The sequence below is a fragment of the Bradyrhizobium lablabi genome (assembly GCF_900141755.1).
Taxonomy (GTDB): Bacteria; Pseudomonadota; Alphaproteobacteria; order Rhizobiales; family Xanthobacteraceae; genus Bradyrhizobium; species Bradyrhizobium lablabi_A.
Genome location: NZ_LT670844.1, coordinates 7,503,760 through 7,558,771 on the forward strand (window position 1 = coordinate 7,503,760; position 55,012 = coordinate 7,558,771).

Genomic DNA, 55,012 nt, shown 5'->3' on the forward strand with positions numbered 1-55,012 from the left:
TCGAGTCGTCGGAAAAGTGCGCGACGACCGGCTGGTCGGCGCGGTCTTCGATGCGCACCAGCCGTTTCTCGAAGTGGAGCTCGACGCTTTCGCACCAGGCCTTGTCCAGGATCGCCGCATTAAGCGTGGCGCGGCACATATTCACCGCGGGCTGGCCGAAGCGCGCTTTCATGTCCCGGTTGATGGAACCGAGCCGGCGTCCTGATTGCGAATAGAAATCGAATGATTCCGCGATCGAGCCGCGGCGGATCATCTCGTCGGCGAGGCCGATTTCGGCCAGCACATGCATGCCGTTCGGCGCAATCTGCAGGCCGCCGCCGATGCCGGTCGAGTACGGCCATGCCTCGAACAGCTGCGCCTCAATGCCGGCCTTCCTGAGCAGGATCGCGGTGACCGGGCCGGCAATGCCGGCACCGATGATGAGGGCTTTTTGGGCGCGTTTCGTCATGTCTTGCTCCTGATGTCGCAGGGGGTTAAGAAGGTACAGCTGCTAACTATCTTAGTAGCTAAGATATCACTCGACTAAGATAAGAGGCCGGCGTTGTCAAGAACGAAATTGCGCGCGGAATTGATGCAGGAACTGGAACACGCGGTGCGGCGGGCGTCGGCGCAGGGCGTGATCTTCGGGCAGACCGTCGCCGACCGCGCCGGTATTTCGAATTCCGACATGGACTGCCTGGATTTTCTTCTGCTGGAGGGAAGGGTCACCGCAGGCAGGCTCGCCGAAATCACGGGATTGACGACGGGCGCGATCACCGGCGTGGTGGATAGGCTGGAGAAGGCCGGTTTTGTTCGTCGCGAGCGGGATGCGGATGATCGCCGCAAGGTGTTCATCACACCTATTCCGGAAAACATTGCGAAGTTCGGAAAGCTCTACGAGCACATGCAGCGGGCCATGCTGAAGGCATGGGAGGCCTATTCGGACGCAGAGCTGCGGTTGTTGCTCCGGTTTGCGACGCAGAGTTACCACACCATGCTGGCGGCGACCGCGGAACTCAAGGCGATGATCGAGGCGCCGAAAGAAAAGCGCGCCAAGGAGCCCGCAAAGGAGCGCGCCAAGGCTACGAAGCCTGTGCGGGCGCCATGAGCGGCTGGTCGGAGGCTGTCTTGTAGGCTTGCGCGGCCGCGAACATCCCCCACATCGCGCCCAGCATCATCCAAAAATGCCGCCAGTGGTCGGTGTCGATCACAAAGCTCTCGCCGACCGTGCCGAGGAACGCCGAGAAGATCGCAAGATAAGCCCGCTGCCAGGGCACCGGCACGAAGAGGTGGCGAAATCCCGTGATGACCGTGACGAACACCAGCGCGGGATAGCTGACGCCCGAGAGCCAGCCACCGGACATGAACGCGTTCAAATAGGAATTGTGGGTGTCCTCGGGGAAATAATTGTGGAACTGCAGCGGGCCGATACCGAAGGGCAGGTCGAGCGCCATCTGCGCGCCCAGAATGTGCCGGCCGAAGCGGCCGAACCGCCCCTCGTCATAGCTTTGATCGAAACTCGCGCGCTGTTTGAACATCTCGCTGATGGTATCGAACGACAGCAAGACCGCGATCAGCAGCACCACGATGATGATTGCGACCACCGACATCACGATGATGCGCGAGCGCTGGCCGCGCGACTGGCTGGTCAAGACCATCAGCGCCAGCATGAAGGCCGAAGTGATCGCAAGCCCGCCCCATGCCGCGCGCGAAAACGCCAGCAGGATCGCGAGCGCCATGATGCCAAGCGCGATGGTGCAGCGGAACGATTTTGCGAAGTGGTCGGAGACGACGCTTTGCAGCACGAACAGCGAGGGAAGGATCAGGAACGCGCCCAGCACGTTCGGATCCTTGAAGGTGCCGCGTGCCCGCTCATACAGCGTCAGCAGGTCATGGCCGCCTGGGACGAGATTAAAATAGCCGGCGATGCCCGCAATTGCCGCGATCATCCCGCCGACGATCAGGCCGCGGCGGAGCATGTCGAGTCTCGCTGCGGTATCCTCGGACACCACCATCGCGAAGAACATCACGGTGACCGCCATGTACCAGGACGTCGCGATCCAGTTCGCGACCTCTGGCTTGTCGAAGAACGGGATGGCGCCGATGGAATAGCCGACGTTCAACAGCACCAGCAGCAGCAGCAGCGGCATGAACACGAGCCGCAGCCGCAAGCCGGTTGCAAAGAAGATGACGGTAGCCGCGAGCGTCACCAGCTCATAGGGGCTCGGCTCGACGAAGACGATTGCGCCGCTTGCCCCGACCAGCCACACCAGCGCGCGTTGCAGCGCGACCACGCGCGGCGCCGCTACCGATAAAGGAAAGTCCCCGGCCGTCGCCGCATACGCCATCACACACTCTTAAAACGCAACGCAACTCTTACGCACGCCGAACCGTGGCGCCTAATAGGCATTCTCGTTCTTCGTCACCAGCGCCAGCGGCGTCTTGAGAAGAATGTAGAGATCGAACAGCACCGACCAGTTCTCGATATAATAGAGATCGAACTCGACGCGCTTCTGGATCTTCTCCTCGCTGTCGACTTCGCCGCGCCAGCCGTTGATCTGCGCCCAGCCGGTAATGCCGGGTTTGACGCGATGACGCGCGAAGTAACCGTCGACCGCTTCGTCGAACAGCCGGCTCTGCAATTTGCCCTGTACGGCGTGTGGACGCGGCCCGACCAGCGACAGGTTGCTCTTGAACACGACGTTGAAGAGCTGCGGCAATTCATCGAGGCTGGTCTTGCGGATGAAGCGGCCGACCCGGGTGACGCGGGGATCGTTCTTCGTCACCACCTTGGAGGCGGTCGGGTCCGCTTGATGATGGTACAGCGAGCGAAACTTGAAGACGTCGATGCGCTCATTGTTGAAGCCGAATCTTTTTTGGCGGAACAGCACCGGGCCCGGGCTGTCGAGTTTGATCGCAAGCGCGACCAGCGCCATCACCGGCAGCGCCAGCAGCAGAATGATGCCGCCGACGACGTGGTCGAACAGCCACTTCATCACCAGGTCCCAGTCGGTGATCGGCGCCTCGAATACGTCGAGCGTCGGGACCTTGCCCAGATAGGAATAGGAGCGGGGGCGGAAGCGCAGCTTGTTGGTGTGGGCGGAAAGCCGGATGTCGACCGGCAGCACCCACAATTTCTTCAGCATTTCGAGGATCCGCGTCTCCGCCGAGATCGGCAGCGCGAACAGCACGAGGTCGACGCGGGTGCGGCGGGCGAATTCGACGATATCGTCGACCTTGCCGAGTTTTGCGCTGCCGGCGCAAGTTTCCAGCGCGCGGGCATCGTTGCGGTCATCGAACACGCCGAGGATATCCAAGTCAGAGTCGTCCTGGACCTTGAGCGCCTCGATCAGCTTTTCGCCGTTCTGGTCGGAGCCGACGATGATGGTGCGGCGGTCAAGCCGGCCATCCCGCGCCCAGCCGCGCACCAGCGCGCGCAAGAAGAGCCGCTCGGCGATCAGCCCGGCGAGGCCGACGCAGAAAAACGCCGAAAGCCAGAGCCGCGATACCTCGCCGCCAAGCTTGGCAAAGAACGAGGCGCCGATGAATAGCAAGAACACAAACGCCCAGGACGAAATCATCCGCGTCATCTGCCGAAGCTGGCCGCGGAACACCTGGACTTCGTAGATATCGGCGGCCTGGAAGCAGACCACGGCGGTCGCCGTCATGCCGATGATGGCGGCGACGTATTCCCAATGGAAGCCGGAAATCGGCACGACATAACCCAGATAGAGCGCGATGCCGACGAAACTGAGCAGCACGAAATCGGCGAGGCGCACGGCGCCCGCGATCACGATCGGCGAATAGGCCCGGCGCACTTTCTGGTTGGTGACGGCGAGTGCTGCCGCTGACAGGCGCCGGCGCCGTTCGATCGGAGGGCGATCCGCCGAGGAGGCCGCCGCGGAAGCCGCGGCATCTAGCATCGAGCGTGCGTTGATCGGTTCCACTGTTCCCAAGTCCGTATCCTGCGCAGACACATAGGCATACGCAAACCGAGGCGGAATTCCCCGGCTGACGGCTTAACGGACAAATCGGAAGAAACTGTTATCGTGGTAAAGAACGGTTAACGGTCCGCGAACGCCTGGCCGTAGCCGGCCAAAACCCCCTCAACCATCGCCTTCTGAGAGAAATGCATCAGCACTCTCTCCCGGAGCGATTTTGTGCGCGCCATCGCGGCGTCCGGATCCTCGAGCGCGGCCTCGATCGCGTCCGCCATCGCGCCCGTGCTATTGGGGGCGAACAGCCCGTCCGTATGCGAGCCGAAAATCTCCGGGATGCCGCCGACATTGGCGGCCACCATCGGAATTCCCGCCGCCGCCGCCTCGATCACGACATAAGGCATCGAATCCCCGCGGGAGGGAACCACCAGCACCTTGCCTTTCGAGAAACCATAGCGCGCCTTGACATGGCCGATGAAGCGCGCCGCCTGGCCAAGGCCGAGCCTTTGAATTTGCGCCTTGAGGGTTTCCAGTTCCTCGCCGTCGCCGGCGAGCGTCAACGTCACCCCTTTGCCGTCGGTATGCAGCCGCGCCACCGCATCGATCAGAAGGTCCGCGCCCTTGATGTGCCTGAACTCGCCGACATAGACGATGTCGGTGGCGTCGCCCGCTCTCGTGACGGGATCGAACTCGTCCGCGGTCACGCCATTGAAGACGCAACGCACGAGCCCGCTCGGTGTGCCGATGGTGCGCTGATAGGTATCGCGGGCGAAGGCGCTTTCGAACAGGAACAGATCGGTGGAATTCATCAGCGCGCGCTCGAGCCGGCTAAAGAGCGCACCCTTCAGCGTCTCCAGCGGGTAGTGCAACGAGCCGCCATGCGGTGTGTAGACCCGGATGCTGTCTTTCGAGTGCGGCTTCAGGCGGATGAAGGCGCCGGCCTTGGCGCCGTGTCCGTGCAGGACATCCGGCTTCAGCCGCCGGATCAGGCCCATGAAGCGTGCCCATACCAGAAGGTCCGTCGGATAGGGTTCACGGTGAATGGCGATGCGATAAACGCCAAGCTTCAGCCGCGGCGCGATCTCCGTGAGTGCCGCCTCGGCGCGCGCCCCGCCGGTCAGGCTGTCGGCGATGATGCCGACCTCGTGGCCGCGCTCGGCCTGTCCGTTGGCGAGGTCGAGGATGTGCCGGAAGATTCCGCCGACCGGCGCGCGCACCGCGTGCAGGATACGAAGCGGCCGATCTGCGATCATGGGCATGATCAGAACCAGCGTTCGCCGGCCGTGCGCATGCAGCCCGGCAGTGCGAGCGCAGCGAACAGACAGACGATAGCGGCGCGCACGCCTCGCATCGGACAACCCAGGGGAAATGTTGATTCCGATTAAGGACTTTCATGGTTAACAAAGCATGACGGCATTGGCCACAGGCCCGATGTCCCCGGCATCACATCGGCCGAATTAACCCAGCGGCAACCTTAATGGAGTGTAATCGCGCCAGGTTTGGTAGAGTCGCCGTGTCTTGCGGGAGTGTGCGATGCGTTTGGCGTTCTGGCGTGCGACGAAGGACAGGGCCTTGATCCAGAGGGCCATCTCGAAGCTGGCGCCAGCTCCGTATAAGCCGGCCGCCGCGTCCTTATCGGGCGATCTGGACTTGGCCGCGCTTGGCCAGTCGCTGATGCGCAACCGGCGCTGGATCATCGTTCCGACGGTGATAGCCGCCGTGTTGTCGATCGCCGCCGTCAATCTGGTAACCCCGCGATACAAATCCGAAGCGCGCATTCTGATCGACGGGCGCGAGAACGTGTTCCTGCGGCCGAGCGGCGAGCGCAACGAGGAGCGCACCGCGCTCGATGCCGAGGCTGTCACCAGCCAGGTCCAGCTATTGCTGTCGCGCGATCTTGCGCGCGAAATCATCAAGAAGAACAAGCTCGGCGAACGGCCGGAATTCGATCCGGTGCTGCAGGGCTTTTCGCCGCTGAAATCGCTATTGGCCTTGTTCGGCATCGGCCGCGATCCGTTCTCGCTGACGCCGGAAGAGCGCGTGCTGGACGCTTTTTTCGAGCGCTACGCCGCCTACGCGGTCGATAAATCACGTGTCGTCGTCATCGAATTCCAATCGCTCGATCCGGATCTGGCGGCGCGCGTCGCCAATTCGATCGCCGAAGGCTATCTGGTGCTGCAGCAGAATGCGCGGCAGGAGCAGGCCAAGGGCGCGAGCCAGTGGCTGTCGGGCGAGATCGACAATCTGCGCAGGAAGGTCTCCGAGGCGGAATCCCGGGTTGAGGATTTCCGCTCGAAATCGAGCCTGTTCGTCGGTACCAATAATACCACGCTGTCGAACCAGCAGATGGGCGAACTGAATACGCAGCTCAACAACGCCCGCGCGCTGAAATCCGACGCGGAATCGAAGGCGCGGCTGATCCGTGAAATGCTCCAGAGCGGCAAGCCGATCGAGGCTTCGGAAGTGCTCAACTCCGAACTGATCCGCAGGCTCTCCGAACAGCGTGTCACGCTGCGCGGCCAGCTTGCCGAGCAGTCATCGACGCTGCTCGACAACCATCCGCGCATCAAGGAGCTGAGGGCGCAGCTGGCCAATCTCGACGGGCAAATTCGCGATGAGGCCAGCAAGATTTCGCGCTCGCTCGACAATGATGCGCGCATCGCCGGCGGCAGGGTCGAGGGTCTGGGTGCCAGCCTCGAGCAATTGAAGAAGCAGGCGAGCTCGACCAACGGCCAGGACGTCCAGCTTCGTGCGCTCGAGCGGGAAGCCAAGGCGCAGCGCGACCTTCTGGAATCCTATCTCGCGAAATATCGCGAGGCCAACACGCGCGAGACCATCGACGCGGCGCCCTCGGACGGACGGATCATTTCCCGCGCCACGGTTTCCAATGCGCCTGCGTACCCGAAGAAATTCCCGATCGTGCTGATCGCGACGCTCGCAACCTTGATGCTGAGCGCAGGCCTGATCGCGACCGGCGAATTGCTGCGCATGACGGCGCCGCGCGCAGCCGCCGCGTTCGCGCTCTCGGCGCCGGCGGTTCGTGCGCCGGCCGCTGCCGCTGCCACGGCCGCCGCTGCTCCCGCGCCAGCGTTCACCGAACCCCGGCCGGTGATGAAGGAGGGGCCAGCCAGCGACATCCCGGCGGAGTTCTCCGAGATCGAACAACTCGCCGATAGCTTGCGCCGTGCCGGCGAAGCGGCTCGGAAGGTGACGATCCTCGGCACGGCGTCTAGCGAGAGCATCACCTTGACGGCGCTGACGCTGGCGCGGCTGATCGCGCGCCAGGCGCGCGTCGTGGTAGTCGATCTGTCGGCGTCGTCGCCGACGATGTCGGCGGTATCGGTCGATCCGGCATCCCCAGGGCTTGCCGAATTGATGCTGGGCGAGGCTTCGTTCGCGCAAATCATCACCAAGGACCGGTTGTCGCGGGTTCACCTCGTCAACGCCGGTCGTCCGGGCTTTGACCGCGCCTTGCTGCAATCGCCGCGGCTGACGCTCGCCATCGATGCGCTCATGCGGGTCTACGACCACGTGCTGCTCGACGCCGGCACCGCGTCCGATCTGCCTGCGGAGCTGTTGACGGCGCAGGCGCGCGCGGTGGTGGTGCCGGATGCCTCGATGACCCCCGACGCCCGCGCCGTGATGTGCGATCAGCTCAAGGCGGTGGGCTTTAGTGAGGTGACGATGCTGAGCAAGCCTGCGCAGCCGTCCGACGCTGTCGAGCCGGGGCCGCGGGTGGTTGCGGCCTGAGGGCGGCGTTAGAAGCAGCTTCAGGCGACCTTGAGGCTGCTCTGTCCAGTTTAAGGACGCGCCGGCAGCTTCGCCTTAAAGAAAGCCACCACGGCAGGATTGAACTCGCGATGGAACGCCGCGCGGTCGAAGCCCGCGGGATCGCGGCAGATCTCCGGCGCGAATTTTTCGGCCAAGGCAGTGCAGGGCGCCAGGAAGGCGAAATGGCCGGCGTTCGGCACCACGTGATATTCCGGCTTGGTCGACAACCCCTCATAAACATTTTGGGCGTGCCGCGAATGCGGCAGGATCTCGTCGCTGTCGCCTCGCCAAAGCTGGATCGGAGCCTTGATACCCGCGAGTCCTTCGGGCGTGAAAGAATAGCCGATAGCAGGCGCGGCGATTACGGCGGCCGAGATGCGCGGGTCATTCACGAACGCGGCCGGCGCCGCTCGTGCCTCGGTGGGATTTTCCCTTATTTTGCGGCACGCCCATTCGTCGGGATGAGCGGCACAATAGGGGGCGACGCGGTTGAGGTCCGGGGTGCCGCCGACCACCACCAGCGCGGTGAAGCCGCCAGCCGAGAAGCCAAACATTCCGATGCGCGCCGGATCGATCAGATCGCGGTGCGGCCATGACGCCAGCATGTAATCGACCAAAGCCTTGATGTGGCGGGGCCGGTTTTCGACCCGGGTAAACCCGCTATGGTCCCGGTAATTGTCGCCGGTATGGGTGACCGCCGCTACCACAAAGCCCGCTTCGGCAAGCGCGAGCGCGGTATCGTAATGGCCCTCGAACGAGCCGCCGCTGCCATGCGACATGACGATCAGCGGCAAGCCGCGCCCGGAGACCGCTCCGTCGACCGCGACGGTCTGCTGGTAGAGCCCGAGCTGTTGGGACGAGGCGGGCGCCTCGCTCGGATACCAGATGCCGCCTTCGAGTGGCGGATTTTCGGAATCGGGCACGGTCACGCGTTCGAACCCGGCGGCGAGCGCCGGCGCAGCGGCCGATAGGACGGTTACCAGCGCCGCGGCCGCTATTTTCATGGCAGGCTCCATCGGGGGTCAAAGTTGTCACCGCTCACATTGCATTCAAATGTGAGCCGTGTCAACATCGGCCTCATGAATAAGGATTCGCCTTATCACCATGGCGATTTGCGTGCGGCGCTGCTCGGCGCGGCAGCCGTGGAGATCGAGCGCGGCGGCTACGAAAATCTTTCCCTGCGTGAGCTCGCGGCGTCGCTAGGCGTGTCGCGCGCCGCGCCGTACCGGCACTTCGTCGATCGGCGCGCGCTGCTCTCAGCACTCGCCGCCGGGGGCTTTGAAGAACTCGCAGCGATCTATCGCAAGGCGATCGGGACCGGCAAAACACCGCGGACGCGCCTCGCCACCTCGGGGCGCGCCTATCTGGCGTTCGCGGCCGAGCGGCCGCAGCTCTTCCGGCTGATGTTCGCGTCCGATCTCTTCGACGCCGGCCCGCCCGACACGGCCCTGATCAAGGCGGCCGGGGATTGCTATCAGGTTTTCGAGGGGCTCGTCGCAGCGACGCTTGATGACCCCGATGAAAGCGCAATCAAGGCGGCGACCATTGCCCTGATGTCGAGCACCTATGGCTTTGCCTTGCTGCGCATGGGCGATCGGTTCAAGCCGTTCATGGTTGGCCGGTTGACGCAGAGCGACTTGATCGATGCGGTGCTGTCGATGGAGGTCACCGCGTTGCCGCGCGTTGCAGGCGGCAAACACCGCAGGAAAGTGTAGAGGGTTACGTCATCGCTTTAGTGAAACGCACTACGAAGCTTTTGCGCCAAACCCAGCAACGCCTGATTATGCTTGACCAGATATTTGGCGCGGTTGACGCCCGACATCGCCGCTGCCGCGAGCCTTCCCCGCGGGCTGAGCGGGATGAAGCAGTCGAAGATCGGCTCGTCGCTCTTGCAGAAAAACCGTTTGTAATCGTCGGAGCCGACGCCAAAATCGATGGCGCGATAGCCGCGCCTGGCATAGTGGTCGACGATGTCGCGCATCAGGATCAGCCCGGGGCTAAAGCGCGAATTGGCTGACATCGTGTAGGTGTTGAACATCATCGAGAAGCGATGCCCATCGGCGACGCCGGCAAAGATCGCGATCACCTCGTCGTCGCATTCAAGCGCGTGGATGTCGATGATATGACCGCCGCCCGCAAGCTTTGCCATGCAGGCGGTACGAACAAATTCCTCGACGCCGGGGTCGGCGAACACGTTGGGCAATTTCTGCTCCGCCATCCGCAGCGGCTTCATCTGGAAGAACCAGTCGAGCAGGCGCTTGATCTCGGCGTCGGTGGCAGCAGCGCCGTAGCGATAGCCCGGCAGCTTGTGCAGCTTGCGTTCCTTGGCTTTGAGGCGGCGGCGGAACGAATGGCTGATCCGCGCCGTCGGCGGCGCGTCCGGCACGATGATGAGCAGCGGGCAATCGTTGGCGGAGGGTTGGTTCGGCAGCAAGGCCATCGGGTTCGGCACATCCCGCCAGCGCCGCGGCTGCTGACCAAGCGCCAGAACATCGACGCCGGACTGCTCGCGGATCGCCGCAATCAGCGCGTCGAGGTCGACGGCGGTCGCTTCGGCCGCAAAATCCCTGTCCCATAGCGCCATGTTGAAAGTTGCGTGCTTGCCACCCATGAAGCAGGTGGTGCGAACGCCGTATTGCCGCCGCAGCGCGAGCGGCAGCAGCAACAGCGGCCGGCGCTCGGCGTCGTAGGCGATGACGATGAAGGGCAACACTCCCTCGCGCTCTCCGACCTGCCGCTGCCAGGGGCCAAGGAAATCGAAGCGCTGATAGGGCGTGGAGACGTGCTGCTGACGTTCCAGTCCGCGCCAGATCGTCTCGGCACGGCTCAGATCGTGAAAAATATCGATGCCGGCGATGCGGCTTGCTCTCGACCAGGCTGTTGCTTCCGCCGTCCGGCTTTCGATCGCGACAGCCATGGTCATTGCAAAACCTGTCTATAGGGAATTATTTACGTTTTTCGCCCTTGGCCGACCTTTGCAAAGAAATGTCAACAAAGGGTAATGACAATGCAGCCGGGGCGAGGCGGAAATCGTACAGAAGCATTTTCAAGAAAATGCTTCTGGTCAATAACTTGCGCGTATTCTACTCGCAAAACCGGTATCCACCCCCGGATCAAAAGTCCGAGGGCATGCTTTTGCAGAATAGGCGCTAAGAGGCGGGACCTTGCCATCCGACAACCCATTCCTGACACGCCTGCAGCTTGAGCTCGCCTATTTCAGCGGTGTTCCCTGGCTGAGGGGACGGGGAGCCGGCGGCGCCGGCGCCATCCTGCGGTTCGAGCGGGTGCGGCCGCGGCGCCCGACGCGGTTTGAGCCGCTCAGGTCTTGCGAAATCACGCCGAAATTTCTCGATCGAACGATCCGGGCGCTGAAGCGCTGGAAATACGATATCGTCTCCATGGACGAGGTGGTCCGGCGGGCGGTGACGCTCGCCTCGCGAAGGCGGTTTGTCTGCCTGACCTTCGACGGCGGCTACAAGGATGTGATCACATCGGCCTATCCGGTGCTATCGCGGCACGGCGTTCCCTTCACCGTTTACCTGCCGACCGCGTTCCCCGACGGCCTGGGCGAGGCGTGGTGGCTCGCGCTCGAAGCCGTGATCGCCCGCGAAAACCGTCTCAGCCTGGTGATGGATCGCAAGGAGCTGCGTTTCGATATCAGGCAGACTCCAGAAAAATATCAGCTCTACGAATTTCTCGGGGATTGGATGCGCCGGCTTCCGCCGTCAGATCTTTCGGCCGCGATCAAGGACCTCTGCTCGCGATATTCCGTCGACCTGGCGGCGCTGACGCGCCAAGTATCGATGGATTGGGATGATCTGACCAAGCTTGCGGCCGACCCGCTGGTGACGTTCGGAAGTGCGACAGTGAATTATCCCGTGCTGTCGAACCTGAAAAACGCGGTGGCACTACGCGAGTTGACGATGGGCAAGGCGGTCGCGGAAGCCGCGTTCCGCCGCGACGTCAGGCATTTTGCCTATCCGTTCGGCGATCGCGCGGCGTTTCAAAGGCTGCATGTCATGATGGCCGCGGAGGCCGGCTTCACCAGCGCGGCATCGGCGATACCGGGCATCGTCGAGGCGGAAGGCCGCACCAACGTGCACGCGCTTCCGCGCATCGCCTGGGACGGGCGGCAGCGTTCGCTGCGCGTCATGCGCGTGATGCTTTCGGGCTTTACATTTGCGCCGGTGCAGCCCACCCGTACGGCGGCGGCTAGAGCATGATTTCGAAGAAAAGTCATCACGCTCTAGGGATCCGGCCGTGCCATCCAGCTGATGATCGGCATCGCCGGCAGCACCCATCCGATCCCGGCCACGACATAGAAGACCGCCTGCAACAGCCCGGAATTGGCCAGCCACGGCGTCTGCGCCACCGTCATTCCCATCAGCGACCACACCACCACCAGCAACAGCAACGCGATGGTTCCGAAGAATTTGCGGGTGCGGATGGTCATGACGGAAATGTGCGGCTCGCTCGCTAGGCGCGCCTTGCGCGCGGGAAGGGGCGGACTATAAGGTGCGCGGAAATTCAATCAAGCGCAGCCTCGATGACCGCTCTTCTCTTACAACAAAGGCCTGATAACCGCGCTGTCCGCTGGTGGCTGGTGACGATCGTGGTCCTGATTGCGATCATGGCGCTGGTCGGCGCCGCGACGCGTCTCACCGAATCCGGTCTTTCGATTGTCGAGTGGAAGCCGGTTACCGGCGCATTGCCGCCGCTCAATCCTGCGCAATGGAACGAGGCGTTCGAGGCTTACAAGGCCATCCCGCAATACCGCGAACTCAACGCCGGTATGACACTCGGCGAGTTCCAGACGATCTTCTGGTGGGAGTGGACCCATCGGCTGCTCGGGCGGGTGATCGGGGTCGCGTTTCTGCTGCCCTTCCTCTGGTTTCTCTGGCGCGGGGTTTTGCGTGCGGATCTCAGGCTCAGATTATGGCTGATCTTCGGTCTCGGCGCGCTGCAGGGCGTGGTCGGCTGGTGGATGGTGGCATCCGGACTTTCGGAGCGCGTCGAGGTTTCGCACCATCGGCTTGCTACCCATCTGATGCTGGCGCTTTTGATTTTCGCGGGGATTGTCTGGACGCTGCGGCGACTGGTGGACCGGCCTCCGTCACCTGCATCGTTGCGGCTGAAGATCACCAGTGTCGCTCTCTTGGTGCTGACCTTCGTGCAGATTTATCTCGGGGCGCTGCTCGCAGGCCTGCGCGCCGGACGTGTCTACAATACCTGGCCCGAGATCGACGGTGCGTTGATCCCATCCGCTGGCCGGCTGTTCTTCGATGAGCCATGGTGGCGCAATCTGTTCGACAACACACTCACCGTGCAGTTCGAGCATCGTATGGTCGCCTACGCATTGTTTGCACTGGCGATCCTGCATGCAGTCGACGCGGTTCGCTCGCGGGCCGGGGCTGCGGCGAGCGGAGCGTTGTGGCTGGTGGCGGCGGTAACGTTGCAGGCGGTTTTGGGCATTCTGACGCTGCTCCATCAGGTCCCTATCCCGCTGGGTTTGGCGCATCAGGCGGTTGCGATGTCGGTCCTGACGCTTGCGGTGTTTCAGGCCGAGCGATTGGCCGCGCGGCGGGTCGATCCCAAGCCCATCGGCGCGAGCCTGGCAGCCGCGCGCTAGCAATAGCCGTAGACGCCGCAGGCATAGGGCGGGCGATCCCAATAGCTGACATACGGTCCGCCATAATCGGGCTCTTGATATTCGTAGCTGTAAGCCGAACCATAATAGCCTGGGAGCACCGGCGCGCCGACCCATGGGGTAACGTAGGGTACGCCGACGTAAGCCGGCGTGAACACCGCCTCCTCGTAGGCGTAGTATCGGCGGGGGCGATATGAATACGGCGTGTCATACGAGATGGTCGTTCTGAAATTGTAGTGCGGACGCGGCAGGCCCGGGGGCAGGATGACGGATGTCCGGTGCCAGACGTGACGGGGCAGGGGGCGGTCGGCACCCATTGTTGGCGCGCTGACTGCCATCGCGACAAATATTGCCATCGTGAAGCGCAACATCGGCTGCTCCGAAGAATGATTTCGGTACGGCGCCATTATATCGAATGCCGGCGCGGCGCGGCAGCCGTCGGAGGGTCGATCTCGAAATATGGCGAAAGCGCCAGTTCATCCCCATTTCGTCGCCATGCCGGCGGTCACGCGTTCAGCGCCTGCTCCAGATCGGCGATCAAATCTTCCTTGTCCTCGATGCCGATCGATAGCCGCACCACATCGGGGCCCGCGCCCGACTTGATCTTGGCGGCATCGTCGAGCTGGCTGTGGGTGGTCGAAGCCGGGTGAATCACCAGCGAGCGGGTGTCGCCGACATTGGCGAGATGCGAGAACAGTTTCAGGTTCGACACCAGATTGACGCCGGCATCATAGCCGTCCTTGAGGCTGAAGGTGAACACGGCGCCTGCGCCCTTCGGCGCATATTTGCGCGCGAGGTTGTTGTATTTGTCCCCCGACAGCCCGGCGTAATTGACCGAGGCCACCGCGGAATGGCCTGAGAGATACTCGGCGATCGCCTTGGCGTTCTCGCAATGCTTTTGCATGCGTAACGGCAGCGTCTCGATGCCGGTGAGTATCATGAATGCGTTGAACGGCGACAGCGCCGGACCGAGATCGCGCAACCCCAGCACCCGGCAGGCAATCGCAAAGGCGAAATTCCCAAAAGTCTCCTGGATCCTGATGCCGTGATATTCGGGGCGCGGCTCGCTCAGCATCGGATATTTGTTGTCCTTCGACCAGTCGAAGGTACCGGCATCGACGATGATGCCGCCGAGCGAGTTGCCATGGCCGCCCAAAAACTTCGTCAGCGAATGCACGACGATGTCGGCGCCATGGTCGATCGGGCGGATCAGATACGGCGTCGCCAGCGTGTTGTCGACGATCAGCGGCACGCCGGCCTCACGGGCGACGGCTGCGACCGCCTCGATATCGGTGACGCTGCCGGAAGGATTTGCAATCGACTCGATGAAGACTGCCTTGGTGCGCGGCGTGACCGCGTGCCTGAAGCTTTCGATATCGTCAGGATCGGCCCACGCCACGTTCCAGCCAAAGCTCTTGAACGCATGGTTGAACTGGTTGATCGAGCCGCCATAAAGCTTGCGCGCCGCGATCAGTTCGTCGCCGGGCGTCATCAATTGCTGCAGCACGACGACTTGCGCGGCGTGTCCCGAGGCGACCGCCAGCCCGGCGGTGCCGCCTTCGAGCGCGGCCACGCGCTCTTCCAGAACCGCGTTGGTCGGGTTTCCAATGCGGGTATACATATATCCGAACGCCTGCAGCCCGAACAGCGAGGCGGCGTGATCGGCATCGTTGAACACAAACGAGGTGGTCTGGTAGATCGGCGTCGCGCGCGCGCCGGTAGTCGGATCGGGTTGCGCGCCGGCATGCACGGCCAGCGTCGAAAATCCTGGGAGACGATCAGTCATTCATAGCTTCCTGTTTGTCGTATTTTGCAATCGCGCGGGCCGGCATGCTGATGGCGTCGGCCTCCGCCGTCAAGGCGGTGTCGGGTATCAGTCGTGGTTCGCAACGCTCGTGCTTGGCGTTGCCGCATTGTCGAAACAATCGTTTCGCATTTGCGTCACGAAAGGTCGCTCTTGTTTTTCGCGGCGCGGTCGGAAGCCCTGGTTTCGCCGCCACCCAAACTCATCCGGTTCAACGAAAGCCGCATGCCCTGCGTCGGTATCGGCGCGCGCTTGGAGCTGAGCGTCCGCGAATTGACGCCCATCCACGAAATCTCCGAAGACAGCCGGCCATACTCGATCTTCGGGCATCGGTTCATGACGACCTTCAGACCCGCGGCTTCGGCTTTCGCGGCCGCGGCATCGTCGCGCGCACCGAGCTGCATCCAGATCACCTTCGGCAGCGGCGTCATCTTGAGGGCCTCGTCGACCACCGGCATGATGTGGCTGGAGTTCCGGAAGATGTCGATCATGTCGACGGGCCGGCCGATCTCCGCAAGGGAAGCAACGAAGGGTTTTCCGAGCAGGCTCTTGCCGACATGGCCTGGATTGACCGGGATCATGTCATAGCCGCGCTGCGCCAGGTACTTGAAGGCGAAGTAACTCGGCCGCACATTGACCGGCGAGGCGCCGACCATCGCGATCGATTTCACGCCGTTGAGAATTTCGCGGATGTAATCGTCGGCGTAGGCGTCATGGTTCATTTGCGAAATCCTATGTTCCTCATGGTGAGGAGCGCGTCTTCGCGCGTCTCGAACCATGAGGCCACAGCGCGGGCCTCATCCTTCGAGACGCGGCCAAGAGGCCGCTCCTCAGGATGAGGATTATTTATCCTGCCATTTCGGTTCGCGCTTTTCGATGAAGGCGCCGATGCCTTCCTCGGCGTCGCGCGCCATCATGTTCTCGGTCATGACCTCGGCCGCGTAGCGATAGGCATCGGCAAGGCTCATCTCGGCCTGACGGTAGAACGCCTCTTTGCCGAGCTTGACGGTATAGGCGGATTTCAGCGCGACCTTTTGCGCGAGCGTGATCGCAGCGTCCCGTTCGGTGCCGGCGGCGACGACGCGGTTGACGAGGCCGATCGCCTGCGCGGCCGCAGCCGAAACCGACTCTCCCGTGAGCAGCATTTCCATCGCCTGCTTGCGCGGCACATTGCGCGACAGCGCCACCATCGGTGTCGAACAGAACAATCCGATGTCGACGCCGGGCGTAGCAAAACTTGCGGCTTCCGATGCCACGGCAAGATCGCAGCTCGCCACCAACTGGCAGCCGGCGGCGGTGGCGATGCCCTGGACCGCGGCGACGACTGGTTTTGGCAAATGCACGATCGCCTGCATCATCGCGCTGCAGGCATTCATGATTTGCGAAAAATAAGCGCGGCCGCGATCGGCATCAGTGCGGCGGGCGGTGAGTTCCTTCATGTCATGACCGGCAGAGAAGGCCGGGCCGTTGGCGGCGATCACCACCGCGCGCACGCTTGAATCGTCGTGAATTTCCTTGAGCGAGGCGTGCAGCTCGGCGATCAGTTCCTCCGACAGGCTATTGCGGGCGTGCGGCCGATTGAGCGTGAGCACGGCAATGTTGCCGAGCGTCTCGCGCAGCAGGATCGGCGATTGCGGCGTGGTCGCGCGTGCGGTTTGGCTGATCATCGAAAGTTCCACTTGATATTCGCTTGGGCAACTGCGTCATCCTAATGTAACAAGCGGCGCGAGGCGAGGGCAGGCGAAGCGACTTGGCAGAAAGCGACATGGCAATTGCGAAAATGAGCGTGGCTGAACTGGAGGGGTTTCTCCATGACGTGTTTCCGCAAGCCTTTAGCGGCGGTGATATCACCATCGAAAGCGCCGATGGCGCCACCTGTCTGCTCCGCCAGCGCTACAGCGACCAGATGCTGCGTCCGGGCGGCACGGTGTCAGGACCGACGCTGATGGCGCTGGCGGATTTCGCGATGTATGTGGTGCTGCTGTCGGCGATTGGCCCGGTGGGGCTTGCGGTCACGACCAATCTCAACATCAATTTCCTGCGCAAGGGCGCGCCCGGGCAGGATGTGCTTGCGGCGGCCAAACTTTTGAAGCTCGGCAAGCGGCTCGCGGTCGGCGAGGTCAACCTGCTGTCGGGCACGTCGCCCGATCCAATCGCCCATGTCACATCGACCTATTCCATTCCAAATACTTGAGGTTTTTCACGGTAATATCACACCTTAATTGTAAATGATTGTTTTTGCAGACATAATTATCATCGCCGGGCATTGACGCGCGGCGCGGACCTCTCTAGAAAGCCGCGCAGTTCGGCGCTGATGCGCCGCTGTCCCCCTTTCACGGATTTCCTCACATGAAAACGTTTTCGGCAAAGCCTGCCGAGGTGACGAAGAAGTGGGTCTTGATCGACGCCAAAGGCCTGGTGGTCGGTCGGCTCGCTAGCCTGGTCGCGATGCGCCTTCGCGGCAAACACCTCCCGACCTATACCCCGCATGTCGATTGCGGCGACCACGTCATCATCATCAACGCCGCGCATGCGGTGCTGACCGGGCGCAAGCGTGAAAACAAGGTCTATTACAACCACACCGGCTTCATCGGCGGCATCAAGGAGCGCACCGCGAAGTCGATCCTCGAGGGCCGTTTTCCCGAGCGCGTGGTCGAGAAGGCCATCGAGCGCATGATTCCGCGTGGGCCCTTGGGACGCGTGCAGCTCGGCAATTTGCGTGTCTATCCCGGGCCCGAGCATCCGCACGAAGCCCAGCAACCCGAGAAGATCGATATCGCTTCGATGAATCGCAAGAACATGAGGGCCGCATAAGATGTCCGACACCATGCAGTCTCTCGACCAGTTGTCGCAGCTGAAGCCTGTGGCCGCAGAAGCGCCGAAATACGTCAAGAAGGTCGACAAATACGGCCGCGCCTACGCCACCGGCAAGCGCAAAGACGCGGTCGCCCGCGTCTGGATCAAGCCCGGCGCCGGCAAGATCGTCGTCAACACCCGCGAAGTCGAAGTCTATTTCGCCCGTCCGGTGCTGCGCATGATGATCCAGCAGCCGCTGGTCGCTGCCGCCCGCGCCGGCCAGTACGACGTGATCTGCACGGTTGCCGGCGGCGGCCTGTCGGGCCAGGCGGGGGCGGTGCGTCACGGCATCTCGAAGGCGCTGACTTACTTCGAGCCGGACCTGCGGGGCCTGTTGAAAAAGGGCGGCTTCCTGACCCGCGACTCGCGCGTGGTCGAGCGCAAGAAGTACGGCCGCGCCAAGGCGCGCAAGTCGTTCCAGTTCTCGAAGCGCTAACGGCACTCATAAAGTTAGCTGCGAATGCAGCGAAACCAAAACTTCAAAATGGCGCTTGGAGCGCGATCAGCTGCTGATCGCGCTCCAATTGTTTAGTGGCGCCTGATCCGATGACCGAGCCGCTCACACCGTGGCGGATCATGCGCTGGCGCCTTTTTTACTGACCAACTGCCGACGAATTGCGCAGATTTTTCCTGAAAACTTGCGCTCGTATGCAAACGGATTGCCAACGCGGGGCTCCCTAGAGTGCGAGCCGTGGTAACGGCGCGCGGCAACATTTCAAGGACGCGCCGACCCGCTGCATCACAACGCTCGGTGGCCCATGTCGCTCGACACTTCGACGCTTTATCTCGTTGCCGCAATGGTCGCGGCAATGCTGGGAGCCATGCTGCTGTTTTTCGGCAAGCAGGAGAATATCCCGGCATTGCAATGGTGGGGAACCGCCTATCTACTCGGCGCAGCCTCAGTTGCGCTGTGGACGCTGTCCGCCGAAATGCTCGGCCCGTTGCTATCGCTGGCGCTCAACGCCGTCGGCTTTATCGCCTGCGGCATGGTCTGGAACGCATCGCGCGTGTTCCATGGCCGCAAGCCTAACCTGCCGGGACTGGTTTTCGGCGCGATCGCCTGGATCGGCGCCGTCACGACCCTGCCGCCCGACGCCCACGCGCTGCGTCTGACGATCGGCGCGGGTATTGTCGCGATCTATGCGGCGCTGACCGCCACCGAACTATGGTACGAGCGCCGCAGGACCATGCAAAACCGCTGGCCGGCGATCGTGGTGCCGGTGCTGCACGGATTCGTGCTGATGCTGCCGATCCTGCTCGGCGACCTGTTGCACCCGCGTGGCGATCTGTTCGCCAGCAGCATCTGGGTTACGGTATTCTCGATTGAGCTCGTGCTCTATGTGGTCGGTACCGTGTTCGTCATCTTCATGATGGTATCGGAGCGCACGGTGACCGCGCACAAGAACGCGGCGTCGGTGGATCCGTTGACCGGCATGTTCAATCGCCGCGGCTTTGCGGAAGCAACCTCGCGGGTGATCGAGCGCGAAGCCATCGCCGGCCGTCCGGTGACGGTGATGATCTTCGACATCGACCATTTCAAGTCGATAAATGACCGTTTCGGCCATCCGGCGGGCGACGAGATTCTCAAACTGTTCGCGACTGTCGTGGTCAACTCGTTACGCATTACCGACCTCTCGGGGCGCGTCGGCGGCGAGGAGTTTGCAGCGCTTCTGCCCTGTTCGCTGGAGGAAGCCGTGGTGGTGGCCGAACGTGTGCGCGAGGCATTCGAGGGTTCGGGAATTGTCGACGATACCGGACCGGTCGCGACCACCGTTAGCATCGGGGTGGCCGGTGGGCCGGCCGGCACCGAGCTCGAGGTGCTGCTCGCAGCCGCCGATACCGCGCTCTATCAGGCCAAGCGCAACGGCCGCAACCGGGTCGAGGCCGCCGAGGAGCTGCCGCTGTCGCTCGAAAACTGGCGACGCAAGACCGCCGGCAGCATGCGTTCGCCGCAACAGGCGGTGGAGCCGCGGCTTGCTTGAGGGGCAACGGTAACCTCCCGTTTACCATCCTCTCCGTATTATCTTGGCCATGAACATCCGCAATCAGAACGCCCGCGCGGCCTTGATATCGCTCGAAGCCGCAGCGGTGACGGCGCGCAGCGGGTTCGCCTGCATGTTCTCGACCTCTGACGAATACGAGATGGCGCTGATATCGGAGCGCCGCGCGCAGGGCCGCTATGGCCGGCCGCGCAGCCGCTGGCCTGCGGTCATGTTTGTCGGTTGCGCGCTGGTGGTGGCGGGCACGGTATTGTTGCTGAACTGAGTTGCTTCGGAATAGAGCATGCAGGTGCGCCGCGAGGCGCCTTTTTAATTTCTGCTTGTGCCGGGCATGTGACTGGCTTCGATCGAAGGCCGCGTCTATCGTCCTTGGCCATGGAGCGGATCGACCTCTCTCAAAATCCCGCGCGCCAAGCGCCAGAGCTGGAATCGACGTTGACCTGTCCGCATTGCGGTCACCAGGCAACGGAGACCATGCCGACCGACGCCTGCCAGTTCTTCTATGATTGCCGAGGCTGCGGTGAACGGCTGAAGCCGAAGGCCGGCGATTGTTGCGTGTTTTGCTCCTACGGTTCCGTGCCATGCCCCCCGATGCAAGCGGGCAATTGCTGCTCCTAAAGCCCTCGTCATCTTTCGCTGCCTTCACCCTTCAATAATGCGGCGGGTTGCGTTAGAGACGTGAATTCAAAAACGAGAGGCCGGAAACCCCATGATCACCGAAATCGCACAAATCGACGTCAAGCCGGGCACCGAGAAAGATTTTGAAGCCGCCGTCGCCAAGGCGCGCACAGCCTTCGGCCGCGCCAAGGGTTTTCATGGCTTCGAGCTGCATCGCTCGATCGAGAAACCACAGCGTTATCGTCTGATGGTCAAATGGGAGACGCTTGAGAACCACACCGTCGACTTCCGCGGCTCGGAGAATTTTGCGGAGTGGCGTTCCCTGGTCGGGCAGTATTTTGCCGCGCCGCCCGAGGTCGAACATACCCAGACGGTACTGACGTCGGCCGCCTGATCCGCAGTGGACGGTCTCAGGCTGCCACTGCCGCAGGCGGTTCGTCGGCTTTGAAATGATCGATCATGACTTTGACAATCGCGATCAGCGGCAGCGCCAGCGCGATGCCCCAAATGCCGAACACGACGCCGAGCAGGATCTGGAACGCAAACAGCGTGGCGGGCGGAATCTCGAGCGCCTGACGTTGAAGCATTGGCGTAAGAATGTAACTTTCCAGCGCGTGAATACCCAGAAAGAGCACGAACGCGCTGGCCGCGGCGACCCATCCCGACGCCAGGCTCGCGAGTACGACGATTAGTCCGCCGATCAGCGCGCCAACGGTCGGAATGAAGGTGAGCAGTCCAGCCTGGATGCCCAGGATAAAGGAACTCTGTATTCCAATGATCGCAAGTCCGATCCAGGTGACGAGGAAAACCACGAACATCGTGAGGATCTGGGCGATCAGCCAGCGCTCCAGCGTCTCGCCGATACGATCGACGATAATGGTCGCGCGCGCGCGATGTCGCGCCGGTACCATGAACAACAGCCCTTTGCGATAGACGCTTGGCTGTGCCGCGAAGGTCAGCCCGAGAAACAGCACGATAAAGAAATTGCCGACCGCGCTCACGGTACCCAGCAGCAATTTGAAGGTCTGGCTGACAATGGCGCCGCCGCTAGAGGCAAGCGCGCCGGCGCTCGGAAGATTATGGGTTGGCGCGGCGCCGGGAGTGGCCGATGCCGAGGAAGCCGCCGATGCCGCGCCGGCATTGCCGATGTCGAAATAGCTGGTGTCGATGCCGTTTCGCTCCAGGAAAGCTTTGACGCCGACCAGTTGCGACTTGATGGTGTCGCTCAGCGCGGTGGCCTGTTGCGCGATGGTGGCGCCGCCGAGATAGACCACGCCCGACAACAACCCTGCGAGCACCAGGCAGACGATGGTCAGCCGCAGCGCATGCGGCAATTTGACGACGCGGCCGAGCATTTCGGTCATGGCGTTGAGCGCGACAGCGAGCAGCATGCCGGCGAAGATCAAAAACAACGTCGCGGCGAAATACCAGGTGAACAGCAACAGGGCGGTGAACAAGACGACGCCGACGCCGCCGACCGATATCGCCCATGCCAGATCGCCGCGGGCCTGGTGCTGATCGTCAGCCGATACTGCCACGTTGATTCCTTTTCATGCCAATTCCTGGAAACACTCTTTCGCCAAATGCGCACGGGATCAAGCGGCGATGCCGCGCCGGTTTGACGCTGGCGCGATGGTTGTGCAAAGCGATGAACGCAAACGGGGTCGCGGGGCGGGCGAGGGGAGCCGATAACATGAATTTCAAATGGCTCGGGCCGCTCGCGCTGTTGGCTGCGCTGGTGATCGGCGATCAGGTCAGGATCAACCGGCCGGGTCACAAATACCGCCTGACCGTCGCGGTGGAGACGCCTGACGGTGTCAAATCCGCCTCCGGGGTCCTGGCGGTTCATCCCGACCGGGGTTATAGCCGCAGCGGCCACACGACCACCAAGGGCGATGCCGTGTTCGTCGACCTCGGCGGCGGCAGGAATCTCGTGGCGCTGCTCGCGCATCTCGACAAGACGATCGATCTCGATGCCGTGAATTATGTGGCGCTGCGCGCCTATAAGGCGGCCGGTCAAAATGTGTCGTTCAACGAGATGAGCCGGATGACCGGCGCCGTGCCGGTCACCGGCGAGTTGATCCCGATCCTCGTGGCTTTCACCGACCCGAACAACCCGGCCACCGCCCGCACGGTGCCCCCGGATGATCCGGAAGCTGTGCTCGGCAAGGGATTTCACCTTCATGCCGTTTCTGCCGAGGTGGTGCCGAACGGCATATGGCCGCTGGATTTCGGCGGCGCGCTTGGGGAGCCCGTGACGCGCGGGATCGAGGCCAAATTGCCGTGGCTAGGCGCGACCGCTGCCCCCGCGGCGACAGCGCTTCAGGCGGCGGGCGTGCCGGCCGGTACGGCGATCGATCCCAGGGAGGCGTTCACGCGAAAATAGCATTACCGCTGTGCGGTGTAACATGTTGATCCGGCGGCGCCAGGCAGGCATGATCGGCATGAACCTTTTGCGACGCGGGATTGGATTCGAGGCGATGAGGAGGCCGGTGGTCGGTGTGATCGGGAATGCCTATCGCATCGAAAATCGATTTGCGACGCAAATGGTCGGAGAACGAAATCTTCGCGCGGTCGCCGAAGTCTCCGGCGCGCTGCCGCTGATGTTTGCCGCCGCCCCCGAAATCACCGATATCGGCGCGTTATTGGACGTGGTCGATGGCGTGGTGCTGACCGGTGCCCGCGCCAATGTGCACCCGACGCGCTTTGGTTGCGAACCGGATCCCAAGCACGAACCCTATGATCTTCATCGCGACGATCTGGCGCTGGCGTTATCGGAAGCCTGCGTCGCCCGCGGCATCCCGCTGTTCGGCATCTGCCGCGGCCTGCAGGAGATGAACGTCGCCTTCGGCGGCTCGCTGCATCCCGAAATCCGCGAACTGCCCGGCCGCATGAACCATCGGATGCCGCGGCTGGAGAACGGTGAAATCCACCCCGATCCCACCGTCATCTTCGCCGACCGCCACGAGGTCACCCTCGTTCCGGACGGCGCGTTCGCGAAGATCCTCGGCTGCAACACCATCCGCGTCAATTCGCTGCACGGCCAGGGCATCCTGGAGCCGGGCAAGCGGGTCGTGGTCGAGGGCGTCGCCGAGGACGGCACCATCGAGGCGATCAGGATCGCGGACGCTCCAAACTTCGCGCTCGGCGTACAGTGGCACGCCGAGTACGATCCGCAGCGCAATCCCATCAACCGCGCGCTGTTTCAGGCCTTTGGCGAGGCGCTGTCGGCGGGCATGCGCCAGGCTTCCTGACGCCTCATTCCCTGCAACAAGTAAGAGGCGCTCCTTTCGGAGCGCCTCGCGCGTGAGTCCCCAGGGAAGTATGAAGCCGAAAAGCCCGGCAAGTTCTGACACGGCCCATACAGCGATCAACAGGAGCCATGTTGCTGTGCGAAGCGTGTTGAAGCTTCCATCGTAAATCGTGAATCCGATATGGAAGTATAACGCCAGATAAAACGTCGCCATCAACGCCACGACAGAGGCTGATCCTGGAAGGATCAACCCATTGATTAGAACGACCGCCACAAGGAACAGGCCCGCATCCCTTGTCAGCGATCGATCCATCGGATCATTCAAAGCTTGCCGCGCTCCAGCTGTGAGCCCTCACTTAACAAGAGAGACCACAAACGAAAATCACAGCGAATAGTACATCTCGAATTCGACCGGATGCGGCGTCATCTCGAAGCGCTCGACCTCGGTCATCTTCAACTCGATATAGCTGTCGATGAAGTCGTCGTCGAACACGCCGCCGTTTTTCAGGAAAGCACGGTCCTTGTCGAGATTTTCGAGCGCCTCGCGCAGCGAACCGCACACCGTCGGGATCGACTTGAGCTCTTCCTTCGGCAGGTCGTAGAGGTCCTTGTCCATCGCTGGACCCGGATCGAGCTTGTTCTTGATGCCGTCGAGGCCGGCCATCAGCATCGCAGCAAAGCCGAGATATGGATTGGCCATCGGATCGGGGAAACGCACTTCGACGCGCTTGGCCTTCGGATTGCTGGTGTAGGGAATGCGGCAGGCGGCCGAACGGTTGCGGGCGGAGTAGGCGAGCAGCACCGGCGCTTCATAGCCCGGAACCAGCCGCTTGTACGAGTTGGTGGAGGGGTTGGTAAAGGCGTTGATCGCCTTGGCGTGCTTGATGACGCCGGCGATGTAGGACAGGCAGGTCTCCGAGAGATCGGCGTATTTGTTGCCGGCGAAGACCGGCTTGCCTTCCTTCCAGATCGACTGGTGGCAGTGCATGCCGGAGCCGTTGTCGCCATAGACCGGCTTCGGCATGAAGGTGGCGGTCTTGCCGTAGATATGGGCGACCTGATGGATGCAGTATTTGTAGATCTGCATCTGGTCGGCCATCAGCGTCAACGTGTCGAACTTCATGCCGAGTTCGTGCTGGGCGGAGGCCACTTCGTGGTGATGCTTCTCGACCTTGACGCCCATCTTGGCCATCGCGCCGAGCATTTCCGAGCGCATGTCCTGCACCGAATCCTGCGGCGGAACGGGGAAATAGCCAGCCTTGGTGCGGATGCGGTGGCCGAGATTGCCGCCCTCATATTCGGTATCCGAATTGATAGGCAGTTCGGAAGAATCCAGCTTGAATCCGGTGTTGTAGGGTGTGGTCTGGAAGCGGACGTCGTCGAACACGAAGAATTCGGCTTCCGGTCCGAAGAAAACCGTATCGCCAACGCCCATCGACTTGACCATCGCTTCGGCCTTCTTGGCCATGCTGCGCGGGTCGCGGTTGTAGGGCTCGCCGGTGGTCGGCTCGAGCACGTCGCAGGTGATGATCATGGTGGTCTCGGCGAAGAACGGATCGATCGTCGCGGTGACCGGATCGGGCATCAGGCACATGTCGGATTCGTTGATGGCCTTCCAGCCGGCGATCGACGAGCCGTCGAACATGAGGCCCTCGGCGAAAGCCTCGTCGTCGATCAAGCCGATGTCGAAGGTCACATGCTGCCACTTGCCGCGCGGATCGGTGAAACGCAGGTCGACGTATTTCACGTCGTTGTCCTTGATTGATTTCAGGACGTCTTTGGCGGTCTTCATGAATACCCCTTTGCATTTACGAGTCGTCGCGATCTGGCCAACGGCCAGTGACCGCGGGTTCAGCGACCGCGGGTACTGCTCAATACAATTGCGGAGTGCTCAATACAATATCAGAGAATCGGCAAAATCCGGCTCAGATGGCATCCAGTCCGGATTCGCCGGTCCTGATGCGAATGGCTTCTTCGATGTTGGACACGAAGATCTTGCCGTCGCCGATACGTCCGGTCTGGGCCGCGCGCCTGATCGCCTCGATCGCCTTTTCGACCAGATCTTCCGAGATCACGATCTCGATCTTCACCTTGGGCAGAAAGTCCACGATGTATTCAGCGCCGCGATAGAGTTCGGCATGACCCTTTTGCCGTCCGAAACCCTTGGCTTCGGTGACGGTAATTCCTTGCAGCCCAACTTCCTGGAGCGCTTCCTTCACCTCGTCGAGCTTGAATGGCTTGATGATGGCTTCGATCTTCTTCACTGAACGCCTCCCGGGCATTTTCATATTCTAGACAGCAGGTTTGCTTCTCAGTTGCGCTGACGTCACGCAGGTTGTTCGATCGTTTTGTCCTGCCTAGCTGCCAGGGACACCCCAAGATTCGCCATTGAGCACGATCATCCAGAGCCGGCCTCCTCAAAAGCAGGGTCTATGCCAAGTTTGTTAAGATGTCTGATTCCGGAATGTTATCAGCCTTTTAACGGGCGTTCGCTGGAGGGTGGACCAAACACCCTACAGTACCCAAGCCTGCGAAATAGGCAAATAGATCAATCGATATGCAATCGACGAATATTCGGCATTCGCATGGCATGGGAAATGCCTCAGGATAAGGCGCTCGTACCGGGGATTTGGCATGGAAGTTCTCACCACGGCTGAGATGGAGCGCGCCGACCGGCTCACCATTGCCGCGGGCACGCCCGGCTTCGCGCTGATGCTTAGCGCGGGCCAGGCGGTCGCCGAGGCAGCGATGGATCTTGTCGAGGAGGGGCCGATCGTGGTGGTGGCCGGCCGCGGCAACAATGGCGGCGATGGCTTTGTCGCTGCGGCCGAACTCGCCGCCCGCGGCCGCGAGGTTTCGATCATCCTGTTGTGCGAGCGCGACAGCCTGCAGGGCGACGCGGCATCCGCGGCACGGGGCTGGAAATACCCGGTAAAGCCGTTCAACCCGCAGGCCATCGGCAAACCCGCGCTGATCATCGATGCGCTGTTCGGCGCCGGTCTCAACCGGCCCGTCAAGGGCAAGCCGTACGACATGATCGAGGCGATCAACGCAAACGGTGCACCGGTTCTCGCCGTCGACCTGCCGAGCGGCATCAACGGCGACACCGGGGCGGTGATGGGTATCGCCGTCCGCGCCACCGAAACCGTCACCTTCTTCCGGCGCAAGCCGGGCCATCTGTTGTTGTCCGGCAAGATCTATTGCGGCCGGGTTCGCGTGGCCGATATTGGGATCGATCCGCGCGTGCTGGAGGAAATACAGCCGAAGACGTTCGAGAACGTTCCGCAGTTCTGGCGCAACTCTTTTCCGGTGCCGCGGATCGACGGCCATAAATACGCCCGCGGCCATGTCATCGTCGTTTCCGGCGAAACCGCTTCGACCGGTGCAGCGCGGATGTCGGCGCGCGGCGCACTTCGGGCTGGTGCTGGGCTGGTTACGGTGGCCTCGCCCCGCGATGCGCTTGTCGTCAACGCCACCGCACTAACCGCGGTGATGGTTCGCCCGATCGATACTGTGGTTGAATTTGCCGAACTATGGACCGACAGGCGTCTCAACACCTGCGTGATCGGGCCGGGCGCCGGCGTCGGCGAGCGGACGCGCGATTTTGTCCTGACCGCGCTGTCGGCAAAGCGCAACCTCGTGGTCGATGCGGATGCGCTGACGAGTTTTGCAGCAGCCCCCGACCGGCTATTCGAGGCAATTAAAGCTTCAAACGATCCACAGGTTGTCCTCACCCCGCATGAGGGCGAATTCCCGCGGCTGTTCAGCGACATCAGCAACAAACATCCACTTCGCTCGAAGCTTGAACGGGTCCGCGCAGCGGCCGAGCGCTCCGGCGCCGTGGTCCTGCTCAAGGGACCGGATACGGTGGTGGCATCGCCTGATGGGCGCGCCACCATCGCCTACAACGCGCCCCCCTGGCTCGCGACCGCCGGCGCCGGCGACGTGCTGGCGGGGATCATCGCGGGGCTTTTGGCGCAAGGTGTCGCGGCGTTCGGGGCCGCGTCCATCGGGGTCTGGATGCATGGCGAGGCCGCCCGCGAAGCAGGCCCCGGTTTGATTGCGGAAGACCTGCCCGAGACATTGCCCGCGGTGCACCGTCGCCTCTATGACGAGTTCGGCATCGAATATTGAGCGCACCCTGGACTTCAGAATCGAGGCGATGCTTCGTCACCAGCCGGCAGCGGCTTAGTGCACGATGTATTTCGCGACCGCCGCTTCGTCCCATGACAGCCCGAGGCCGTGCCCGCGCGCGGTAACGGTGCCGTCGACGATTTCGATGGGCTCTATCAGGATGGCGCGGGCGAGGTCGAGAATCTCAAGCCAATGCGCGGTTGGCGTAACCGCCAGCATGTGGGCGCTAGCCTCGGCAAACAGATGGCTCGACATCGGGGTTGAGGCGGCTTCCGCCTGGCCCGCGACGCGGAGCCAGCCGGTGACGCCGCCGACCTTCATCAGGTCGGGCATGATGAAGTCGCTCGCGCCTGCTGCAATCGCTTCCGCAAAGCCGCGCGGGAACCACCAGTTCTCGCCGGATTGTATCGATATCGCAGATGTTGCCCGTACCTGCGCGTGTCCTCTGAGGTTTTCGGCCGGCACCGGCTCCTCGATCCAGTGCAAATCATAGGGCGCCAGCCGCGCAATGCGGCGGCTCGCCTCGGATGGATCAAGCGACTGGTTGAAATCCAGCATCAACGCAATGTCGGGACCGACAAGGCCGCGCACCGCCTTGACGACGCGCTCGTCATTATTGAGATCCCCGTCGCCGCCTTTGATCTTGATGCCGCGAAAACCCTGATCGAGCGAGCGGCGCAGGGCTTTCTCGTCGGCGATTGGATCGACCGCGCCGTAACTGTCATAGGCCCGGATCGGCCGCGGCGATCCGCCGAGCAATTTTGCAAGCGGCTGACCCGCCGCCTGTCCGAGCGCGTCCCAGAACGCCATGTCCAATCCCGACACTGCCATGCCGACCAGGCCTTGCCAGCCAAGCAACCTGAATTTGGCATCCATCAGCGCCATCAGATCAAACGGCGCGATCGCCTTGCCGGCGAGTTCGCTGCCGATATCGGTGATCAATCGCACCAGCGGAGCGAGCGTCAGCTTGGTGTAGGCAAAGATGTAAGCGCGCCCGGTAATACCCTGATCGGTCGCGACATCGATCAGCACCAATGGCGCGGAGCGGATGATGCCGAAGGCGTTTTTTACGGGGCGCGAAATCGGCGCATCGACGGCGCGCGCCGCGACGCTTCGAATGGTGAGATCGGCCTTGCTCATGTTTGTTTCCTCATTCGACATTGTACCATCGCAAGACGCGCGGCGCCGCCCAGTCGGTCGAGGCGGCCTCGATTAGCCAGCGCCCGGCATATTCGGCCAAGAACGCGATGCGCTGGGTCTGCCCGCTGTCGATCGCCAGCGTATCCAGCCAGAAGGGCTTCCAGCCGTCGTCGAGCCGGTCCAATAGCCTGAAATGGTGGCCATGGAGGTGGAAGACGGTCGGCTTATCGGCGCGATTGGCGAGCGCCAGCACCACGGTACGGCCGGTCCTGGCGTGGAACGCTGGCGCGGAGGATGGGGCAAAATTCGCGGGGGTCATCCAGTCGGCCTGCGGTCCACCCAGCGACAACTCGAAGCGGAGCGCGTTTTTGAGCTCGAGCTGCGCCGGCAGGCCGTTGGAAGGCAGTGGGGGTGCCTCAGGCAACGCCGTGTCCCGGATCGGCGGTTCCTTGGAGGCAACGAGCCGGGCGATTGGGCGGGCCTCCTTGCCGTCGTGCAGCAGGATCGATGACGCCCCGCCCGCCGGCACGGTCGCGTCGACGAACGCGTCAGTTCTGGCGCCCGGCGCGAGCACCACCGCGCCGTTGCGCGCGGGGAACGGCTCCGCCGGCTGTCCGTCGAGGGCCATGATTCGGACTTCATGCCCCTCTATTTTGATAGCAATGACATTACGTTGGCAGCCATTGATCAACCGGATCCTCAACCGCTCATGGGAACGGACCGGGATATCGAGGCTCGCTAGGCCATTGATGGTGTAGATGGTCGCCGCATCCTTTGGATCGATGCCGGGGGCGATGGCGGTTCCGTCCGGCCGCAGGCGCCAGTCTTCGATCAAAAGCACCTCATCGCGGTCCACGCTGACGGCCTCGGTCTCCCCAACCACCATTGCCCGCGCGCGCGACGGCCGGGCCGGGCTATCCCCGAGAAGCCGCAGGTCGCACAGCAGGGTGCCGGCATGACGCATTGGAACGACGAGTGTTTCCTTCGCTCCCGGCAACAGGGGCGTGCGCGCCAAAAGCGGTTCGGCAGCCGGAACGCCGTTGATCCCGTGCCAATTGAGTACGGCGGGTACCGGAAGGTCGTTGAGCAACGTAACCTCGAGCGCATCGCCTCGTTTGAAGCGTGGATCAGGACCTGGCGCCGTTCCTTGGAGCAACCATATCGGGGTTTCCGACGCTCCCGGCCGCAAACCGATTGCACCGGCCTTGGCCTGCAGAGCCAGCGGCGGACGCCCCCCGGGGGCGGCGATCCCCGGCAAGGCCGGACAGAGCAGCGCAAGCCCCAATCCGGCCACAAGCTCGCGTCGGTCGAGCCGAATTATGCGGTCTGCCATGACCGATGCGGACCACTTTCCGGTTGTGATGTCCAGTCGCCGCAGGTACTTCCCGGAAGGCTCCAAAATGACCATTTTTTTGCTGCGGAGGGGCGGGCCCATGTTATAAGCCCGCCGCCCGCGGCATCGCCGCCGGACAGGATGCTATTCACGCGGGCGTGGCGGAACTGGTAGACGCGCTGGATTTAGGTTCCAGTGACGAAAGTTGTGGGGGTTCGAGTCCCTCCGCCCGCACCAAGCGCTGACAGCGTTTGCATGAGGAATTCTGGAGGACCTGTTTCCGATATGGAGGGTCCGCCAAAACACCGGCGCAGGCCGCAAGGCCGCGCCTCGACAAACTGACAAAATGTCCGCGCCGTTTGGGCCGGACGAAAGCGGAAGAAGATTGACGCCATGCAGGTCACAGAAACCCTCGCCCAGGGATTGAAGCACGAATTCCAGATCAGCGTTCCCGCATCGGATCTCGATGCCAAGGCCGGCGCCCGTCTGGTGGACCTCAAGGACAAGGTCCGCCTCAACGGCTTTCGTCCGGGCAAGGTGCCGGTCAGCCACCTCAAGAAGGTCTATGGCCGCTCGGTGATGGCGGAGACCATCGATCAGACCATCCGCGACACCAATTCGCAGATCTTCACCGAGCGCGGCTTTCGCCTGGCGACCGAACCCAAGATCACGATGCCGACCGAGCAGAAGGCCGTGGAAGACATCCTCGCCGGTAAATCCGATCTCACCTACACGGTTTCGATCGAGGTGGTGCCCGCGATTGCGCTCGCCGATTTCAAGAGTTTTACGGTTGAGAAGCCGGTTGCCGAAGTGACCGAGGCCGACCTCGATGAGGCCATCAAGCGCATCGCCGAGCAGAATCGCAGCTTTGCCGCGAAGGGCGACGGCGCGCGGGCCGAAAACGGCGACCGGGTCACGATCTCGTTCAAGGGCACCATCGACGGCACGCCGTTCGACGGCGGTACCGGGGAGAACATCCAGGTCACGATCGGCTCTAACACCTTTATTCCCGGTTTCGAGGAACAACTGCTCGGCATCGCAGCAGGCGAAACCCGCACCTTGAAAGTCTCGTTTCCGAAGAACTATGCCAGCGAGAAGCTCGCCGGCCAGCCGGCCGAATTCGAGACCACTGCGACCCTGATCGAGGCGCCGCAGGAAGCCAAGATCGATGACGAGTTCGCCAAGGCGCTCGGCCTCGAATCGCTCGACAAGCTGAAGGAAGCCATGCGCGAACGGCTCACGGCCGAATTCGCCGGCGCCACCCGCCAACGCGTCAAGCGCATGCTGCTCGATCGTCTCGACGAGAGCCACAAATTCGAGGCGCCGCCGTCGCTGGTCGAGGAAGAATTCAATCTGATGTGGAACTCGATCAAGGCCGAGATGGAGTCGAGCGGCAAGACGTTTGCCGATGAAGACACCACCGAAGAGGCCGCCAAGGAAGAGTACCACACCATCGCCGACCGCCGCGTCCGTCTCGGCCTCGTGCTTTCCGAGATCGGCGAGAAGAACAAGATCACGGTCACCGACGATGAGGTCAGCCGCGCGGTGATCGAGCGCGCGCGCCAGATGCCGGGACGCGAGAAGGAGGTCTGGGACTACTATCGCAACAACGCCAATGCGCTGGCCCAGCTTCGTGCGCCGATCTATGAGGACAAGGTGGTCGATTTCATCCTCGAACTCGCCAACGTCGCCGAGAAGAAGGTGACCCGCGAGGAACTCTATAAGGACGACGAGGCGGAGAAGAGCGCCGCCTGATCGATGGCGTCAGGCGGGCGTTAAGGTTGAGACGCGAAAGGGGCTTGGCGGCGGCATCCGTCGCTAGGCGGGGCTTTGCGAATCAGCTTCAACTGCAATCAATTCCGCGACGTTATCGACCCCGGTCTTGTTACCGGGTCGGCCCGGTCTTGTGGCCCGGGAATTGGCCCATATCTGTGAACCCTGTCCTCAAGTCCTGCATCACGGGACGGTCGTCTGCACCCGGCAAATTCCAGCCAGTTCCGCCTTGCCGATGGATTGATCGTCTCCGCCAACCTGTCTAACAACCCTATGGGTGACTAATGCGCGATCCGGTCGAAACCTACATGAACCTCGTGCCGATGGTGGTCGAACAGACCAACCGCGGCGAACGCGCCTACGACATTTTTTCGCGCCTGTTGAAAGAGCGCATCATCTTCGTGACCGGACCGGTCGAGGATGGCATGTCGACGCTGACGGTTGCGCAGCTTCTGTTTCTCGAAGCCGAGAATCCGAAGAAGGAAATCTCGATGTACATCAATTCGCCGGGTGGCGTGGTGACGTCGGGCCTTGCGATCTATGACACGATGCAGTTCATCCGACCGCCGGTGTCGACGCTGTGCACCGGACAGGCAGCATCGATGGGCTCGCTGTTGCTCGCCGCCGGCCACAAGGACATGCGCTTCTCGCTGCCGAATTCGCGCATCATGGTGCACCAGCCCTCCGGCGGCTTCCAGGGCCAGGCCACCGACATCATGCTGCACGCCCAGGAAATCCTGAACCTCAAGAAGCGGCTCAACGAGATCTACGTCAAGCACACCGGCCAGACCTTCAAGGCGATCGAGGACGCGCTGGAACGCGACAAGTTCCTCACCGCCGACCAGGCGAAGGAATTCGGCATCGTCGACAAGGTGATCGACAAGCGCTCGGAAGACCCGGCGGTATTGTCGACAAAGTGATCGGCGGGCGGCCCGGAAGAAGAGGGCGGCGCCCCCGTAATTCCACGGGTGGCTTGGTTGCAGCGCCGTTAACGGTGGCCATCGTTCCCGGCAATTTCGGCCGTCCAAGGCCGCTTTCGGCCCGCCCCTGGGCAGAAAGTTCCGCTTTCGTGCTGGTCGGGCAGCGTGGTAATCCCGCAACGCTTGGCTGATTTCCGTAAGATCGGCTCGTGCTTACGCCGCAAATCACGGTATTGTCACGGGTATCGGATTTCGCCCGATTAGTGAATTCTTGATAGTCGGGTGCGACCATGGTTGGCTAGGTTGTGTAGGTTATGATCGTAAGGGGATTCGAGTTAGCCGCGATTCGCGTGGCATCTGGAGCGTAGGGTCTTTTTTGGTACGGAATTTGCTCTATCTAGGACTCAGTGCCGGTAAGTGCCGGAATGGGGCGATCGAGCGGACGGGATCGAACGGCGGACGGAGACAAGAATGAGTAAGGTCGGCACGAGCGACTCCAAGAACACGCTGTATTGCTCGTTCTGCGGCAAGAGCCAGCACGAAGTCCGCAAATTGATCGCGGGCCCCACGGTATTCATCTGCGACGAATGCGTCGAACTGTGCATGGATATCATCCGCGAGGAGAACAAATCCTCGCTGGTGAAGTCGCGCGACGGTATCCCGACGCCGAAGGAAATCTGCAAGGTCCTCGACGATTACGTGATCGGCCAGAGCCACGCCAAGAAGGTGCTCTCGGTCGCCGTCCACAATCACTACAAGCGGCTCAATCACCAGACCAAGCACAATGACGTTGAACTCGCGAAGTCGAACATCCTTTTGATCGGTCCGACCGGTTCAGGCAAGACGCTGCTGGCACAGACGCTGGCGCGGATTCTCGACGTGCCGTTCACAATGGCGGATGCGACGACGCTGACCGAAGCCGGCTATGTCGGCGAGGACGTCGAGAACATCATCCTGAAGCTGTTGCAGTCGGCCGACTACAATGTCGAGCGCGCGCAGCGCGGCATCGTCTATATCGACGAAATCGACAAGATCAGCCGCAAGTCCGACAACCCCTCGATCACCCGCGACGTCTCGGGCGAGGGCGTGCAGCAGGCGCTGCTGAAAATCATGGAAGGCACGGTTGCCTCGGTTCCTCCGCAGGGCGGCCGCAAGCATCCGCAGCAGGAGTTTTTGCAGGTCGACACCACCAATATCCTGTTCATCTGTGGTGGCGCGTTCTCGGGCCTTGAGAAGATCATCTCCGCGCGCGGACGTTCGACCTCGATCGGATTTGCGGCGCAAGTGCTGGCGCCGGAAGATCGCCGTACCGGCGAAATCTTCCGCCATGTCGAGCCCGAGGATCTCTTGAAGTACGGCCTGATCCCGGAATTCGTCGGCCGCCTGCCGGTGGTCGCGACGCTGGAAGATCTCGACGAAGCGTCGCTGAAGAAGATTTTGACCGATCCGAAGAATGCGCTGGTGAAGCAATATCAGCGGCTGTTCGAGATGGAGAATATCGAATTGACGTTCGCCGACGAAGCGCTTGGCGCGGTTGCCCGCAAGGCGATCGAGCGCAAGACCGGCGCGCGCGGACTGCGCTCCATTCTCGAGAGCATCCTGCTCGAGACCATGTTCGATCTTCCGGGCCTGGAAGGCGTCGAAGAGGTCGTGATTTCGCGCGAAGTGGTAGAGGGCACGGCTCGCCCGCTCTACATCTACGCCGACCGTTCCGACCGCGCCGTCGAGAGCAGCGCCAGCGCCTGATCGCTGGCGGCGAGGGCTGGGTTGCGTATGCGAGAAAGACGGCTGCGGAGCCTCATCCCGCGGCCGCGGTTGAGTAGCTTTATCTCTGCGTTGCGCCCCGATTGGCGGGCCTTTTTCACCGACTTGACACCCCCATGGTCGATAGCCACCTAATGCTATCGGCGATGAAAAACGATCCTATGAGATTCGCCTAACCCACCATCCGGAGCAGTCGGCCGCGACAGGCCATACGATCCCGGAACATCTCGGCACCTTGTGGCGGTTGCGCAAATGGGCGGACTGCGTGCAAGGGGGCACAACAAAAGGAATAGGCCATGACCACCCCAAAACCCCGGCCACATATCGTCTACGGCGAGAGCCACTCTTATCCGGTGCTGCCGCTGCGCGACATTGTCGTTTTCCCGCACATGATCGTGCCGCTGTTCGTCGGCCGCGAGAAATCGATCCGCGCGCTTGAAGAGGTGATGAAGAACGACGCGTTGATCATGCTCGCGACGCAGAAGAACGCCTCCGACGATGATCCGAGCCCGGAGGCGATCTACGAAACCGGCACGCTTGCGAGCGTCCTGCAGCTGCTCAAATTGCCCGACGGCACGGTAAAGGTGCTGGTCGAAGGACTGGAGCGCGCGCGCGTACAAAAATATTCCGACCGGACCGAATATTACGAGGCGACCGCGGTCGCGCTCGCCGACACCGATGCCAACTCCGTCGAGGCCGAAGCCTTGGCGCGCTCGGTGGTGTCCGACTTCGAAAGCTATGTGAAGCTGAACAAGAAGATCTCCGCCGAAGCGGTCGGCGTGGTCCAGGCGATCACCGATTTCGCCAAGCTCGGCGACAACGTCGCCGGCCATCTCGCGGTCAAGATTGCCGATCGCCAGGCGATCCTGGAGACGCTGTCGGTGACCGCGCGCCTTGAGAAGGTGCTCGGGCTGATGGAGAGCGAGATCTCGGTGTTGCAGGTCGAGAAGCGCATCCGCTCGCGCGTCAAGCGCCAGATGGAGAAGACCCAGCGCGAATATTATCTCAACGAGCAGATGAAGGCGATCCAGAAGGAGCTCGGCGACGACGAAGGCCGTGACGAGCTCGCCGATCTGGAAGAGAAGATTGCCAAGACCAAGCTCTCCAAGGAAGCCCGCGAGAAGGCGCAGCACGAATTGAAGAAGCTGCGCCAGATGTCGCCGATGTCCGCGGAAGCTACCGTCGTGCGCAACTATCTCGACTGGCTGCTGTCGATCCCGTGGAACAAGAAGTCCAAGGTCAAGAAGGATCTGGTTGCCGCGCAAGAAACGCTGGATAACGATCACTACGGTCTCGAGAAGGTCAAGGACCGCATCGTCGAGTATCTCGCGGTGCAGTCGCGCGCCAACAAACTGACCGGACCGATCCTGTGCCTGGTCGGGCCTCCCGGCGTCGGCAAAACCTCGCTCGGCAAGTCGATCGCGAAAGCGACCGGGCGCGAGTTCGTGCGCGTGTCGCTCGGCGGCGTGCGGGACGAGGCCGAAATCCGCGGTCACCGCCGCACCTATATCGGCTCGATGCCCGGCAAGATCATCCAGTCGATGCGCAAGGCGAAGACCTCGAATCCGCTGTTCCTGTTGGACGAGATCGACAAGATGGGCGCCGATTTCCGCGGCGATCCGTCCTCGGCGCTGCTTGAGGTTTTGGACCCCGAGCAGAACTCGACCTTCAACGATCACTATCTCGAGGTCGACTACGATCTCTCCAACGTGATGTTCATCACCACCGCGAATACGCTGAATATTCCGGGACCGCTGATGGACCGCATGGAGATCATCCGGATCGCCGGCTACACCGAGAACGAGAAGGTCGAGATCGCGCGCAAGCACCTGATCCCGAATGCGATCTCCAAGCATGGCCTGGATTCCAAGGAATGGTCGATCGACGACGACGCGTTGTTGCTGATGATCCGGCGCTACACCCGCGAGGCGGGCGTGCGCAACCTGGAGCGTGAGCTTTCGACACTGGCCCGCAAGGCGGTGAAGGACCTGATGATCTCCAAGAAGAAGTCGGTGAAGGTGACTGAGAAGTCGCTGGAAGAATTTCTCGGCGTGCCGAAATATCGTTACGGCGAGATCGAGACCGACGATCAGGTCGGCATCGTCACCGGCCTCGCATGGACCGATGTCGGCGGCGAGCTGCTCACCATCGAAGGCGTCATGATGCCCGGCAAGGGCAAGATGACGGTCACGGGCAATCTGCGCGACGTGATGAAGGAATCGATCTCGGCGGCGGCATCCTATGTCCGTTCGCGCGCGGTCGGCTTCGGCATCGAGCCGCCATTGTTCGACAGGCGCGATATCCACGTCCACGTGCCCGAGGGGGCGACCCCAAAGGACGGACCGTCGGCGGGAGTTGCGATGGCGACCGCGATCGTCTCGACCATGACCGGGATTCCGGTCCGGCACGATGTCGCCATGACCGGCGAGATCACGCTGCGGGGGCGGGTGCTCCCGATCGGCGGATTGAAGGAGAAGCTGTTGGCGGCGGCCCGCGGCGGTATCAAGACGGTCTTGATCCCCGAGGACAACGCCAAGGATCTCACGGAGATTTCCGATGCGATCAAGGGCGGGATGGAAATCATTCCGGTCGCTCGCCTTGACGACGTGATCTCCAAGGCCTTGGTGCGGACGCCGGTGCCGATCGTCTGGGAAGAGGACACCAAGGTGCCGGTCAAGCCGGACGCCGGCGACGAAGCCGCCGGTGGCCTGACGGCGCACTAGAGCATCCCAATCGTGAAATGATAAAACGGCGCCTTCGGGCGCCGTTTCTTTTTTGCGTGAACCGGCCCTGTGACTTTTGTCGGAGCTGGACGAATGAATATCGACGGACAATGCCATTGCGGTTCGGTGACCTATCACGCCGACATCGACCCGGAGCTTGTATCGATCTGCCACTGCACGGATTGCCAGATGCTGACCGGTTCGCCCTTTAGGGTGACGGTGATCTGCTCGGGCGAACAGATCCGGATGACGGGGAGGGCGCCCAAGGTCTACGCCAAGACCGGCGATAACGGCCGGACACGCTTTCAGCACTTCTGCGCCGAATGCGGTTCCCCGCTGTTCACCAGCGGCGAAGGCGGCCCCGACGATTGGGGAATTCGCTGGGGCAGCATCCGCCAGCGCGACCGACTCGCGCCGAAGCGGCAAATCTGGTGCCGATCGGCTGTGCCATGGATCAACGCTGTCGCGGAATTGCCCGGCAGGCCGACCGACTAGGTTCCTACCTTGCACCGAAGGGGCACCCAAGGCTAAACAGGTGGCGAGGGCGGCTAGCTCAGCTGGTTAGAGCATCTCGTTTACACCGAGAGGGTCGGGAGTTCGAATCTCTCGCCGCCTACCACGTCAGCGAACTGGTCTTTCAGCTCAATGCCGGGAGCATACGCATGAGAGTTTTCGCCGCCGCCGCCATTTTCGCGTTGCTGGCCGGGCCCGCTTACGCCCAGGACCAACACGTTCCCAAATACGGGGAAGCCGATAAGGACAAGACCCCGCAGCAGATCCAGGCCGAAAAAGACGCACAGAAAGCCTATGAAAGGTCGCTGGGCAACATCCCCGATAAGGGCACTTCCGACCCCTGGGGCAATGTGCGCAGCGACAACGCGCCGAAGACCGCCGCGAAACCCGCACCTGTGAAGCGGACCAAAACCGGCAGCACGGCGAACTAGCGTGGAACTGCCATCCGGCCACGATCAAAACGCGGACCAGATCGCCTACTGGAACGGGCCGGGCGGCCAGCACTGGGCCGACCGCCAGCAAACCCAGGACATCGTGCTTGCGCCGGTTTCCCAGGTCTTGATCGATCGCGCGAAGGCAAAAGCGGGCGAGCGGATCGTCGATATCGGGTGCGGCTGCGGCGCGACCACCGTCGCGTTTGCGCAAAAGGTCGGTTCGGCCGGACAGGTCACCGGCATCGACATCTCCGGACCGATGCTGACCCGCGCCCGGCAGCTCGCGCCAGCCGGCCTTCCGGTCGATTTCGTGCTTGCCGATGCAACGGTTTATCCATTCATTCCCCAAAGTTTCGACCTTCTGGCCTCCCGCTTCGGCGTGATGTTTTTCGCGCAACCCGCACTGTCGTTTGCCAACATGCGCAACGCGCTGCGGCCGTCGGGCCGGCTGGCCTTCGCCTGCTGGCGCGAGCCGCGCGAGAATCCGTTTTTCATGGCGCCGCTGCAGGCGGTCTACAAGCACGTGCCCAAGCTGCCGCAGCTTGGGCCAGAGGACCCCGGTCCGTTCTCATTTGCATCCGAAGCGCGCGTGAACAGGATATTGCGCGAGGCCGGCTTCACCGGCATCGCCATGGAGCCGTACGATCTTTCGCTCGATATCGCGGTCGGACGCGGTCTCGATGCGGCGGTCGAAGCCACGCTGGAAATCGGGCCGGCCGCCCGCGCGCTTTTCGAGCAACCGCCCGATGTGCGCGCCGCCGCCATGGTTTCGATCCGCGAGGCGCTGGCACCTTTCGTCAGCGGACAGAGCGTGCCGCTCAAAGCCTCGATCTGGATCGTGACCGCAAACGTATGACGTGTTTTGCTTGAAAGCGCTTACGCCCGCTCTTCCCAGATCATCGCGAGGTGGACGATGGTCTGCACCGCCTTTTCCATGTCCTGCACGCTCACCCATTCCAATCGCGAATGGAAAGCGTGCTCGCCGGCGAAGATGTTGGGGCAGGGCAGTCCCATGAACGACAGCCGCGAACCGTCGGTGCCGCCGCGGATCGAGGTTTTTGTCGGCTTGAGCCCGGCGCGGCGGATCGCTTCGACAGCGTATTCGACGGTCTCGGGATGACGGTCGATCACCTGTTTCATGTTGCGGTATTGCGGCTTGATCTCCAGCCGATAGGTCGAATGTGGAAAGTCCTTCATCACGTCTTTGACGATGCTTTCCAGCAGGGCTTCTTTCTCTTTCAACCCTTGTTCGGTGAAATCGCGCACGATGAAGCCGAGGGTCGCTTTCTCCAGGGCGCCGGAAATGCCGATCGGATGCAGAAAACCTTCCTTGCCTTCGGTCGTCTCTGGCGAGCAGGTAGTTTTGGGCAGCCGCTCGACGATGGCCGCCGCGATCTTGATCGCGTGCTCCATTTTGCCCTTGGCAAAGCCGGGATGGGTAGAGACGCCTTCGATGGTGATGGTGGCGCCGTCGGCCGAAAACGTCTCGTCCTCGATATTCCCCGCGGTTTCGCCGTCGATCGTGTAGGCAAAGTCGGCGCCGAGCTTTTTCAGGTCGGCCTTGTCGACGCCGCGGCCGATCTCTTCGTCTGGCGTGAACAGGATCTTGATGGTGCCGTGCTTGATCTGCGGATTGGCAAGAAGGAAATGCGCGGCATCCATGATTTCGGCAAGGCCGGCCTTGTTGTCGGCTCCTAGCAGCGTGGTGCCGTCCGTGGTGACGATGTCGTTGCCGATCTGGTCCTTGAGCGCCGGATGATCCGCGGCGCGGATCACTTGCGTCGGGTCGCCCGGCAGCACGATGTCGCCACCGCGGTAATTCCTTGCAATCTGCGGCTTGACGCCCTTGCCGGTGCAGTCGGGCGAGGTGTCCATATGCGAGCAGAAGCAGATGACCGGGACCTTCTTGTCGGTATTCGCGGGGATGGTCGCGTAGACGTAGCCATATTCATCCAGATGGGCGTCGCTCAGTCCCATAGCCTGCAGCTCGCGCGCGAGCAGGCGGCCTAGGTCTTTTTGTTTTTCGGTGGATGGGCAGCTCGGTGAAGCCGGGTCAGACTGGGTGTCGATGACCACATAGCGCAGGAAGCGCTCGGTCACGGTGTGCGTGAACGCCAATGACGACATCTCAACCGAAACCGCTGCCATGGTGAAAGCGGTATACCAGAAAAGCGTCATTCCGGAGGCCGCGTAACCAAGCCGGAATGACGCAAAGTCAAAAAACGGAAAACGCGTCCTTATCAGACGGCTTCCTTCAGCTCCTTGGCTGCGCGGAAGGCAACCTTCTTGCTGGCCTTGATGTGGATCGCTTCGCCGGTCGCCGGGTTGCGGCCCATGCGGGCGGCGCGCTTGCGCACCTGCAGGATGCCGAGACCGACGATCCGGATCCGCTCGCCCTTCTTCAGGTGCTTGGTGATCCGGCTGACCATGTCGTTCAGGATGGCCTCAGCCTGCTTCTTGGACAATTCCTGCTCATCGGCAATCGCCGCTGCGAGATGCTTGAGCGTGACGGTGGTCGGTGTCGCTGCCTTCTTCGCCATATTTGGCCCTCCTCGTTGTTGATGGCTTAGGAACCTAAGACGTATCAGGCCTTAAACGATTCGGGGGGCGTCTGACTACGCTGTTTTGCCGATAAACAGCCTATTATTTGCATCGACGTCCCAAAAATGCCCAACTGGCGGGAGGATTCGAACAACCTTGACTTGGAAAGGTCGCCCCTTTAAGTCCCACCTCTCGCGGGTTTCGAAATCACGCGGGAGTAGCTCAGTTGGTTAGAGCGCCGGCCTGTCACGCCGGAGGTCGCGGGTTCGAGCCCCGTCTCTCGCGCCATTGAATCAATGGCTTAGCCGGTTTTCCCACTTTTTACATCAAGCAAATCGCCGCGCGCCCCGCGCGGAATGAGCCGGGGCGCGTAGGTCGCCGACCAAGCCTATTGTTTGGCGGGAGACGATTGTTGGACGGCAATCTGCAATGAATTCAGGCGAGCCTGTATATCGCGGGTGATTCTTGCGTTGGCAGGGGCATCCTGCACGGCAATTTCCACCGCGTTTACGCGACTTTGGATGTCCAGCAATACCCTGGTGAGGTAATCATAGCTCGCTTGGGTCTTATCGGTCGATGTGGCGGCCTTTTCGATCCGAACCAGGTAGTCGCGTTCATTTTCCCATATCACGCGCCTCTGCATCTCCAACAGGCCCATAAAAACCAGATTTGCTGCAAGCAGCGACAGCAAGATCGCTCGCCAATTTTCCTGGATCATTATTGAGTTCCCCACTGAACTAAGCTCTGCGGCCCAAACCAATTAGCCTGTCCGATTGAACAGAGCATCCGGCGGCCGGCAAATCACATGTTGTTCTCGGAGGGCCGTAAAAAGCAAAAGGCCGCCCGGAGGCGGCCGTCTTTCGCGCAATGACTTCCTGGACTTGCTTTATCGGACCATCGAGCTATCCGAGCTCGTCACGGCCATCGGCTTGCCGGCCTTAATCACGTGGGCGGTCTGGGTATAGTCCGAATTGGTACGGGCGGAGATACCGAAACCAGCCACCGCGATCCCGGCAATCAGGGCAACAACCACAATTTTCAGGTGCGTCGCGCGGTCCGCTGAGTGAATTGAGTGGTTCATCTGAGCCTCCTGGCGACTCTTGGTGCCGCCTTGTTGGCGACAGACCTAGACCCAGTTTGTTTCAGGGTGGTTTCGTGGGTCTCCCAAAATGGTTTCGTCGGCCGCAAAGGGGCTGGAATCGTCGCTTGGCCGGTGGTCCGGGGCTTGTCACGCGGGTCTCACCCAGCTTGCGGACACGCACGGTTCGTTGGAGACTGTCCTCAAGGCGCGATAAGGCGCTTGGGAGGCAACAAAAATGACGATTACCCGCAGGGGTCTGTTCGGCGCGGCGTCCGGCGCCTGGGCAACCGCCGTTTTGAGCAAACCGGCCGGTGCCGCGGCCGAATTCGAGTTCAAGCTGGGCGTCAACACGCCGGACACCCATCCCCTTACCGTTCGATTGACTGAAGCGGCACGGGCGATCGGCGCGCAGTCATCGGGGCGGCTGAACGTCACGGTGTTCCCCAACAGCCAGCTCGGCGGCGATCCCGAGATGCTGTCGCAACTGCGCGCCGGCGGTATCGAGCTATTGGCGGCGCCGAGCATGACGCTGTCGACGCTGGTGCCACTGTCGGGCCTGCCGAGCATAGGCTTTGCGTTCCAGTCCTACGACCAGGTCTGGGCCGCGATGGACGGCGGCGTCGGCGAGGTCGTCCGCGACGCCATCGGCAAATCGGGCATCGTGCCGATGAAGAAGATGTGGGACAACGGATTCCGCCAGATCACCTCATCCTCAAGCCGGCAATTGAACGGCGTCGAAGACCTCAGGGGATTCAAGATCCGCGTGCCCGTCACGGCGCTGCTCACCTCGCTGTTCAGCGGGTTGGGGGCACTGCCGTCGAGCATCAGCTATAGCGAGCTCTATTCGGCGCTGCAGACCCATATCGTCGAGGGCCAGGAAAATCCCCTCGCGCAGGTGTCGACCGGAAAGCTATACGAGGTGCAAAAATATTGCGCGCTGTCGAACCATTGCTGGAGTGGCTACTGGATCGTCGCCAACCGTCGCGCGCTGGCCGGCCTGCCGGCCGATCTCCTGGAGATCGTCAACCACAATTTCGACGAGGCAGCCGTCAAGGAACGCGCCGATCTATTAGAGATGGACCGCTCGCTGCAGGCCGATCTCGTCAGCAAGGGCATGATTTTCAACAAGCCTGACCCTGTGCAGTTCAGGGCGGCGCTGGTGAAGGCAGGTTTTTATACGCAATGGCAGAAGACTTATGGCGCTGAAGCCTGGACGCAGTTGGAGAAGTACACGGGGCCGCTGATTTGAGGCGCGCGTATTCAGCAAAAGTGGACATCGGTTTTGCGATCAGAATACGCGCAAATTATTGAGCAAAGTCGCGCGCTTGATATCCGCGCGAACGGACGCCGCCGCCCACACGAACAACAGCGCGCCGAGCGTGGTCGTGACAGCAGCCGACAGCAGCGAATAGCGCACGGCATCGGCGCCGTAGTCGGTCTTCAGCGCATCATTGATCATCCCGACGGCGAGCGGGCCGACGCCTTGGCCAAAACAGGTCGCGGTCAAAATGACGATCGCAGACGCCAGCGCCCGCATGCTCGGGCGCGCCACCGTCTGCGCGATCGCAAAGATCGGCCAAAGGTGAAAGCCGACCAGAAACGAGGTCGCCCCGAGCGCTGCGATCATGGTGGTAAAATCCGGCGTCAGCATGCACAGCGCGAACACGGGCCCGGCGAGGCTGGATGCGATCGCTGGCGCCCATAGCTTCCAGCGATCGTCGCGGCGGCTGATCTGCGCCACCACGAAACCCCCGACCAGCGTTCCCGCCATCCCGAACAATCCCTTGAACGTGCCGGCATAGGTTCCGATTTCGGCGCTTGTCAGATGATGTACGCGGGCCAGGAACGGCGGGATCCAGGAGGCGGTGGCATAATTGGTATAGGTCGTCAGGCAAAACCCGATCAGCACGATGACAAAGCTCTGTTGCGAGGCGAGGAAACGAAGCGTCGGCGCGATCGGCTCGGGCACAAAGGTCTCCGCCATGGCGCCGCGCTTCGGTTCTGACACCGTCAGCCACAATATCGCGGCCAGTGCGATGCCGGGCAGGCCGGCTGCGAAGAATGCCATCCGCCAGCCGTAGTGCTGGTTGACATAGCCGCCGATGAAATAGCCTAAGAAGACGCCGAGATAAGTGGCAACGGAATAGACGCCAAGCGCGCGCGGACGTTCGTTCTTGTCGAAGAGATCGGCGATGATCGACTGCGACGCAGGCGTCCCTGCGGACTCGCCGATGCCGACGCCGATCCGTGCCAGCGCCAGCGTCGCCACGCTCGAGGCCATGCCGCAGAGAAATGTCATCGTGCTCCAGAACGCAAACGCCAACGCCACGATATTGCGGCGGTTGAGCCGGTCGGCAACGCGCGCAATCGGTATCCCGAGCAGCGAATAGAACAAGACGAAACCGAACCCCGCCAGCAGGCCCATCGTGGTGTCGCTGAGCAAGAATTCCTTTTTGATCGGCTCGATCAGGACATTGAAAATGGTGCGGTCGAGAAAATTCAGGGCGTAGACGATGGTGAGCAGACCCAGCACGTAATATCGCCGCGCCGACGGCCTTGCGGCAACGCCGGCTTGCGCGGCCGCCCCGGGCGCGAAATCGACCATGGGTTCCCCCAAACTTGTTTTTCCGAGACGAGCCGCGATCGTTCACGCCTCGCGAATAAAATTCCCCGCCTCGAATTCGACCGGCGGCGCGCGCTCGTCGAACGAGACGCCGATCGGATCGCGCCCTGCGGCCAAGGCCTCGAGCTGATCGCTCAGCATCCGCCGGATCATCAGGATGCCGCGGTCGCTCTGGCCGAAATGCTCTTCGGAGTGCAGCGTCACCGCTCCCTGGCCGACCTGCGCCTCGTAATCGCCGGGGAATTGCTGGTGTTCTTGCTCGGTCATGTCCCACCAGAATTTGCCGTTGAACTTTGAGCGCATGCGTCCAATGTCGCCCGAGTTCTTGACCCGGCCGGCGACGTAGATACGGAACGAGGTATCGTCGATCGGCAGGGTCCAGCCGATCGACTCGACGCGGGCAAATTGCGCGACCCGCGGATTGGGCACCACGCGTAGTGTGGGAAGGGCTGCTTCCGTGACCCGATAAAACACCTTGCCGTCGTCCTGGTTGCGGATCGAGCGCACGGTGACGCCGCGCGGCGACGTCTCGAACTTCACTTGCGGCATCGACGCCATCATGTTGGTGAATTGCGGGCCGCTGAACGAGCCGTGCAGCACCGGGACGTGGTAGGGATCGACGACGTTCTCAAAATGCTGCAGCCAGTTGCAGGGGATCACGGCCGGGCCGCCGCCGCCGATCGAGGAGTCGTCGGCTTCCACGAACTCGCCGTCGTCCATGTTCTCCAGCGCCTCATAGCGCGGCAGCACCGGCTTCTTCTCCGCCGGCCCCATATAGGCGAAGATCAGCCCGTAGCGCTCCTGAACTGGATACCAGGGCTGGCGCACTCTGTCCTTGAACTGGCCGCCATCGGGCTCGCAGGGCTGCTCCAGGCAGCGCCCTTCGGTATCGAACTTCCAGCCGTGATAGCAGCAGCGGATGCCATCTTCCTCGACTTTGCCATAATAGAGCGTGGTGCCGCGGTGGCAGCAGCGCGCATGGAGCAGCCCTGGGCGGCCATGCCGGTCGCGGAACAGGATCAGATCTTCTGCCAGCGCGCGGACTTTTCTGGGGATATCGCTGGCGTCGGCCGCAAGACCGATCGGATGCCAATAGCGCCGGAGCAATTTCCCCATCGGCGTGCCGCGGCCGACCGCCGTCAGTTCGGTGCGGGTGGCGGCCGGCCGCATGGCATAGGCCGTGCCGAGATCGCGATCTGTAATGGTCATCGCCGTTTCCTCCCGCCGCGGCTCTTGCGCCCGCGGTCGTCTCGTTTATCGCCAAAGTGAACGTTAGATAGATGACAATGTCAACGATTTTGCCAAGCTTGGCAAAACCGGGCTTTGTTGGCAGAGGTCTTGAGATGAGCCGGAAAACAAAAAGCGTGGACGCGCCTCTGCCGGATGCCGGCAAGGATGCCGAGCTGGCGCCAATCACGGCGATGATGTCGTCGCGGCTGATGGTGCTCGCCAATCTTTTGAAGCGGGGCGCCATTCTGCGCTACAAGCGGCTGGCCGGGCTTTCTTCGGTAGAATTTGGTCTGGTGGCCTCGCTGGGACGCCGGCCGCCGATGAGCGTGGTCAGCCTTGCCGAGGCGGTCGGCATGGACAAGGGGCAGATCAGCCGGGCGCTGGCCGGGCTGGTCTCGCGCAAGCTGGTTTCACGGGCGGTCAACCCCAGGGATAACCGGGAGGTGCTGGTCTGCCTTACCCGGACCGGGCTCTCCGCCCACGACGCGATTGTGGCAGGCGCGCTGGAGCGCAATCAGCGGCTCCTGGAACAACTGGAGAAGGGTGACGTCGCGATGCTGCTGGGGCACATCGACCGCCTGACCGACACCGCCGCCAAAATGCTCGATGCCGAAAAAGAGGTGAGCCAAAAAGGGCCAAATCATCCTAGACGGCGCGCCCTGGAATGACGCATGAAAAAGGCTATCCCACAGCGCGCGGGGGCCGGCGGAGACGTCAAAATTGCTTGTCTTGCGCCCCTTGTTGCGCTGCGCTAAGCCTCAGAAACATTCCAATTAACGAATCTGCGGCTGTTCGAAACCGCAGGAAAAGGCACCGCCGATGACCGGCATCCTGCAGAATTATCTTCCACTCGTGGTGTTCATAGGGGTAGCAGGCCTGATCGGTCTGGCGCTTCTGATCGCTCCTTTTCTGGTGGCGTTCCAGCAGCCGGATCCCGAGAAGCTCTCGGCCTATGAATGCGGATTCAACGCCTTCGACGACGCCCGCATGAAATTCGACGTCCGCTTCTACCTCGTGGCCATCCTGTTCATTATTTTCGACCTGGAAGTGGCATTCCTGTTCCCGTGGGCGGTGGCGTTCGGCAAGTTGGGCTCGACCGGCTTCTGGTCGATGGTGGTTTTCCTCGCCGTCCTTACCGTCGGCTTCGCCTACGAATGGAAGAAAGGTGCGCTCGAATGGGATTGAGCCCCGCTGCCGCAAAACCCGGATTGGTACCGGCGGTCGCGCCCGCCGCGACCGGCATTCTCGATCCCGCAACTGGCAAGCCGGTCGGGGCCAATGACCCATACTTTCTCGAGGTCAATCACGAGCTCTCCGACAAAGGCTTCTTCGTCACCGCGACCGACGATCTCATCACCTGGGCGCGCACGGGATCGCTGATGTGGATGACGTTTGGATTGGCTTGTTGCGCGGTCGAGATGATGCAGATGTCGATGCCGCGCTATGACGCCGAGCGCTTCGGTTTTGCGCCGCGCGCTTCGCCGCGGCAGTCCGACGTCATGATCGTCGCGGGCACGCTGACCAACAAAATGGCGCCGGCGCTGCGCAAGGTCTACGACCAGATGCCGGAGCCGCGCTACGTGATCTCGATGGGGTCGTGCGCCAATGGCGGCGGCTACTATCATTATTCCTACTCGGTGGTGCGCGGCTGCGACCGCATCGTGCCCATCGACATCTACGTGCCCGGTTGCCCGCCGACGGCGGAAGCGCTGCTTTACGGGGTGATGCTGCTGCAGAAGAAGATCCGGCGCACCGGGACCATCGAACGCTGAGGTTTTAGTAGAATGGATGACGGCAGGCTCGACGCCCTGGGGCAGACGATTGTTAGCGCGCTTCCGAGTGCGGCGACCGATCATAAGGTCGCGTTCAACCAGCTCTCGATTGCGGTGCAGGCCGACAAGGTCGTCGATGTGGTAAAATTCCTGCGCGACGATCCTTCCCTCCGCTTCGTCAACTTCACCGATGTGACGGCGGCCGATTATCCCGGTCGTGAGAAGCGTTTTGAGGTGATCTATCATTTGTTGTCGCCGACGCTCAACACGCGCATCCGCCTGCGGGTGGCGGCCGATGAGACCACCCAGGTGCCGTCGATCATCGAGGTGTTTCCGGGCGCCGACTGGTTCGAGCGCGAAACCTATGACCTCTACGGCGTGATCTTCACCGGCCATCCGGACATGCGGCGGCTGTTGACCGACTACGGTTTCGACGGTCATCCGCTGCGCAAGGATTTCCCGCTCACCGGTTTCGTCGAGGTGCGCTACGACGACCAGGAGAAGCGGGTGCTCTACGAGCCCGTCCGGCTCAATCAGGAATTCCGCAAATTCGATTTTCTGTCTCCGTGGGAAGGCGCGGATTATCCGGTGCTGCCGGGAGACGAGAAGGCGGGTCCGAAAGTCTGACCATGAACGAACAGAATCTGCGCAATTTTACGATCAACTTTGGCCCGCAGCATCCGGCGGCGCATGGCGTGCTGCGACTTGTTTTGGAGCTGGATGGCGAGGTGGTGGCGAGAGTCGATCCGCATATCGGACTCTTGCATCGTGGCACCGAAAAGTTGATCGAGCACAAGACGTATCTGCAGGCGATCCCTTATTTCGACCGGCTCGACTATGTCGCGCCGATGAATCAGGAGCACGCGTTCTGCCTCGCGGCGGAAAAGCTGCTCGGCATCGCGGTGCCACGCCGCGGGCAATTGATCCGGGTATTGTATTGCGAGATCGGCCGCATCCTGTCGCATCTGCTCAACGTCACCACGCAAGCGATGGACGTCGGCGCGCTGACCCCGCCGCTGTGGGGTTTCGAAGAGCGCGAAAAGCTGATGGTGTTTTACGAGCGCGCCTCCGGCTCGCGCATGCATGCGGCCTATTTCCGCATCGGCGGCGTGCATCAGGACCTGCCGCCAAAGCTGATCGACGATATCGAGGCGTGGTGCGATCCGTTCCTTGGCGTGGTCGCCGACCTCGAACGGCTGTTGACCGGCAACCGCATCTTCAAGCAGCGCAACGTCGATATCGGCGTGGTCTCGCTCAAGGAAGCCTGGGAGTGGGGCTTTTCCGGCGTGATGGTGCGCGGCTCGGGGGCGGCGTGGGATTTGCGCAAAGCGCAGCCTTACGAGTGCTATTCCGAAATGGATTTCGACATTCCGATCGGCAAGAACGGCGATTGCTACGATCGCTACTGCATCCGGATGGAAGAGATGCGCCAGTCCGTGCGCATCATGAAACAATGCATCGCAAAGCTGCGCTTAGCCGACGGGCAGGGGCCAGTCGCGGTCGAGGACAACAAGATATTCCCGCCGCGCCGGAGCGAGATGAAGCGCTCGATGGAAGCGCTGATCCATCACTTCAAGCTCTACACCGAGGGCTTCCACGTGCCGGCGGGCGAAGTCTATGCCGCGGTCGAGGCGCCGAAGGGCGAGTTCGGCGTCTATCTCGTCGCCGACGGCACCAACAAGCCCTACAAATGCAAGATCCGCGCGCCCGGTTTCGCGCATTTGCAGGCGATGGATCACATCTGCAAGGGCCATCTCTTGGCCGACGTCTCGGCCATCCTCGGCTCGCTCGATATCGTGTTCGGAGAGGTCGATCGGTGATCGCGCTGCCGCCGATACAGTTTGACCGGGCCACCGGCGCGCTCGAGGGCGCGAACGCGTGGGAACGGACGGCGGCGCTGGCGCTGGCGACCGGCTCGAAGATCTCGTCGCACTTTTCGCATCGCGGCTACATCGGCTGCGCCAATCTGCTGCGCAAGACTTTGCCCGAGCGCAATATCGCGATCAAATTGAACTCAGACGCCGTGTTCGAATTTCCCTACGGCGATGGCTACTGGAGCAAGCTGCTCAATCGCTCGTATCACTATGAAGACGAGTTGGAGCTGTTGTTCCGGGATTCCGCCGACGTGGATTACACGTTGCTCGATTGCGGCGCCAACTACGGCTACTGGTCGGTGCTGGTCTCGAGCGCGCCGTTCGGTTCGCACAAGGCGATTGCGATCGAGCCGGCGTCGCAGAACTTTCCCAAGCTCGCCAACAACGCAGAGATCAACGGCAACCGCTTCGCGCTGATGAAATGCGCGATCGGTGCCACGCGCGGCACCGCCTTTCTGTCTGGCACCAAGCACGAGGCGTTCAGCATCGTCGGCGGCGCGAGCAGTGGCGGCGAGGAGGTACCTGTCATCGCGCTCGACAATCTGCTCGACGACGGCAAGATATCTCCGGACGGAAAATACCTGATCAAGCTCGACGTCGAAGGCGTCGAGGTCGAGGCCATCAAGGGCGGCACGCGGCTGTTGCGAAGCGACAGCGTGTTGCTGTGCGAGGAGCACGGCAACGATCCAAACCACACCGTGTCGCGTTATATCCTCGAACAGACCCCGCTGAAGCTGATCGTCTACGATCCGCGCTCCAATCGCCTGGAAACCGTGACCGAGCTTTCGATCCTCGACCGCATCAAGGTTTCAACCCATGTCGGTTACAACGTGTTCGGTACCGCAAGCCCATTCTGGCAAAACCGGATCAATGCCTTAAACGCGAGCGCCGCGCGCCGCATGCAATGAGAGACTGAACGATTATGTCCGTCCGCCGCCTCGCCCCGAAGGAAATGCAGCCCGCGAGCTTCACGTTCACGGCGGAGAATCTCGCCTGGGCAAAGGAGCAGATCGCAAAATATCCGCCGGGCCGGCAGGCTTCGGCCGCGATCGCGATCCTGTGGCGGGTGCAGGAGCAGCATGAGGGGTGGGTGTCGGAAGCGGCGATCCGCGCGGTCGCCGATCTGCTCGAAATGCCCTACATCCGCATGCTGGAGATCGCGACCTTCTACACCATGTTTCAGCTGCAGCCGGTCGGCAAGAAGGCACATGTCCAGGTCTGCGGCACCACGCCGTGCCGGCTGCGCGGCGCCGGCGATATCCTCGAAGTGTGCCAGAGCCGCATCCATCACGATCCCTTTCACCTTTCCAAGGACGGCAATTTCAGCTGGGAAGAGGTCGAATGCCTCGGCGCCTGCGTCAATGCCCCGATGGTGCTGATCTGGAAGGACACCTACGAGGACCTGACCAAGGAAAACTTTGGCAAGGTGCTGGACGGCTTCGCCTCCGGCAATCCGCCAAAGCCCGGACCGCAGAACGGCCGTCAGTTCTCGGCGCCCATCGGCGGGCCAACCACGCTGAAGGAAACCACATGACGGGTAGCCGCACGGTACATGCCGCAGGGCCGGGGAGTGTCAGCACGATGAAGCACTGGCGCTATATCGTCCTGCACACACTCGCCGCGGCCGCATTCATTTTCCTGCTGCAGCGTTACGTGCTGCATGCATCGTTTGAATCATGCCTGTTGTGGGCGCTGGTGTTCGGCGGATGCGCCGCCGGCCTCGCCTACAAGCAATCCAATCGCTGATCCCCAAAGGGAAGCTTCAAATCATGCTCGATGACAAGGACCGCATCTTCAAGAACCTCTACGGCCTGTACGACTGGGGCCTCGAAGGTGCGCGCCGCCGCGGCGCCTGGGACGGCACCAAGGCGATTATTGACAAGGGCCGCGACTGGATCATCAACGAGATGAAGGCGTCGGGCCTGCGCGGCCGCGGCGGCGCGGGCTTTCCGACCGGGCTGAAATGGTCGTTCATGCCCAAGGAATCCACCGACGGCCGGCCGAGCTATCTCGTGGTCAATGCCGACGAGTCCGAACCCGGCACCTGCAAGGACCGCGAGATCATGCGGCACGATCCGCATCTCCTGGTCGAAGGTTGCCTGCTCGCAAGCTTCGCGATGAACGCGCATGCCTGCTACATCTATGTGCGCGGTGAATTCATCAGGGAGCGCGAGCATCTGCAGGCCGCGGTCGATCAGGCCTATGAGGCAAAACTGATCGGTAAGGACAATGTCAATGGCTGGCCGTTCGATCTCTACGTCACCCACGGCGCCGGCGCCTATATCTGCGGCGAAGAGACGGCGCTGTTGGAAAGCCTGGAAGGCAAGAAAGGCCAGCCGCGCTTAAAGCCGCCATTCCCGGCCAATGTCGGGCTCTATGGCTGCCCGACCACGGTCAACAATGTGGAGTCGATCGCGGTCGCGCCGGATATCTTGCGGCGCGGCGCGGCGTGGTTCGCGGCGATCGGCCGGCCTAACAATGTCGGGACAAAACTGTTTTGCATCTCCGGCCATGTCGAGCGGCCCTGCAATGTCGAAGAGGCGATGGGGATTCCGTTCCGCGAGCTGATCGAGCGCCATTGCGGCGGCATCCGCGGCGGCTGGGAGAATCTCAAAGCCGTAATTCCCGGGGGCTCCTCGGTGCGCATGGTGCCGGCCGAACTGATCATCGATACGCCGATGGATTTTGACAGCCTCGGCAAATTGCGCTCCGGTCTCGGCACCGCGGCTGTCATCGTGATGGACAAATCGACCGACCTGATCCGGGCGATCGCGCGGATTTCGTATTTCTACAAGCATGAGAGCTGCGGCCAGTGCACGCCGTGCCGCGAGGGCACGGGATGGATGTGGCGGGTTCTGACCCGCATGGCCGATGGCCGCGCCCACAAGCGCGAGATCGACATGCTGCTGGAAGTGACAAAACAGATCGAGGGCCACACCATCTGCGCGCTCGGCGACGCGGCGGCCTGGCCGATCCAGGGCCTGATCGCGCATTTCCGTCACGAGATCGAAGCACGCATCGACGAATATTCGCGCAAGGCCGATGTCGACGACGCCGGCATTTTGGACCCAGCGCACATGGTGGCGGCGGAGTGATGTTGATGTCGCAACCGGGCACCTTGTGGTGGCAGAAGTTCGGGACGCTGGCGCAGATGGCGCAGGCGGCCGTGGCGCTGCTCGGCTTTGTTGCGATCCTGTTCCAGATCAACGAAATTCGCTCCAACACCCGCGCGGCGAGCGCGCGGCAGGCGTTTTTGGGCTATACGGAACTGGCGTTCCGAAATCCAAAATTCTCGCAACCGGACTATGATGCGATCAAGGCAGGCAGCCGCGAGGACAAGGTTCAGTATGAGAGTTTTGTCTCCTATTTCCTTTATGCCTGCGAGGAAGCGACCGCTGCATTCGCCGGCAGCCGGGAGTGGCTCGCCTCCTGCGACTATGATCTGAGGCCGCACTTGCGGTTCCTGTGCGAGAAGTTCAAGGCCGAACCGGCTTATCTTGCGACCTACGGCAGCAGCACCCAGCAATGGGTGCAGGCATCCATGAAGACCGCCAGCGTCACACCACCCGACTGCGGAAAGACCTAAATTCTATGACCAAACTTATCATCGATGGCAAAGAGATCGATGTTCCCCCGGAGTTCACGCTGCTGCAGGCGTGCGAAGCCGCGGGCGCCGAAATCCCGCGATTTTGCTACCATGAGCGGCTGTCGATCGCGGGCAATTGCCGGATGTGCCTGGTCGAGATCAAGGGCGGCCCGAAGCCGGTTGCAAGCTGCGCCTGGGGCGTTCGCGATTGCCGGCCCGGCCCCAAGGGCGAGCCGCCGGAAATCTCCACCCGCTCGCCGATGGTGAAGAAGGCGCGCGAAGGCGTGATGGAATTCTTGCTGATCAACCATCCCTTGGACTGCCCGATCTGCGATCAGGGCGGGGAGTGCGACCTGCAGGACCAGGCGATGGGTTACGGCGTCGATACCTCGCGCTTTGCCGAGAACAAGCGCGCGGTCGAGGACAAATATCTGGGCGCGCTGGTCAAGACCTCGATGAACCGCTGCATCCAGTGCACGCGCTGCGTCCGCTTCGCCGCCGAAGTCTGCGGCGTGCCCGAGATGGGCGCGACCGGCCGCGGCGAGGACATGGAGATCACGACCTATCTCGAGACCGCGCTGACCTCGGAGCTTCAAGGCAATCTGGTCGATATCTGCCCGGTCGGCGCATTGACCTCAAAACCCTACGCGTTCGCAGCAAGGCCCTGGGAACTCGGCAAGACCCAGTCGATCGATGTCATGGACGCCATCGGCTCGGCGATCCGGGTCGATACCCGCGGCCGCGAGGTGATGCGGATCCTGCCGCGCGTCAACGAAGCGGTGAACGAGGAGTGGATTTCCGACAAGACCCGCCATGTCGTCGACGGTTTGCACACGCAAAGGCTCGACCGCCCCTATATCCGCGAGAACGGCAAGCTCCGGCCGGCATCATGGCCGGAGGCGTTCGAGGCGATCGCGGCGAAAACCGCCCGCAGCGACGGCAAGCGGATCGGTGCGATCGCGGGCGATCTCGCCGCGGTCGAGGAGATGTTCGCGCTCAAGGAGCTCTTGGCGAAGTTCGGCTCGGTCAATCTCGCGGTGCAGGGCGGCGACGCCTTCGATTCGAAGGCCGGCCGCGCCTCCTACATTTTCAATCCGACCATCGCCGGCATCGAGCAGGCCGACGCGCTGCTGATCGTCGGCTCGAACCCGCGCCGTGAGGCCGCCGTTCTCAACGCGCGTATCCGCAAGCGCTGGCGCAGCGGCCAGCTCAAGATCGGCGTGATCGGCCCCAAGGCCGAGCTCACCTACGATTATGACTATCTCGGCGCCGGCACGGATTCGCTTCTCGATCTCGCCGCCGGCAAGCATTCCTTTGCCGATGTGCTGAAGAACGCCAAACATCCGATCGTGCTGGTCGGTACGGCCGCCGTGGCACGGCATGATGGCGCCGCGATCCTTACGGCAGCGGCGAAGCTTGCGGTCGATGTCGGTGTGGTCAAGCCCGAGTGGAACGGTTTTGCCGTGTTGCACGACACCGCCTCGCGCGTCGGCGCGCTCGATGTCGGCTTTGCGGCAAGCGCCGGCGGCTTAAGCGCGGCGCAGATGACGACGTTCGGCACGCTCGATGTGCTGTTTTTGCTGGGCGCCGACGAGACCAAGGTGCCGGACGGCACCTTTGTCGTCTATCTCGGCACCCATGGCGACCGCGGCGCGCATCGCGCCGACGTCATCCTGCCGGGCGCGGCTTACACCGAAAAGTCCGG

General features: G+C 62.1%; 56 protein-coding genes and 3 tRNA genes (2 of these 59 running past the window's edge). 37 read left to right on the top strand and 22 right to left on the bottom strand.

Annotated elements, in window-relative coordinates; translation table 11 throughout:
* On the bottom strand, positions 1 to 448 hold the start of the coding sequence (locus tag B5526_RS35120) for an FAD-dependent oxidoreductase (RefSeq protein ID WP_079544216.1). 749 nt of this gene lie to the left of the window's left edge; only the first 448 of its 1,197 coding nucleotides appear in the window; the start codon lies at positions 446 to 448; its stop codon lies off the left edge, out of view.
* 123 nt (positions 449 to 571) lie between these two features.
* Here B5526_RS35120 and B5526_RS35125 point away from each other — a divergent pair, with 123 nt between their 5' ends.
* Complete coding sequence (locus B5526_RS35125; RefSeq protein ID WP_079544217.1) at positions 572 to 1,087, top strand: MarR family winged helix-turn-helix transcriptional regulator; 516 nt, start codon at positions 572 to 574, stop codon at positions 1,085 to 1,087.
* On the opposite strand, the gene B5526_RS35130 is transcribed toward B5526_RS35125, so the two are convergent.
* From B5526_RS35130 to B5526_RS35140, 3 genes are all read right to left on the bottom strand, one after another.
* Positions 1,062 to 2,327: an O-antigen ligase family protein gene (locus B5526_RS35130; protein WP_079544218.1), complete on the bottom strand. Its 1,266-nt coding sequence runs from the start codon at positions 2,325 to 2,327 to the stop codon at positions 1,062 to 1,064. The two genes, B5526_RS35125 and B5526_RS35130, sit on opposite strands and share 26 nt — an antisense overlap.
* A 51-nt stretch (positions 2,328 to 2,378) precedes the next feature.
* Positions 2,379 to 3,926 (bottom strand): undecaprenyl-phosphate glucose phosphotransferase, encoded by a 1,548-nt coding sequence (locus B5526_RS35135; protein WP_079544219.1) that lies wholly within the window; start codon positions 3,924 to 3,926, stop codon positions 2,379 to 2,381.
* Between the two features lie 116 nt (positions 3,927 to 4,042).
* Positions 4,043 to 5,176 carry a glycosyltransferase family 4 protein gene (locus B5526_RS35140; protein WP_079544220.1) on the bottom strand — a complete coding sequence of 378 codons (1,134 nt, stop codon included), beginning with the start codon at positions 5,174 to 5,176 and terminating at the stop codon, positions 4,043 to 4,045.
* 274 nt (positions 5,177 to 5,450) lie between these two features.
* On the opposite strand from B5526_RS35140, the gene B5526_RS35145 reads away from it, so the two are divergent.
* Positions 5,451 to 7,667, top strand: a complete 2,217-nt coding sequence (locus tag B5526_RS35145; RefSeq protein ID WP_079544221.1) for a GumC family protein — start codon at positions 5,451 to 5,453, stop codon at positions 7,665 to 7,667.
* A 50-nt stretch (positions 7,668 to 7,717) separates the two neighbouring features.
* Here B5526_RS35145 and B5526_RS35150 read toward each other — a convergent pair whose 3' ends face one another.
* Positions 7,718 to 8,692, bottom strand: a complete 975-nt coding sequence (locus B5526_RS35150; protein WP_079545899.1) for an alpha/beta hydrolase family protein — start codon at positions 8,690 to 8,692, stop codon at positions 7,718 to 7,720.
* 108 nt (positions 8,693 to 8,800) lie between these two features.
* Here B5526_RS35150 and B5526_RS35155 point away from each other — a divergent pair, with 108 nt between their 5' ends.
* Entirely contained in the window at positions 8,801 to 9,403 is a 603-nt protein-coding gene (locus tag B5526_RS35155) for a TetR/AcrR family transcriptional regulator (protein WP_172842175.1), read from the top strand.
* Between the two features lie 17 nt (positions 9,404 to 9,420).
* Here the strand turns inward: B5526_RS35155 and B5526_RS35160 are convergent, their stop codons facing one another.
* Entirely contained in the window at positions 9,421 to 10,611 is a 1,191-nt protein-coding gene (locus B5526_RS35160; RefSeq protein ID WP_079544223.1) for a GNAT family N-acetyltransferase, read from the bottom strand.
* Between the two features lie 241 nt (positions 10,612 to 10,852).
* On the opposite strand from B5526_RS35160, the gene B5526_RS35165 reads away from it, so the two are divergent.
* Positions 10,853 to 11,911: a polysaccharide deacetylase family protein gene (locus tag B5526_RS35165; protein ID WP_079544224.1), complete on the top strand. Its 1,059-nt coding sequence runs from the start codon at positions 10,853 to 10,855 to the stop codon at positions 11,909 to 11,911.
* A gap of 23 nt (positions 11,912 to 11,934) precedes the next feature.
* Here B5526_RS35165 and B5526_RS35170 read toward each other — a convergent pair whose 3' ends face one another.
* Complete coding sequence (locus B5526_RS35170) at positions 11,935 to 12,141, bottom strand: DUF2842 domain-containing protein (RefSeq protein WP_079544225.1); 207 nt, start codon at positions 12,139 to 12,141, stop codon at positions 11,935 to 11,937.
* A gap of 93 nt (positions 12,142 to 12,234) precedes the next feature.
* On the opposite strand from B5526_RS35170, the gene B5526_RS35175 reads away from it, so the two are divergent.
* Positions 12,235 to 13,317, top strand: coding sequence for a COX15/CtaA family protein (locus B5526_RS35175; protein WP_079544226.1), 1,083 nt, complete (start codon positions 12,235 to 12,237; stop codon positions 13,315 to 13,317).
* Here the strand turns inward: B5526_RS35175 and B5526_RS35180 are convergent.
* The 4 genes from B5526_RS35180 to B5526_RS35195 form a co-directional block, all read right to left on the bottom strand.
* Positions 13,314 to 13,706 carry a hypothetical protein gene (locus tag B5526_RS35180; RefSeq protein WP_154071618.1) on the bottom strand — a complete coding sequence of 131 codons (393 nt, stop codon included), beginning with the start codon at positions 13,704 to 13,706 and terminating at the stop codon, positions 13,314 to 13,316. The genes B5526_RS35175 and B5526_RS35180 overlap by 4 nt on opposite strands.
* 134 nt (positions 13,707 to 13,840) lie before the next feature.
* A complete protein-coding gene (locus B5526_RS35185) occupies positions 13,841 to 15,121 on the bottom strand; it encodes an O-acetylhomoserine aminocarboxypropyltransferase (protein ID WP_079544228.1) in 1,281 nt (426 codons plus the stop codon).
* 155 nt (positions 15,122 to 15,276) lie between these two features.
* Positions 15,277 to 15,861: a CoA-binding protein gene (locus B5526_RS35190; RefSeq protein WP_079544229.1), complete on the bottom strand. Its 585-nt coding sequence runs from the start codon at positions 15,859 to 15,861 to the stop codon at positions 15,277 to 15,279.
* A gap of 120 nt (positions 15,862 to 15,981) precedes the next feature.
* Positions 15,982 to 16,806 (bottom strand): enoyl-CoA hydratase, encoded by an 825-nt coding sequence (locus B5526_RS35195; RefSeq protein WP_079544230.1) that lies wholly within the window; start codon positions 16,804 to 16,806, stop codon positions 15,982 to 15,984.
* A gap of 98 nt (positions 16,807 to 16,904) precedes the next feature.
* Between B5526_RS35195 and B5526_RS35200 the strand changes: the two genes are divergently transcribed.
* From B5526_RS35200 to B5526_RS35230, 7 genes are all read left to right on the top strand, one after another.
* Entirely contained in the window at positions 16,905 to 17,333 is a 429-nt protein-coding gene (locus B5526_RS35200; RefSeq protein WP_079544231.1) for a PaaI family thioesterase, read from the top strand.
* 155 nt (positions 17,334 to 17,488) lie between these two features.
* On the top strand, positions 17,489 to 17,953 hold the full coding sequence (gene rplM, locus B5526_RS35205; RefSeq protein WP_079544232.1) for a 50S ribosomal protein L13: 465 nt from the start codon (positions 17,489 to 17,491) through the stop codon (positions 17,951 to 17,953).
* A gap of 1 nt (position 17,954) precedes the next feature.
* The gene (gene rpsI, locus B5526_RS35210; protein WP_079544233.1) at positions 17,955 to 18,431 is read left to right on the top strand and encodes a 30S ribosomal protein S9; all 477 of its coding nucleotides are present in this window, start codon (positions 17,955 to 17,957) and stop codon (positions 18,429 to 18,431) included.
* Between the two features lie 322 nt (positions 18,432 to 18,753).
* Positions 18,754 to 19,977: a GGDEF domain-containing protein gene (locus tag B5526_RS35215; RefSeq protein WP_079544234.1), complete on the top strand. Its 1,224-nt coding sequence runs from the start codon at positions 18,754 to 18,756 to the stop codon at positions 19,975 to 19,977.
* A gap of 49 nt (positions 19,978 to 20,026) precedes the next feature.
* A complete protein-coding gene (locus B5526_RS35220) occupies positions 20,027 to 20,260 on the top strand; it encodes a hypothetical protein (RefSeq protein WP_079544235.1) in 234 nt (77 codons plus the stop codon).
* A gap of 110 nt (positions 20,261 to 20,370) precedes the next feature.
* Positions 20,371 to 20,613, top strand: a complete 243-nt coding sequence (locus B5526_RS39320; RefSeq protein ID WP_079544236.1) for a GDCCVxC domain-containing (seleno)protein — start codon at positions 20,371 to 20,373, stop codon at positions 20,611 to 20,613.
* Between the two features lie 91 nt (positions 20,614 to 20,704).
* Positions 20,705 to 21,007 (top strand): antibiotic biosynthesis monooxygenase family protein, encoded by a 303-nt coding sequence (locus B5526_RS35230; protein ID WP_079544237.1) that lies wholly within the window; start codon positions 20,705 to 20,707, stop codon positions 21,005 to 21,007.
* 16 nt (positions 21,008 to 21,023) lie between these two features.
* Here B5526_RS35230 and B5526_RS35235 read toward each other — a convergent pair whose 3' ends face one another.
* The gene (locus B5526_RS35235; RefSeq protein ID WP_079544238.1) at positions 21,024 to 22,151 is read right to left on the bottom strand and encodes an AI-2E family transporter; all 1,128 of its coding nucleotides are present in this window, start codon (positions 22,149 to 22,151) and stop codon (positions 21,024 to 21,026) included.
* A gap of 155 nt (positions 22,152 to 22,306) precedes the next feature.
* On the opposite strand from B5526_RS35235, the gene B5526_RS35240 reads away from it, so the two are divergent.
* Together B5526_RS35240 and B5526_RS35245 are read left to right on the top strand one after the other, a co-directional pair.
* Positions 22,307 to 22,999: a hypothetical protein gene (locus B5526_RS35240; protein ID WP_079545901.1), complete on the top strand. Its 693-nt coding sequence runs from the start codon at positions 22,307 to 22,309 to the stop codon at positions 22,997 to 22,999.
* Positions 23,000 to 23,093: 94 nt separating this feature from the next.
* The gene (locus B5526_RS35245; RefSeq protein ID WP_079545904.1) at positions 23,094 to 23,867 is read left to right on the top strand and encodes a gamma-glutamyl-gamma-aminobutyrate hydrolase family protein; all 774 of its coding nucleotides are present in this window, start codon (positions 23,094 to 23,096) and stop codon (positions 23,865 to 23,867) included.
* Between the two features lie 381 nt (positions 23,868 to 24,248).
* Here the strand turns inward: B5526_RS35245 and glnA are convergent, their stop codons facing one another.
* Together glnA and B5526_RS35255 are read right to left on the bottom strand one after the other, a co-directional pair.
* Positions 24,249 to 25,658: a type I glutamate--ammonia ligase gene (gene glnA, locus B5526_RS35250; protein WP_079544239.1), complete on the bottom strand. Its 1,410-nt coding sequence runs from the start codon at positions 25,656 to 25,658 to the stop codon at positions 24,249 to 24,251.
* Between the two features lie 133 nt (positions 25,659 to 25,791).
* Positions 25,792 to 26,130: a P-II family nitrogen regulator gene (locus B5526_RS35255; RefSeq protein ID WP_079544240.1), complete on the bottom strand. Its 339-nt coding sequence runs from the start codon at positions 26,128 to 26,130 to the stop codon at positions 25,792 to 25,794.
* A gap of 370 nt (positions 26,131 to 26,500) precedes the next feature.
* Here B5526_RS35255 and B5526_RS35260 point away from each other — a divergent pair, with 370 nt between their 5' ends.
* Complete coding sequence (locus B5526_RS35260; RefSeq protein ID WP_079544241.1) at positions 26,501 to 28,000, top strand: NAD(P)H-hydrate dehydratase; 1,500 nt, start codon at positions 26,501 to 26,503, stop codon at positions 27,998 to 28,000.
* Positions 28,001 to 28,054: 54 nt separating this feature from the next.
* Here the strand turns inward: B5526_RS35260 and B5526_RS35265 are convergent, their stop codons facing one another.
* Both B5526_RS35265 and B5526_RS35270 read right to left on the bottom strand, forming a co-directional pair.
* Positions 28,055 to 29,140 carry an enolase C-terminal domain-like protein gene (locus B5526_RS35265; protein WP_079544242.1) on the bottom strand — a complete coding sequence of 362 codons (1,086 nt, stop codon included), beginning with the start codon at positions 29,138 to 29,140 and terminating at the stop codon, positions 28,055 to 28,057.
* A 10-nt stretch (positions 29,141 to 29,150) separates the two neighbouring features.
* Positions 29,151 to 30,473, bottom strand: coding sequence for a multicopper oxidase family protein (locus tag B5526_RS35270; protein ID WP_079544243.1), 1,323 nt, complete (start codon positions 30,471 to 30,473; stop codon positions 29,151 to 29,153).
* Positions 30,474 to 30,625: 152 nt separating this feature from the next.
* Between B5526_RS35270 and B5526_RS35275 the strand changes: the two genes are divergently transcribed.
* The 9 genes from B5526_RS35275 (at position 30,626) to B5526_RS35315 (ending at position 39,456) form a co-directional block, all read left to right on the top strand.
* Positions 30,626 to 30,710, top strand: a tRNA-Leu gene (locus tag B5526_RS35275).
* Between the two features lie 156 nt (positions 30,711 to 30,866).
* On the top strand, positions 30,867 to 32,228 hold the full coding sequence (gene tig, locus B5526_RS35280) for a trigger factor (RefSeq protein WP_079544244.1): 1,362 nt from the start codon (positions 30,867 to 30,869) through the stop codon (positions 32,226 to 32,228).
* 302 nt (positions 32,229 to 32,530) lie between these two features.
* A complete protein-coding gene (locus B5526_RS35285; protein ID WP_079544245.1) occupies positions 32,531 to 33,166 on the top strand; it encodes an ATP-dependent Clp protease proteolytic subunit in 636 nt (211 codons plus the stop codon).
* A 471-nt stretch (positions 33,167 to 33,637) separates the two neighbouring features.
* On the top strand, positions 33,638 to 34,912 hold the full coding sequence (gene clpX / locus B5526_RS35290) for an ATP-dependent Clp protease ATP-binding subunit ClpX (RefSeq protein WP_027537232.1): 1,275 nt from the start codon (positions 33,638 to 33,640) through the stop codon (positions 34,910 to 34,912).
* Positions 34,913 to 35,226: 314 nt separating this feature from the next.
* The gene (gene lon / locus B5526_RS35295) at positions 35,227 to 37,653 is read left to right on the top strand and encodes an endopeptidase La (RefSeq protein WP_079544246.1); all 2,427 of its coding nucleotides are present in this window, start codon (positions 35,227 to 35,229) and stop codon (positions 37,651 to 37,653) included.
* A gap of 93 nt (positions 37,654 to 37,746) precedes the next feature.
* Positions 37,747 to 38,148 carry a GFA family protein gene (locus B5526_RS35300; protein ID WP_079544247.1) on the top strand — a complete coding sequence of 134 codons (402 nt, stop codon included), beginning with the start codon at positions 37,747 to 37,749 and terminating at the stop codon, positions 38,146 to 38,148.
* Between the two features lie 47 nt (positions 38,149 to 38,195).
* Positions 38,196 to 38,272, top strand: a tRNA-Val gene (locus B5526_RS35305).
* Between the two features lie 43 nt (positions 38,273 to 38,315).
* Positions 38,316 to 38,597 carry a hypothetical protein gene (locus B5526_RS35310; RefSeq protein WP_079544248.1) on the top strand — a complete coding sequence of 94 codons (282 nt, stop codon included), beginning with the start codon at positions 38,316 to 38,318 and terminating at the stop codon, positions 38,595 to 38,597.
* 1 nt (position 38,598) lies between these two features.
* On the top strand, positions 38,599 to 39,456 hold the full coding sequence (locus B5526_RS35315; protein WP_079544249.1) for a class I SAM-dependent methyltransferase: 858 nt from the start codon (positions 38,599 to 38,601) through the stop codon (positions 39,454 to 39,456).
* Positions 39,457 to 39,476: 20 nt separating this feature from the next.
* Here the strand turns inward: B5526_RS35315 and pepT are convergent, their stop codons facing one another.
* Together pepT and B5526_RS35325 are read right to left on the bottom strand one after the other, a co-directional pair.
* On the bottom strand, positions 39,477 to 40,727 hold the full coding sequence (gene pepT, locus B5526_RS35320) for a peptidase T (RefSeq protein WP_079545906.1): 1,251 nt from the start codon (positions 40,725 to 40,727) through the stop codon (positions 39,477 to 39,479).
* A 113-nt stretch (positions 40,728 to 40,840) separates the two neighbouring features.
* Positions 40,841 to 41,140, bottom strand: a complete 300-nt coding sequence (locus B5526_RS35325; protein WP_079544250.1) for an HU family DNA-binding protein — start codon at positions 41,138 to 41,140, stop codon at positions 40,841 to 40,843.
* Between the two features lie 212 nt (positions 41,141 to 41,352).
* On the opposite strand from B5526_RS35325, the gene B5526_RS35330 reads away from it, so the two are divergent.
* Positions 41,353 to 41,429: transfer RNA gene (locus B5526_RS35330), tRNA-Asp, on the top strand.
* 100 nt (positions 41,430 to 41,529) lie between these two features.
* Here the strand turns inward: B5526_RS35330 and B5526_RS35335 are convergent.
* Positions 41,530 to 41,859, bottom strand: a complete 330-nt coding sequence (locus B5526_RS35335) for a hypothetical protein (RefSeq protein ID WP_079544251.1) — start codon at positions 41,857 to 41,859, stop codon at positions 41,530 to 41,532.
* 168 nt (positions 41,860 to 42,027) lie between these two features.
* Positions 42,028 to 42,222, bottom strand: coding sequence for a hypothetical protein (locus B5526_RS35340; protein WP_079544252.1), 195 nt, complete (start codon positions 42,220 to 42,222; stop codon positions 42,028 to 42,030).
* A 235-nt stretch (positions 42,223 to 42,457) separates the two neighbouring features.
* Here B5526_RS35340 and B5526_RS35345 point away from each other — a divergent pair, with 235 nt between their 5' ends.
* Positions 42,458 to 43,471 carry a TRAP transporter substrate-binding protein gene (locus tag B5526_RS35345; RefSeq protein ID WP_079544253.1) on the top strand — a complete coding sequence of 338 codons (1,014 nt, stop codon included), beginning with the start codon at positions 42,458 to 42,460 and terminating at the stop codon, positions 43,469 to 43,471.
* A 39-nt stretch (positions 43,472 to 43,510) separates the two neighbouring features.
* On the opposite strand, the gene B5526_RS35350 is transcribed toward B5526_RS35345, so the two are convergent.
* A complete protein-coding gene (locus B5526_RS35350; RefSeq protein WP_079544254.1) occupies positions 43,511 to 44,827 on the bottom strand; it encodes a spinster family MFS transporter in 1,317 nt (438 codons plus the stop codon).
* A 42-nt stretch (positions 44,828 to 44,869) separates the two neighbouring features.
* On the bottom strand, positions 44,870 to 46,054 hold the full coding sequence (locus B5526_RS35355; RefSeq protein ID WP_079544255.1) for an aromatic ring-hydroxylating dioxygenase subunit alpha: 1,185 nt from the start codon (positions 46,052 to 46,054) through the stop codon (positions 44,870 to 44,872).
* Between the two features lie 134 nt (positions 46,055 to 46,188).
* Between B5526_RS35355 and B5526_RS35360 the strand changes: the two genes are divergently transcribed.
* The 11 genes from B5526_RS35360 to nuoG all read left to right on the top strand — a co-directional run.
* Positions 46,189 to 46,743, top strand: a complete 555-nt coding sequence (locus tag B5526_RS35360; protein ID WP_079544256.1) for a MarR family winged helix-turn-helix transcriptional regulator — start codon at positions 46,189 to 46,191, stop codon at positions 46,741 to 46,743.
* A gap of 151 nt (positions 46,744 to 46,894) precedes the next feature.
* A complete protein-coding gene (locus B5526_RS35365; RefSeq protein WP_079544257.1) occupies positions 46,895 to 47,260 on the top strand; it encodes an NADH-quinone oxidoreductase subunit A in 366 nt (121 codons plus the stop codon).
* Positions 47,251 to 47,847, top strand: coding sequence for a NuoB/complex I 20 kDa subunit family protein (locus tag B5526_RS35370; RefSeq protein ID WP_079544258.1), 597 nt, complete (start codon positions 47,251 to 47,253; stop codon positions 47,845 to 47,847). Before B5526_RS35365 ends, B5526_RS35370 begins: the two co-directional genes overlap by 10 nt.
* Positions 47,848 to 47,859: 12 nt before the next feature.
* Positions 47,860 to 48,474: an NADH-quinone oxidoreductase subunit C gene (locus B5526_RS35375; protein ID WP_079544259.1), complete on the top strand. Its 615-nt coding sequence runs from the start codon at positions 47,860 to 47,862 to the stop codon at positions 48,472 to 48,474.
* 2 nt (positions 48,475 to 48,476) lie between these two features.
* Positions 48,477 to 49,667 carry an NADH-quinone oxidoreductase subunit D gene (locus B5526_RS35380; RefSeq protein ID WP_079544260.1) on the top strand — a complete coding sequence of 397 codons (1,191 nt, stop codon included), beginning with the start codon at positions 48,477 to 48,479 and terminating at the stop codon, positions 49,665 to 49,667.
* Positions 49,667 to 50,629, top strand: coding sequence for an FkbM family methyltransferase (locus B5526_RS35385; RefSeq protein ID WP_172842225.1), 963 nt, complete (start codon positions 49,667 to 49,669; stop codon positions 50,627 to 50,629). Before B5526_RS35380 ends, B5526_RS35385 begins: the two co-directional genes overlap by 1 nt.
* 14 nt (positions 50,630 to 50,643) lie before the next feature.
* Positions 50,644 to 51,255, top strand: a complete 612-nt coding sequence (gene nuoE / locus B5526_RS35390; RefSeq protein WP_079544262.1) for an NADH-quinone oxidoreductase subunit NuoE — start codon at positions 50,644 to 50,646, stop codon at positions 51,253 to 51,255.
* The gene (locus B5526_RS35395) at positions 51,252 to 51,467 is read left to right on the top strand and encodes a hypothetical protein (protein ID WP_079544263.1); all 216 of its coding nucleotides are present in this window, start codon (positions 51,252 to 51,254) and stop codon (positions 51,465 to 51,467) included. Before nuoE ends, B5526_RS35395 begins: the two co-directional genes overlap by 4 nt.
* Before the next feature lie 23 nt (positions 51,468 to 51,490).
* Entirely contained in the window at positions 51,491 to 52,816 is a 1,326-nt protein-coding gene (gene nuoF / locus B5526_RS35400) for an NADH-quinone oxidoreductase subunit NuoF (RefSeq protein WP_079544264.1), read from the top strand.
* A 5-nt stretch (positions 52,817 to 52,821) separates the two neighbouring features.
* Positions 52,822 to 53,307 (top strand): hypothetical protein, encoded by a 486-nt coding sequence (locus B5526_RS35405; protein ID WP_154071619.1) that lies wholly within the window; start codon positions 52,822 to 52,824, stop codon positions 53,305 to 53,307.
* A gap of 5 nt (positions 53,308 to 53,312) precedes the next feature.
* A protein-coding gene (gene nuoG / locus B5526_RS35410; RefSeq protein WP_079544266.1) for an NADH-quinone oxidoreductase subunit NuoG crosses the window boundary here: on the top strand, positions 53,313 to 55,012 show its 5' portion. It continues 376 nt past the right edge of the window; 1,700 of the gene's 2,076 nt are visible here — the first part of the coding sequence; it begins with the start codon at positions 53,313 to 53,315; its stop codon lies off the right edge, out of view.

What these genes read in the sequence shown, in the direction of transcription:
- B5526_RS35380 (WP_079544260.1), top strand. Translation starts at nt 48,477, where the DNA reads ATGAACGAACAGAATCTGCGCAATTTTACGATCAACTTTGGCCCGCAG.
- B5526_RS35190 (WP_079544229.1), bottom strand. Translation starts at nt 15,861, where the DNA reads ATGAACCATGACGCCTACGCCGACGATTACATCCGCGAAATTCTCAAC.
- B5526_RS35170 (WP_079544225.1), bottom strand. Translation starts at nt 12,141, where the DNA reads ATGACCATCCGCACCCGCAAATTCTTCGGAACCATCGCGTTGCTGTTG.
- B5526_RS35245 (WP_079545904.1), top strand. Translation starts at nt 23,094, where the DNA reads ATGAGGAGGCCGGTGGTCGGTGTGATCGGGAATGCCTATCGCATCGAA.
- B5526_RS35185 (WP_079544228.1), bottom strand. Translation starts at nt 15,121, where the DNA reads ATGACTGATCGTCTCCCAGGATTTTCGACGCTGGCCGTGCATGCCGGC.
- B5526_RS35325 (WP_079544250.1), bottom strand. Translation starts at nt 41,140, where the DNA reads ATGGCGAAGAAGGCAGCGACACCGACCACCGTCACGCTCAAGCATCTC.
- B5526_RS35140 (WP_079544220.1), bottom strand. Translation starts at nt 5,176, where the DNA reads ATGCCCATGATCGCAGATCGGCCGCTTCGTATCCTGCACGCGGTGCGC.
- rplM (WP_079544232.1), top strand. Translation starts at nt 17,489, where the DNA reads ATGAAAACGTTTTCGGCAAAGCCTGCCGAGGTGACGAAGAAGTGGGTC.
- B5526_RS35335 (WP_079544251.1), bottom strand. Translation starts at nt 41,859, where the DNA reads ATGATCCAGGAAAATTGGCGAGCGATCTTGCTGTCGCTGCTTGCAGCA.
- B5526_RS35285 (WP_079544245.1), top strand. Translation starts at nt 32,531, where the DNA reads ATGCGCGATCCGGTCGAAACCTACATGAACCTCGTGCCGATGGTGGTC.
- B5526_RS35125 (WP_079544217.1), top strand. Translation starts at nt 572, where the DNA reads ATGCAGGAACTGGAACACGCGGTGCGGCGGGCGTCGGCGCAGGGCGTG.
- B5526_RS35360 (WP_079544256.1), top strand. Translation starts at nt 46,189, where the DNA reads ATGAGCCGGAAAACAAAAAGCGTGGACGCGCCTCTGCCGGATGCCGGC.
- glnA (WP_079544239.1), bottom strand. Translation starts at nt 25,658, where the DNA reads ATGAAGACCGCCAAAGACGTCCTGAAATCAATCAAGGACAACGACGTG.
- B5526_RS35340 (WP_079544252.1), bottom strand. Translation starts at nt 42,222, where the DNA reads ATGAACCACTCAATTCACTCAGCGGACCGCGCGACGCACCTGAAAATT.
- B5526_RS35195 (WP_079544230.1), bottom strand. Translation starts at nt 16,806, where the DNA reads ATGATCAGCCAAACCGCACGCGCGACCACGCCGCAATCGCCGATCCTG.
- B5526_RS35160 (WP_079544223.1), bottom strand. Translation starts at nt 10,611, where the DNA reads ATGACCATGGCTGTCGCGATCGAAAGCCGGACGGCGGAAGCAACAGCC.
- B5526_RS35375 (WP_079544259.1), top strand. Translation starts at nt 47,860, where the DNA reads ATGGATGACGGCAGGCTCGACGCCCTGGGGCAGACGATTGTTAGCGCG.
- tig (WP_079544244.1), top strand. Translation starts at nt 30,867, where the DNA reads ATGCAGGTCACAGAAACCCTCGCCCAGGGATTGAAGCACGAATTCCAG.
- pepT (WP_079545906.1), bottom strand. Translation starts at nt 40,727, where the DNA reads ATGTCGTCATTGGCGTTCACGCACACCGTGACCGAGCGCTTCCTGCGC.
- B5526_RS35230 (WP_079544237.1), top strand. Translation starts at nt 20,705, where the DNA reads ATGATCACCGAAATCGCACAAATCGACGTCAAGCCGGGCACCGAGAAA.
- B5526_RS35175 (WP_079544226.1), top strand. Translation starts at nt 12,235, where the DNA reads ATGACCGCTCTTCTCTTACAACAAAGGCCTGATAACCGCGCTGTCCGC.
- nuoF (WP_079544264.1), top strand. Translation starts at nt 51,491, where the DNA reads ATGCTCGATGACAAGGACCGCATCTTCAAGAACCTCTACGGCCTGTAC.
- B5526_RS35370 (WP_079544258.1), top strand. Translation starts at nt 47,251, where the DNA reads ATGGGATTGAGCCCCGCTGCCGCAAAACCCGGATTGGTACCGGCGGTC.
- B5526_RS35200 (WP_079544231.1), top strand. Translation starts at nt 16,905, where the DNA reads ATGGCAATTGCGAAAATGAGCGTGGCTGAACTGGAGGGGTTTCTCCAT.
- B5526_RS35355 (WP_079544255.1), bottom strand. Translation starts at nt 46,054, where the DNA reads ATGACCATTACAGATCGCGATCTCGGCACGGCCTATGCCATGCGGCCG.
- B5526_RS35150 (WP_079545899.1), bottom strand. Translation starts at nt 8,692, where the DNA reads ATGAAAATAGCGGCCGCGGCGCTGGTAACCGTCCTATCGGCCGCTGCG.
- B5526_RS35260 (WP_079544241.1), top strand. Translation starts at nt 26,501, where the DNA reads ATGGAAGTTCTCACCACGGCTGAGATGGAGCGCGCCGACCGGCTCACC.
- B5526_RS39320 (WP_079544236.1), top strand. Translation starts at nt 20,371, where the DNA reads ATGGAGCGGATCGACCTCTCTCAAAATCCCGCGCGCCAAGCGCCAGAG.
- nuoE (WP_079544262.1), top strand. Translation starts at nt 50,644, where the DNA reads ATGTCCGTCCGCCGCCTCGCCCCGAAGGAAATGCAGCCCGCGAGCTTC.
- B5526_RS35405 (WP_154071619.1), top strand. Translation starts at nt 52,822, where the DNA reads ATGTCGCAACCGGGCACCTTGTGGTGGCAGAAGTTCGGGACGCTGGCG.
- B5526_RS35395 (WP_079544263.1), top strand. Translation starts at nt 51,252, where the DNA reads ATGACGGGTAGCCGCACGGTACATGCCGCAGGGCCGGGGAGTGTCAGC.
- B5526_RS35220 (WP_079544235.1), top strand. Translation starts at nt 20,027, where the DNA reads ATGAACATCCGCAATCAGAACGCCCGCGCGGCCTTGATATCGCTCGAA.
- rpsI (WP_079544233.1), top strand. Translation starts at nt 17,955, where the DNA reads ATGTCCGACACCATGCAGTCTCTCGACCAGTTGTCGCAGCTGAAGCCT.
- B5526_RS35145 (WP_079544221.1), top strand. Translation starts at nt 5,451, where the DNA reads ATGCGTTTGGCGTTCTGGCGTGCGACGAAGGACAGGGCCTTGATCCAG.
- B5526_RS35350 (WP_079544254.1), bottom strand. Translation starts at nt 44,827, where the DNA reads ATGGTCGATTTCGCGCCCGGGGCGGCCGCGCAAGCCGGCGTTGCCGCA.
- B5526_RS35365 (WP_079544257.1), top strand. Translation starts at nt 46,895, where the DNA reads ATGACCGGCATCCTGCAGAATTATCTTCCACTCGTGGTGTTCATAGGG.
- B5526_RS35265 (WP_079544242.1), bottom strand. Translation starts at nt 29,140, where the DNA reads ATGAGCAAGGCCGATCTCACCATTCGAAGCGTCGCGGCGCGCGCCGTC.
- B5526_RS35240 (WP_079545901.1), top strand. Translation starts at nt 22,307, where the DNA reads ATGAATTTCAAATGGCTCGGGCCGCTCGCGCTGTTGGCTGCGCTGGTG.
- B5526_RS35270 (WP_079544243.1), bottom strand. Translation starts at nt 30,473, where the DNA reads ATGGCAGACCGCATAATTCGGCTCGACCGACGCGAGCTTGTGGCCGGA.
- B5526_RS35345 (WP_079544253.1), top strand. Translation starts at nt 42,458, where the DNA reads ATGACGATTACCCGCAGGGGTCTGTTCGGCGCGGCGTCCGGCGCCTGG.
- B5526_RS35310 (WP_079544248.1), top strand. Translation starts at nt 38,316, where the DNA reads ATGAGAGTTTTCGCCGCCGCCGCCATTTTCGCGTTGCTGGCCGGGCCC.
- B5526_RS35130 (WP_079544218.1), bottom strand. Translation starts at nt 2,327, where the DNA reads ATGGCGTATGCGGCGACGGCCGGGGACTTTCCTTTATCGGTAGCGGCG.
- clpX (WP_027537232.1), top strand. Translation starts at nt 33,638, where the DNA reads ATGAGTAAGGTCGGCACGAGCGACTCCAAGAACACGCTGTATTGCTCG.
- B5526_RS35180 (WP_154071618.1), bottom strand. Translation starts at nt 13,706, where the DNA reads ATGTTGCGCTTCACGATGGCAATATTTGTCGCGATGGCAGTCAGCGCG.
- B5526_RS35215 (WP_079544234.1), top strand. Translation starts at nt 18,754, where the DNA reads ATGTCGCTCGACACTTCGACGCTTTATCTCGTTGCCGCAATGGTCGCG.
- lon (WP_079544246.1), top strand. Translation starts at nt 35,227, where the DNA reads ATGACCACCCCAAAACCCCGGCCACATATCGTCTACGGCGAGAGCCAC.
- B5526_RS35300 (WP_079544247.1), top strand. Translation starts at nt 37,747, where the DNA reads ATGAATATCGACGGACAATGCCATTGCGGTTCGGTGACCTATCACGCC.